Genomic DNA, 56747 nt, shown 5'->3' with positions numbered 1-56747 from the left:
TTCGCCGAGGACGCCCTGGAGGCGGTCGCGGACCAGGCCATCCTGCGCGGCACCGGTGCCCGTGGCCTGCGGGCGATCATGGAGGAGGTACTCCTCCCGGTCATGTACGACATCCCGAGCCGGGACGACGTGGCCAAGGTCGTCGTCACCGCGCAGACGGTGCGCGACAACGTCAACCCGACGATCGTCCCGCGCCAGCCCGCGCGCCGCGAGCGGCGCGACCGCTCCGCCTGAGTACCGCGCCACGGGGGCGACCGACCCCCACCGGCTCGACGCCGGCTCACCCGACGGGTGGGCCGGCGTCGTCATTTCGTGATCTTTCCCGAATTGCGTTGCTCCGTCCGGCTACTTAGCGTTGCGCCGTCAACGATCGACGGAGGGCACGATGGCGGGATTCCTGACGAGAGAGCGGATCGTCGCGCCGCCCGGGTGGAGCCGCTGGCTCGTCCCGCCGGCTGCGCTGTCGATCCACCTGGCCATCGGTCAGGCCTACGCCTGGAGCGCGTTCAAGTCGCCCCTGGCCGACGGCCTGGGGCTCTCCGGGGTCGCGACGGCGCTGCCGTTCACGCTCGCGATCATCATGCTCGGGCTGTCCTCGGCGCTGTTCGGCACGAAGGTGGACACCAACGGCCCCCGCTGGGCGATGGTCGTGGCGACGTCCTGCTTCGTCTCCGGCTTCCTGATCTCCGCGGTCGGCCTCTACCTGGGCTGGTACTGGCTGGTCGTGTTCGGGTACGGCTTCGTCGGCGGCATCGGGCTGGGTGTCGGCTACATCTCGCCGGTCTCGACGCTGATCAAGTGGTTCCCGGACCGGCCCGGCCTGTCCACCGGTCTGGCGATCATGGGATTCGGCGGTGGCGCGCTGATCGCCTCGCCGCTGACGGCGTCGCTGCTCTCGACGTTCGGTGCCTCCGGTGACGACCCGTCGGTGGTCGGCATCGGCAACACGTTCCTGGCGATGGGCCTGATCTACCTGGTCTTCATGTCGGTCGGCTGGCTGCTGATCCGGGTGCCCGCCGAGGGCTGGACACCGCCCGGGTGGGACCCGGCGACGGCGAGCCGGGCCGGCACGCTCCCGGCGGGCCAGGTCTCGGCGAACACGGCGCTGCGGACCCCGCAGTTCTGGCTGCTGTGGGTGGTGCTCACGTTCAACGTCACGGCCGGCATCGGCATCCTCGAACGGGCCAACCCGATCTTCCAGGACTTCTTCCGGGACTCCACGCCGGCCGAGATGCTCGCCGGCGCGGCGGTCGGTTTCGTGTCGATCCTGTCGCTGGCCAACTCCGCCGGCCGGCTCGCCTGGTCGTCGCTGTCGGACGTGCTCGGCCGCAAGAACATGTACCGGATCTACCTCGGCGTCGGCGCGTTGCTCTACCTGCTCCTGACGCTGGTGCCGAACCAGAGCCGGGCGCTGTTCCTGGTCGCGTCGATCCTGATCCTGTCCTTCTACGGGGCCGGGTTCGCCACCGTGCCCGCCTACCTGCGGGACCTGTTCGGCACCTACCAGGTGGGCGCGATCCACGGGCGGCTGCTGACCGCGTGGTCCACCGCGGGCGTGCTCGGCCCGCTGATCGTCAACGCGATCGCCGACGCCCGGATCCAGGCGGGGGTGGAGGGACCGGCCCGCTACACCACCGCGTTCTCGATCATGATCGTGCTGCTGGTGATCGCGTTCGTCTGCAACGAGCTGATCCGGCCGGTGCATCCGAGATTCCACCAGCCCGCGGACCGCGAGCCGGACGGCGCCGCCGCCGACCGCAGCACGACCGACGCGAAGGGAACCCAGTCATGAGCCCGCAGCAGGCGACCGGATCGGCGACGTGGGGCCCGCTGCAGTGGGTCGGCGCGGTGCTCGCATGGCTCTGGGTCGGGGTGCCGTTCGCCTACGGGCTCTACGAGCTGGTGCTGAAGATCCCGGCACTGTTCGGCTGACGCCGCTCACGAGCGGTTCATCCCCCATTCACCCGGACGGGCTACAACGGGTGGGTGATCCTCTCCCGTCGCTCCCTGTTCCGGGGCGCGGTCGCCGGCGGTCTCACCGCCGCGGCCGGGCTCGCCCTCCCGACCGGCGCCACGGCGGGGCCCGCGCTGGTCCGCTCCGGCCGGCCGGTGCTCACCCACGGCGTGCAGTCCGGGGACGTGCGACCCGGCTCCGGCCTGGTGTGGGTGCGGGCCGACCGGCCGTCGCGGATGGTCGTCGAAGTCGCTGAAGTCGCTGAGGTCGCCGAATTCACTGATGGCGCCGAGGTTCCCGGAGCGTCCGGGGCCTCCGGTGCCGCGTTCCGCGACGCCCGCCGCATCCCGGGTCCCGTGCTGACCCCGGAGACCGACCTCACCGGGCGGCTCCGGGTCCCGGCCGGGTGCGGGCGGGTGCACTACCGGGTCGTCGCCGAGGACCTCGACACCGGTGTCGCGAGCGAGCCGTCGACCGGGTCGTTCCGGGCCGTACCCGGCCCCGGCGAGCCGGTGCGGATCCAGTGGTCCGGCGACGTCGTCGGCCAGGGCTGGGGGATCGACCGGGCGCACGGTGGCATGCGGATCTTCTCCGCGATGGCGGCGCGGGAACCGGACCTGTTCCTGCACTGCGGTGACACCGTCTACGCCGACGGTCCGCTGGAGGAGACGGTCACGCTCCCCGACGGCCGGGTCTGGCGCAACGAGATGACCCCGGAGAAGGCGGCGGTCGCCCAGACCCTCGCCGAGTTCCGCGGGCAGTTCGCCTACAACCTGCGCGACGAGCACCTGCGCCGGTTCGCGGCCCGCACCGCCCAGGTCGTGCAGTGGGACGACCACGAGGTCACCAACAACTGGTACCCGGGCGAGGTCCTCACCGGCGAGGCCGGGGAGCCCTACACCGAGAAGCGGGTCGACGTGCTCGCCGCACGCGGGTTCCGCGCGTTCCACGAGTGGCAGCCGCTGGACCCCCGCGCCGCCGTCGACGGGCGGGTGTACCGGCGGATGCCGTTCGGCCCGCACGTCGAGGTGTTCGTCCTCGACATGCGCAGCCACCGCGGTCGCAACACCGGCAACGACGGCGCACCGGAGCCGATCCTCGGCGAGGCGCAGGCCCGCTGGCTGGTCGACGCGCTGGCGTCGTCCCGGGCGACCTGGAAGATCGTCCAGTCGGACATGCCGCTCGGGGTCCTCGTCCCGGACGGCGACACCGCCTGGGAGGCGGTCGCCAACGGGCGGCCCGGGCCGCCGCGCGGGCGCGAGTCGGAGATCGCCGGGGTGCTCGCGGGACTGCACCGGCGGTCGGTCCGCAACGTCGTCTGGGTGACCGCGGACGTGCACTACACCGCCGCGCACCACTACGCCCCGGAGCGGGCCGCGTTCGACGGCTTCGACCCGTTCTGGGAGTTCGTCTCCGGCCCGCTGCACGCGGGGGCGTTCGGGCCGAACGAGCTCGACCCGACGTTCGGCCCGCGCGCCGAGTTCGTCCGCGGCCCGGACCGCGACGGTGCCTCACCGTTGGAGGGGTTCCAGCACTTCGGGGAGCTCGACGTCGCCGCCGACGGGTCGGTACTCGACGTGCACCTGCGTGACCAGGACGGCGGGTCGCTGTGGAGCACGCGCCTGCACCGGGCCTGAACGGGCGAGGTCAGAGCAGCGGGCGCGGCGCGGGCCCGGCCATCCGGCCTGACCGACCCGCTGCCTCCACGATCGCATCGTCGTCCCAGCCGGTCAGATCGTCGTGCGGAGGCCGGACGACCTCCCGGACAGCGAGGCCGTCGTTCGGCGCGCCGGCCATCGAGTCGACGCGCTAGGTTCTCCGAGTGTGACCACGCGCCGAGCCCTGGTGATCGGCCACGATCATGTCGCAGGTCTGGGTCTGCTCGAATCCGCGCTACACAGCCACGACATCGACCTCCAATGGCTCACCGTGGTGCCGGCTGATCGTTTCGACACTCCGGACGTCGACGTTGCGTTCCCCGCCCCCGAGCCATGGGATCTGATCATCACTCTGGGCGCGCCCTGGCCCCGGGAGCGCATCCGCAACTGGGCCGGCACCGAAGCCGCCTTCCTGCGCTGCGCGCACGAGGGCGGGGTCCCGATTCTGGCGATCTGCTTCGGTGCCCAACTGCTCGCCGAGACTCTCGGCGGCACAACCCGCCCTCTCGGCCGCTCACGGATCGGCTGGCACGACATCCGCCCCACCACTGGCAGTGGCATCCCGGCCGGGCCCTGGTTCTGCTGGAACTCCGACCAGATCGTCCCACCCCGCGACGCGGTCGTCCTGGCAACGAGCAACGAGCCGCTATCTCGTGGTGATCCTCGGCGAGGCCGCCGACGGCCGCGAGTTCGTCGTCACCGCCCGCGATATGACCGACAGCGAACGCCGGTCCTTCCTCCGGCGCACCACCTAGGAGGTCACCCGTCATGAAGCCCGAGGAGCTCGAACGACTCCGTCAGCACTACGACCACACCGACCTCAGCGGCAGCATCGACCGCGCCGGACTCGACACCGACGTCGACCCGAACCCGATGGTCACCACCTCGCTGCGGCTGCCCAAGGACGTCCTGGACTGGGTCCGCGAGCAGGCCGAGGACCAGCACACCAAGCCCACCGCGCTGATCCGGCAGTGGATCGAGGAGCGCCGCGGCCAGACCCGGGACCTCGAAGCCCGCCTGTCCCGCCTCGAGCAGGCCGTGTTCGACCGAGCCGCAGACTGAGGTCGGCGCCGGGTGGTGGGAGCCCGGCACGCGTGGAGGGACAGCACGACCGGTTCCGGGATCCTCCGCCGATCGAGTCTGCGTTCTTCGGCCGGCCGACCGGGTCGGGCTGACCTGGCGTCCGGCGGGTCCAGGTCCGGTCCGGCAGGGTCTCGGTCTCGTTCTGGCCGCGGCCGGGGTTTCGGTGAAGCGTGGCCGCCCGGTCAGATCAGCGGGCGCGGCGCGGGTCCGGCCAGGGTCGGGGTGATCCGGCCGAACCGGCCCTCCGGGGTGATCGGCAGCCGGTCGAGGGTCACCTCGCGGTGCGTGCCGTCGCCGTCGGGGATTGCGAACCGGTGGTAGGCGTAGTACCACTCGTCGGTGCCGGGGATCCGCAGCGGTGACCCGTGCCCGGGCCCGCGCACGCCCTGGTCGAGGTCCTTCTCCAGGATCACGCCGTGGTTGGTGAAGGGCCCGGCCGGCCCCGGGGCCGTCGCGTACCCGACCCGGTAGTCCTCGGAGCGGAAGTCACCGATCGACCAGGTGACGTGCCAGGTGTCCGCGCGCCGGTCCACGTGCAGGCCCTCGCCGAAGCCGTCCAGACCGGACAGCACCTGCACCTTCTTCGGGTCGAACGAGACCATGTCCGGGTTCAGCGGGACCATCTGCGCCTGGGCGTTGCCCCAGTACAGGTAGCGGGTGCCGTCCGGCCCGGTGACGACGGCCGGGTCGATCGCGGCCCCCTTCCCGCCCGGGTTCTCGGCGACCAGCGGCCGCCCGATGTCGCGGAACGGGCCGGTCGGGGAGTCGGCGACCGCGACGCCGATCTTCTCCTCCGCGGTGAAGTACAGGTACCAGCGCCCGTCCTTCTCGGTGATCTCCGGGGCCCACGCCAGGCTGTCCGCCCAGCTCACGTCCGTGCGCAGGTTCAGGACCTCCCCGCGGGGCCGCCAGTGGACCAGGTCCGTCGACGACCAGGCGGTGAACGACGCGTCGGCGGCACCCTCGCCGTCGGTGGTCGGGTAGAGCCAGTAGGTCCCGTCCCGCACGATGATCGACGGATCGGCGTAGTGGCCGTCCACGGCCCGGCCGCCGACCGGGCGGGTGGGCGCGTCCGCGGGGGCCGCGTCCGCCGGGGCGGGCAACAGCGTGACGGCGGCGAGCGCGAGGACGACGGTGGTGACGGCGGCGAGCACGGCCGGTACGGGCTGGCGGGTTCGCGACACGGCCGCACCGTGGGGGAGCGGCCCGCGCCGCGGTGGGCGGCGCGCCCCGCTCCGCCGCGGGTTCACCCGGCCGGACGACCCGCGGCGGGCGGCGGGTCAGGCCGGCGCGCAGGCCTGCTCCGGAGCGGGTGTGCAGGCCGCCACCGGGTCGGCCGGCCCGTGCCCGCCCGTGACCGCGGGCCCGGCTGCGCCCGGCCGGACAGCGGGTGCCGGCGTCCCGGCATCACCCGCCGCCAGGAAGGCCGCCGACAGCCGCCGGTACGGGCGGGACGCCAGCGCCGCCAGCGTCGCGACCAGCCCGACCGCCCCGGTGATCACGAAGACCAGCGCGATCGCGCGATCGGTTCCGGTGCCGAACCAGCCGCCGACCGCGCGGGCCCCGGCGCCACCGTCGCTCATGAACGGCACCACGAACAGTTCGGTCAGCGGGGCCAGCAGGAACGCCGTCAGGGGTGAGGCCGCCTGCTCCACGCTCTGCGCGAACCCGAACACCCGGCCCTGCCGCTCGTAGGGCACCACACGCTGCAGCACGGTCTGCTCGGCGGCCTCCGCGAACGGCATCAGCAGCATGAACACCGCCATCCCGACGGTCAGGAGCACGATCGAGGCCTGCAGGGGGAACAGCATCGTCGTCGCCCACAGCGTCGCGTTGACCAGCAGCAGCGTCCGCACCGGACGCGCCCCGAGCCCGGTGCGGGCGACCACCAGCCCGCCGATGATCACTCCGGCCGACAGTGCGCCCCACAACAGACCCCAGGCCTGGACCGAGACCATCGACAGGCCGTACGGGTCCATCAGCGCCATGAACACCCCGCCGAGCAGGTTGTTCAGGCAGGTGAACACGATCAGCGCGGGCAGCCCCGGGACCGAGCGGACCACTCGCAGCGTCCCGCGCAGGTCGATCCCGCCGGGCGTCGCCGGGACGGGTCGCGCGCCGGGCACCGGGACCCGCCACAGGTGCACGAGCGCACCCGCCAGGACGACCACCGCGAGCACCAGCACCGAGCGCATGCCGTCGTAGGCCACGAGCAGGCCGGACAGCACCGACGTCACCAGGAACGACACCCCGGTCGCGGTCCCGGCCAGGCCGTTCGCCCGGTCCCGGACGCCGGCCGGGACCAGCAGCGTCACCAGCGTCGGCAGCGCGATCGTCCGCAGGTTCCCGGTGATCACGCCGAGCAGCAGCGCCACGACGAAGCTCCACAGCAGCGGGCTCGCCGGGTCGCGGAAGGACTCCGCCGGCGTCGCCGCGTGGAACGCCAGGCACACCGCGTAGAACACCAGCGACACCGCCGCCGACGCCTGCAGCACCGCCTTCTTGCCGAACCGGTCCACGATGCTGCCGAACCAGATCCCGGTCAGCGAGGTCGCCGCCAGGAAGATCCCGGCGATCAGCCCGGTCGCCATGACCGACCCGGTCTCGACGAACACCCAGAACGTGACCGCGAACCAGACCGTGAAGTTCACGACCGACACGGTCAGCGTGCTCACCAGCAGGTGCGCGAAGGTCCGCTGCGTGCCGTGCCGCAGGTCCAGCCGCGTGGTGCTCATGTCCTCACCCGTCCTCTCCGAGCATGAGACCGGAGCGCACCCCGGAACTCATCGATCCGATCCGGGGCCGGACGATTCAGGCTGAAGTCAGGTTCAGGTCAAGGGGCCCGGAGCCGCCTGCTCACGGGGCGGCTGCGCTCAGGCCGTCATGTCGAGGGACGCGACGACCTTCGTCGGCCGGATCCGGACGACCAGCTCACCGGGCACGCCGTTGCGCCGCCCGAACTCCTCGGCGCGGTCGGCGCCCATGTAGCGGCCGCCGATCGCAGTGGCGGTCCGCAGCAGCTCGGCCGGGTCCTCGCCGGCCTCCGCGACGCCCTGGACCTGCACGAACGCGTACGGCGGTGCCGCCAGGTCCGCGGTCAGGACCACCCGCGGGTCGCGGACGATCGCGCGTCCCTTGGCGGTGTCGGCCCCGGTGTTGAACACGATCGTCCCGTCCTCGACGAGGAACCAGACCGGGGCGACCAGCGGGCGGCCGTCGCGTGCGGTCCAGCCCAGCATCCCGGTACGGGTGCCGTGGTTGAGGAACTCGACGACCTCGGGGCTGAGGGGGCTCATGGCCGCGAGCGTAGGGCGCCGGTGTCGCCGGCACCGTGCCAGGATCGGTGGCGTGAGGGACGGACCCGGGGTCGGCGCGGTACTCGGCCGGCAGGCCGACGGGGTCTCGTGCGGGCCCTCGGTGCTGGTGGTGGCGGCCGCGCTGACCGGGTCCGGGTGGCCGGGCCCGGCCGCGGACCGGTTCGCCTCGGCCCAGCGCACGGCCCACCGGCAGGCGAACCGGTTCTGGCCCCGCGCACTCGGCACGACGCCGTGGGGCATGCGGGCGTGGTTGCACCGGCACGCGCCCGCCGCGGGCCGGTTCCGGATCCGGCCGGCCACGGCGGCGGCCCGCGCGGCGGTGGCCGCGGCGGGACACCCGGTGCCGCTGCTCGTGGGGTCGCGGTGGCTGCCGCGGCACTGGGTGCTGGTCACCGGCACCACCGGTGACGGCCGGTGGCGGGTCTACGAACCGGGCTCCGGGCGGGTGCACGCGTTCCGGGCCCGGCCTTGGGACGACGGCTCCGCGGCCCGCGCGCTCGGGCGGCCCCGCCCCTGGTGCGTCCTGCTCCCCGCACGCCGATCCGGCCGCCGGGGGCCCGGAATCGCGTCGGTGCCGACTCGTAGACTTGACATGTGACCGAGACCCTGCCATCGCGTACTGCCGACCTGCCCGCCAAGTGGAACCCGGGCGAGGTAGAGGGCGCGATGTACCGCCGCTGGGTCGAGCGCGGGTACTTCCGGGCCGACCCGGCGTCGGACCGGCCCGCCTTCTGCATCGTCATCCCGCCGCCGAACGTCACCGGCAGCCTGCACCTCGGGCACGCGATGGACCACACGCTCATCGACGTCCTGACCCGGCGGCGCCGGATGCAGGGCCACGACGCGCTGTGGCTGCCCGGCATGGACCACGCCGGCATCGCGACCCAGTCGGTCGTCGAGCGGCGGATGGCGGCCGCCGGCGAGCCGGACCGGCACGCGATCGGCCGCGAGGCGTTCGTCGAGAAGGTCTGGGAGTGGAAGGCCGAGTCGGGCGGCACGATCCTCGGCCAGATGGAGCGCCTCGGCGACGGCGTCGACTGGTCCCGCGAGCGTTTCACCCTCGACCAGGGCCTGTCCCGCGCCGTGTCGACGGTCTTCAAGCGGATGTACGACGACGGGCTGATCTACCGGGCGGAGCGCCTGGTCAACTGGTCCCCGGCGCTGCGCTCGGCGATCTCGGACATCGAGGTCGACCACGCCGAGGTCGAGGGCGAGCTCGTCTCCATGCGCTACGGGGACGGGGACGCCTCCGTCGTCGTGGCCACCACCCGGATCGAGACGATGCTCGGCGACACCGCGGTCGCGGTGCACCCCGGCGACGAGCGCTACCGCCACCTGGTCGGCACCGAGATCGAGATGCCGATCACCGGCCGGCGGATCCCGGTCGTCGCCGACGACTATGTCGACCCCGAGTTCGGCTCCGGCGCCGTCAAGATCACCCCGGCGCACGACCCGAACGACTTCGAGGTCGGCAGGCGCCACGACCTGCCGATGCCGACGATCATGGACGAGACCGGCGTCATCGCCGGGTCCGGCACCCGGTTCGACGGCATGGACCGGTTCGAGGCGCGCGCGGCGATCCGCGAGGAGCTGCGCGAGCAGGGCCGGATCGTCGCCGAGAAGCGGCCGTACGTGCACTCGGTCGGGCACTGCTCGCGCACCGGGGTGCCGATCGAGCCGCGGCTGAGCCTGCAGTGGTTCGTCCGGGTCGAGCCGCTCGCGCGCTCGGCGGGCGACGCGGTCCGCGAGGGCCGCACCGTGCTGCACCCGAAGGAGCAGGAGAAGCGCTTCTTCGACTGGGTCGACAACATGCACGACTGGACGATCAGCCGCCAGCTGTGGTGGGGGCACCGGATCCCGGTCTGGTACGGGCCCGCCGGCGAGGTCGTCTGCGTCGGGCCGGACGAGGAGCCGCCCGCCGGCGAGGGCTGGTGGCAGGACACCGACGTCCTCGACACCTGGTTCTCGTCGGGGCTGTGGCCGTTCTCCACGCTCGGCTGGCCGGAGGAGACGCCGGACCTGGCGAAGTACTACCCGAACTCGGTGCTGGTCACCGGCTACGACATCCTCTTCTTCTGGGTCGTCCGGATGATGATGTTCGGGACGTACGCGATGGGGGAGACCCCGTTCCGGGACGTCTACCTGCACGGGCTCATCCGCGACGAGCACGGCAAGAAGATGTCGAAGTCCAAGGGCAACGTCATCGACCCGCTGGACCTGATGGACGCCTACGGGGCCGACGCGCTGCGGTTCACCATCGCCCGCGGGTCCAACCCGGGTACCGACATGTCGCTGTCGGAGGAGTGGGTCGCCGGGTCCCGGAACTTCACCACGAAGCTCTGGAACATCACCCGGTTCGCCCTGTCGAAGGGTGCGGACCCGACCGCGCCGCTGCCCGCCGAGGCGGACCGCACCGATGCCGACCGCTGGATCCTGGGCCGGCTCACCGAGGTCCGCGAGCAGACCGACGAGCTGCTCGAGGCCTACCAGTTCGCGAAGGCGACCGAGGGGCTCTACCACTTCGCGTGGGACGAGCTGGCCGACTGGTACGTCGAGCTGTGCAAGACCCAGCTCGACGAGGCGGCGACCGCGGACGGCACCCGCGCCGTGCTGGGGCACGTCCTCGACGCGCTGCTGCGGATGCTGCACCCGATCACGCCGTTCATCACCGAGGCGCTGTGGACGGCGCTGACCGGCCGGGAGACCGTCGTGACGGCCACGTGGCCGACCGCGCAGGACGCGGGCGCACCGGTCGACGCGGCCGCGTCCGCGCGGGTGACCGACGTCCAGAAGGTGATCACCGAGGTCCGCCGGTTCCGCACCGAGCAGGGGCTGCCCGACCGCAAGTCGGTCGCGGCCCGGCTCACCGGGCTCGCCGATGCCGGCCTGGCGGCCCACGAGCCGGCGCTGCGGTTCCTCAACCGTCTCGACGCCGCCGGCACCGACTTCGCGGCCACCGCCACGTTCGAGGTCACCACCGCGGGCGGCCCGGTCACCGTCGAGCTCGACACCTCCGGGGCGATCGACGTCGCCGCCGAACGGGCCCGGCTGGGCAAGGACCTCGCCGCCGCCGAGAAGGAACGCGACCAGGCGGACAAGAAGCTCACCAACCCCAAGTTCACCGAGAAGGCGCCGGCCGACGTCGTCGACGGGATCCGCGCCCGGCACGCGACGGCGCTGGCCGACATCGAGCGGATCGGCGCGCGGCTGGCCGCACTGCCGGAGGCCTGAGCACGTGACACCCAGCGACGACCGGTCCGGCGACGACCGGCACGGCTACGACCAGTTCGACGAGGAGGACTCGCCGACCTACGGCGGCGACCGCTGGGCCGAGGGCGGGTTCGGTGAGCCGGACGGTTTCGATGAGTCGGGCGAGGACGCTTCCGCCGAGGGCGACGGCCGCGACGGCAGTGACACCGACGGCAGTGACACCGACGGCAGTGACACCGACGGCCGGGGCGGCGACGACAGCGACAACGACAACGATGGCGAGGGCGATGAGGACCGCTCCGACGCGGCCGCCCGGGACGAGGCCGGGGAGGTGGTGGAGAAGGACGCCCAGGAGGCGGTCATCGCGGCCGTGCTGGACGAGATCCGCGGTGGCGACACCCCGGACGTCGTGCCGGCCCAGTCCACCGTCGCCGGGTACGCCGAGTTCCTGGCCGTCGACGCGGCGCTGGACCGGCGCTGGCCCGAGTCGGTCATCGAGCCGTCCCTGGAGCGGATGCAGGCCCTCTGCGACGCTCTCGGCGACCCGCAGCGCGGCTACCCTGTGGTGCACCTGACCGGCACGAACGGCAAGACGTCGACGTCCCGGATGATCGACGCACTGCTCACCGAGGTGGGCCTGCGCACCGGCCGCTACACCAGCCCGCACCTGCAGCGCGCCACCGAGCGGATCAACCTCGACAACCGCCCGGTGACCCCCGAGCGCTACGTCGCGGCCTACCGCGAGGTGGAGCCGGTGGTCGAGCTGGTCGACGCGCAGCGCGGCGACCAGCCGGAGCTGTCGAAGTTCGAGGTGCTCACCGCGATGGCGTTCGCGTCGTTCTCCGACGCCCCGGTCGAGGCCGCGGTCATCGAGGTCGGGCTCGGCGGTCGGTGGGACGCCACGAACGTCGCGGACGCCGACGTGGCCGTGATCCTGCCGATCGGCGTGGACCATGCCGAGTACCTCGGCGACGACGTGCTCGGCATCGCCCGGGAGAAGGCCGGGATCATCAAGGAGGGCTCGGTCGCCGTGCTCGCCGCCCAGGACAAGAACGTCGCCGAGGTGCTGATCGAGCGGTGCGCCGAGGTCGGTGCCCAGGTCGCGCGGGAGGGCGCCGAGTTCGGCGTCCGGGAGCGCGAGCTGGCCGTGGGCGGCCAGCGCCTCGACCTGCAGGGGCTCTCGGGCCGCTACGACGAGATCTTCCTGCCGCTCCACGGGGAGCACCAGGCGTCGAACGCGGCCGTCGCACTCGCCACGGCCGAGGCGCTGGTCGGCGCGGGCACCGCGCAGCCGCTCGACCCGGAGGCCGTGCGGGCCGCGTTCGCCTCGGTCCGCTCGCCGGGAAGGCTGGAACCGGTGCAGGGCGGGCCGGACACCCCGACCGTGCTGATCGACGCCGCGCACAACCCGGCCGGCGCCCGGGCCCTCGCCACGGCGCTCACCTCCGAGTTCCGGTTCACCCGGCTGGTCGGCGTGCTCGGTGTGCTGCAGGGCAAGGACGCCCGCGGCATCCTGGCCGGGCTGGAGCCGGTGCTGCACGAGGTCGTCGTGACCGGCACCTCCTCGCCCCGGGCCCTGGACCCCGACGAGCTCGGCGCGATCGCCACCGAGGTGTTCGGGTCCGACCGGGTCAGCGTCGAGCCGTCGCTGCAGGCCGCGATCGAGCAGGGCACCGAGATCGCCGAGGAGGCGGGCGGGTCCGGGGTCGGGGTCGTGGTCACCGGGTCCGTGGTGACCGCCGGTGAGGCGCGGTCGCTGTTCGGCAAGGAGCCGGAATGAGCGGCGCGGGCGGGATCGAGGGGGTGCCCGAGGGCGTCCGCCCGCCGCCGAAGGACCCGATGAAGGGCGCCCGCGGGGTGTTCGCCGCGACGCTGATCCTGGAAGCGATCGTCGTGCTGCTCGCGCTGCTGGTGCTGCCGGGGTCCGGCAGCGGCTCCACCGGCGCCGGCCTCGGCGTGATCATCGGGCTGGCCGCCGCGATGATCCTGGCCTCGGGCCTGCAGCGGCGGCCGTGGGGACTGACCGCCGCCCTGGGGCTGCAGGTGCTGCTGATCGTGGCGTCGCTGCTGTTCGTGCCGGCCCTGACGATCGTGGCGGTCGCCTTCGTGATCGTCTGGGCGGTCCTGGTGTGGATGCGCCGCGAGGTCGCGCGGCGGATGGCGGCGGGGACGCTGCCGTCGCAGCAGGAGTAGCGGTCGCCGACCGCTTCGGGGGCCGTCACACACCGTCGCTACCCTGGCGCGCGTGACTGAACGCACTCTCGTCCTCGTCAAGCCCGACGGGGTCCAGCGCAAGCTCGTCGGCGAGGTCGTCTCCCGGATCGAGCGCAAGGGCCTCGACATCGTCGCTCTCGATCTGCGCACCGTCGACCGCGAGCTGGCCACCCAGCACTACGCCGAGCACGACGGCAAGCCCTTCTTCGAGGAACTGATCTCCTTCATCACCTCCGGCCCGGTCCTCGCCGCGGTCGTCTCGGGCCCGCGCGCGATCGCCGCGTGGCGGCAGGTGGCCGGGGGCACCGACCCGGTGGAGAAGGCCACCCCGGGCAGCATCCGCGGCGACCTCGCGCTGGAGACCGGCTCGAACCTGGTGCACGGCTCGGACTCCCCGGAGTCGGCCGACCGGGAGATCAAGCTCTGGTTCCCGAACCTGTGACGGCGGGCGCCCCGGCCGCGCGCCGGGTCGTCGAGCCGCACCCCGGTGCCGCCGCCGCGCTCGGCGACCTCTGGATCGCCGTGACCGAGGCGGGCGGCGCCGTCGACTTCGTGCCCGGCTGGGACCCCGGCGAGATCCGGGACCTGGCCGTGGCCACGATCGACGAGGTCCGTGCCGGGGCCGCGCGCATGGTCGTCATCGGTGACCAGGTGGCCCCGGAGGGAACGGTGTTCCTGGTCCGGGGCAGCGGGATCGCCGCGCACCGGGCCGACGTGCAGCGCCTGATGGTCCGCCCCGACCGCCAGGGGCACGGCCTCGGCTCGGCGCTGCTCGAGGCGGCCGTCGAGCAGGGCCGGGAGATGGGCGTCGAGATGCTGACCCTCGGCGCCCGCGGCGGCACGCCGCTGCCCGCGTTCTACGCCGCGCGGGGCTTCGTCGAGTACGGCCGGCTCCCGCGCGGGGTGCGGCTCTCCGCCGAGGACGCGCGCGACGTCCACCTGTTCGTCCGTCCCCTGTGACCGGACCCGGCCCGGGCGGTGATCAGGTCGCCCGGTCTGCCGGATGGCAGCCTGCGCCGTTGCGCGCCACCATGTGTTCATGACGGTGCTCACCCCACGCCCCACCACCGCGGACCTGGTCCGCGGTGCCGTGGTGGCCGTGCTCGCGATCGGGCAGGTGCTGGTCTCGGCACTCGGCGGATCGGAGATCGGCACGGTCGCCCGCTCCTACGACACGCCGCTGCTGGCGGCCGGGTGGGCGTTCTCGATCTGGGGCCTGATCTATCTGGGGTTCCTCGCCGCGGCCGGGTTCGCCCTGCTCCCCGCGCAGCGCGGACGGGAGATCCACCGGCGGGTCGGCTGGTGGCTGGCGGCCTCGGCCGTGCTCAACCCGCTGTGGATCCTGGCGTTCTCGCACCGCGCCGTGGTCGTGGCCGAGCTCGTGCTGGTCGCGCTGGTCGTCGTGCTGGCGGTGGCGTACACCCGGCTGGCCCGTGAGGCGGCGCAGGGCTGGACCGAGCGGATCGCCTTCCGGCTGCCGGTCGCGCTCTACCTGGGCTGGTCGTCGGCGGCGCTGGTGCTGGGGCTGATGGCGGCCGGGGTCTCGGTGGGCCTGCCCGACGCGGGCGCCCTCCCACAGACCGCGGCGATCCTGTTGCTGATCGTCCTGACCGCCGCCGTGCTGTCGGTGATCGGGTCGACGGCCGGGTTCGCCGGGCTCGCGGCCGCAGTGGTGTGGGGACTCGCCGGCATCGCGGCCAACGACCGGCCGATCGCGGTCACGGTCGTCGCGGTCGCCGCCGCGGTCGTGGTCGCGGTGGCGGCCACCCGCCGCATCCTCCGGTCGGTCCAGCCGGCCCGGCTGGCGCTGGGCTGACCGGTATTACCCGGGGGCGGCGCCCGCCCCGCTTGCTACCGTCGGAGCTCCACGCGCAGCGGTACCAGGGGAGGGCCGGAATGATCACCGGAAGCATCGTCGCCATCGTGACCCCGATGCACGACGACGGCGAGGTCGACCACAAGGCCCTCGGCGAGCTCGTCGAACGCCAGATCGACGCGGGAACCTCGGCGATCGTCTCGGTCGGCACCACCGGTGAGTCCTCGACGCTGTCGGTGCTCGAGCACACCGAGGTGATGCGCCGGACCATCGAGGTCGCGAACGGCCGCGTGCCGGTGATCGCCGGGACCGGCGCCAACTCCACCGCCGAGGCGATCCACCTGACCCGGTCCGCCCGCGCGGCGGGCGCGGACGGTGCGCTGCTGGTCACCCCGTACTACAACAAGCCCCCGCAGGAGGGGCTGTACCAGCACTTCAAGCGGATCGCCGAGACCGTGGCGATCCCGCAGTACCTCTACAACGTGCCCGGCCGTACGGCGTGCGACCTGCTGCCGACGACCGTCGCCCGGCTCGCGGAGATCCCGAACATCGTCGGGCTCAAGGAGGCCAAGGGCGACCTGGACCGGGTCCGCGAGCTGGTCGCGCTGGGCCTGGAGGACTTCGCGCTCTACTCCGGTGACGACGGCACCGCCCGCGCCTCCATGTTGGCCGGGTTCCACGGCGACATCTCGGTGACCGCGAACGTCGCCCCGGAGCCGATGGCCCGGATGTGCAAGGCGGCGGTCGCGGGCGACGCCGAGACGGCGGCCGGGCTCGACGCCGACCTCGCCGGTCTGCACAACGCGCTGTTCTCCGAGCCGAACCCGATCCCGGTCAAGTGGGCCCTGGCCGAGCTGGGGCTGATGCCCGGCGGGATCCGGCTGCCGCTGGTGCCGCTGGACGAGTGGCACCACGAGGACGTCCGGGCCGCGATGCGCGCCGCGGGGCTGATGAGCTGAACCCCGCCCGCTACGGGTGGTTCGTCCGCTAATCTCCGATCCGTCCACGGGGGACGGCGGAGGGGCGGTCGTGCGCACGGTTCCGGGGGTACTGGTCGGTGTGGTCGGAGCGTGCGTGGCGGTCGCCCTGCTGGGTACCGGGTTCGGGATCACCCGCCAGGCGATGACGCGTTACGACCTGACGTTGATGCCGGTGGGCGCGCTGATGCTGCTGGCCGGTGGGGCGGTCGTCGGGGTCCTGGTCGGGCTGGCCCGGCGTTCCCGGTGGGTCCCCGGCGCGGCCGGGGCCGTGCTGCTCGTGGCAGGCGCCTACGCGCTGGTCGACCCCCTGTGGGCCTACGACCTCGGCCGCGGGGTCGGTGACCTGGTCGCGACCCAGCTGGCGACCGTGCTCGCCGGGGTGCTGCTGGCCGGCACCGTCGCGGCCGGGCGGCCACGGGACGGGCGGGAACCCGGCCCGGCGGCGCCGCACCCGTCCTGGGGCGCTCCGCCGCCGTCCGGGCCGATCGTGCACTGACCGGGCCGGCGGGCCACGGCGACGTGCTCAGCCGGAGGCTGTGCCGGTGCCGGTGCCGGTGCCGGTGTCGGTGTCGGTGCTGGTGCTGGTGCCGGTGTCGGAGGTCGGCCCCGCGCTGCTGGTCCGCACGTTGCGGACGATGTCGCGGCCGAAGGTGACGTCCACCCGTTCGGCGACGGCCAGCTCCAGCACCGCGATCATGACCTCGCCGGAGATCCGGCGCATCCGCTCGATCGTCTCGTAGACGCGGGGCCACTGGTCGTCCGGGCGTCCGGAGTCGTCGAACGGCTGCCAGATCTCACCGAGGAAGAGATCGACGTAGAGCTTCGCGACGGCGTCGGCGTGCTTGCGCAGCTGCTCGACGACGTCGAGCGAGCGGTTGATCGGGATGCCGAGGCCGGTCAGCTCCGCCGCCGCGTTCATCAGCCGCGGGCTGATCTCCTCGTAGGTGTCCTCGCCGACCTCGCGCAGCAGGCCCATCTTGACCCCCCGCTTGGCGAGGCCGGTGTCGGTCGTGCGGTAGCGCTCGGCCAGCTCGGCGAGCTGGACCATCTGCCGGTCCTCCGGTGCGAACAGTCCCCGCACGGTGCGGATGAACTGCACGACCTGTTCCGTGGACCCGCCCGTGGTGTCGAGCAGCTTCTTGACGGTGTCGAGCTTGACGCCCTCGTCCTGCAGGTCCTTGATCAGCTCGAGGCGCGCCGCGTGGCCGGGGCCGTAGTACCCGGTGCGGGCCCTGACCTGGGGCGGCGGCAGCAGCCCCCGGGACTGGTAGGCGCGGATGTTGCGCACGGTGACGCCGCTGGCCCGGGCCAGCTCGTCGATGGTCTGCCAGTCCTCCGGGTCGGAGCCCTCCTCCACCATGACACGACCGTAGCAGCCGAGCATGTGACACGAGATACCGTAGAGGCGAGCTTGCTATGTGACATCAAATTGTGCAGAGTTGATGTCATGTTCCGATCCGCCCCCTCGGGCCGGCGTCTGCTCGCCGCGGTGAGCAGGCTGACCACACCGTTGCTGCCCGAGGACTTCCTGACCCTGGTCGACCCGCTCTGGTCGACGACGTCGTTGCGCGGCCGCGTCGTCGCCCGGCGCCGGGAGACCGGCCGGGCCGTCTCGGTGACGATCGAACCGGGCCGCGGCTGGGCCGGGCACACGGCCGGGCAGTACGTCGGCGTGGGCATCGACGTCGACGGCGTCCGCTACCGCCGGAGCTACTCGCTGTCCGGTCCCGAGGGCACCGACCACCTGACCGTCACGGTCCAGGAGGTACCCGGCGGTGTGGTCTCCACCAAGCTCGTCCGGGACCTGCCGATCGGCACGGTGGTCGAGCTGGAGCAGGCCGGCGGCGACTTCACCCTCCCGGACCCGCTGCCCGCCAAGCTGCTGTTCGTCACCGCAGGCAGCGGGATCACGCCGGTCATGAGCATGCTGCGCACCCTGGACCGGCGGGGCACGATGCCCGACGCGGTGCTCGTCCACAGTGCGCGCACACCGGAGGACACGATCTTCGCGGCCGAGCTCGCCGGGCTCGCGGCCCGGCACCCGTCGCTGCGCGTGGTGCTGCGCCACACGTCGGTCACCGGCCGGCTCGACCCGGCGGCGGTCGACGAAACGGTGCCGGACCGGGCCGAGCGCACCGTGTACGCCTGCGGCCCCGCGGCACTGCTCGACGCCCTCGGTGATGCCTGGGAGGGGCTGCGCGCCGAGCGCTTCACCGCGCCGGCCCGGACCGCCGAGGGCACCGGCGGCACCGTCGACCTGGGCGGCGCCCCGCTGGAGGTGGGCCCCGGGCAGAGCCTGCTCGAGGCCGGCGAGGCCGCCGGGCGGGTCATGCCGAGCGGCTGCCGGATGGGCATCTGCTTCGGCTGCGTGCTGCCGCTGCGCGAGGGCCGGGTGCGCGACCTGCGCACCGGCGAGGCACACGGCGAGCCCGGCGACCTCGTCCAGACCTGCATCAACTCCGCCTGTGGTCCGGCCCGGATCGAGCTGCCCTGAGCGGCGGACGGCCGCACCCGGCCACACGGCCGACCGATACCCGTACCCCGGGGCCGCCCGGCCCCGTCCCGACCCCGAGGAGGTCCGCGTGACCGCAGTCGCCGACACCCCCGCCACCGGCCCCGCCGGCACTCTCGGCAGCGCCGACCCGGAGCCCGGCCCCGAGGAGACCGGCCGGGAGCAGCACCCGCAGCGCCCGGCGCTCGAGCTCGTCCCCTCCAGCCGGCGCGCGGACGTCGCCGCCACGACGAACCTGACCGCCGAGCAGATCGAGGAGCTCGGTCGCCGGCTCGACGCGATCCGCGACCGGATCCTCGCCGAGCGGGGCGCCTGCGACGCCGCCTACATCCGGAACGTGATCGGCAAGCAGCGCGCGCTCGAGGTCGGCGGCCGCGCGCTGCTGTTCGCCGGTGTGCTGCCGCCCGCCTGGATCGCGGGCACCGCCATGCTCTCGATCGCCAAGATCCTCGAGAACATGGAGATCGGGCACAACGTCATGCACGGCCAGTGGGACTGGATGCGCGATCCGAAGATCCACTCGTCGACCTGGGAGTGGGACAACGTCTCGTCCTCGGCCGAGTGGCGGCACTCGCACAACTACATGCACCACACCTACACCAACGTCGTCGGCAAGGACCGCGACGTCGGCTACGGGATCCTGCGGCTGTCCGAGGAGCAGCGGTGGAACCCGTACTACCTGGGCAACCCGATCTACAACGTCCTGCTCTCGCTGTTCTTCGAGTACGGGGTCGCCCTGCACGACCTGGAGGTCGAGAAGGTCGTCGCGGGGGAGAAGCCGCTGTCGCGGGTGTGGCAGCAGCTGAAGTCGATCGGCCGCAAGGCCGGACGGCAGGCGTTCAAGGACTACCTGGCGTTCCCGGCGCTGGCCGGACCGTTCTTCCTGCCGGTGCTGGCCGGCAACCTCACCGCGAACCTCGTGCGCAACGTCTGGTCGCACGCGGTGATCTTCTGTGGGCACTTCCCGACCGGGGCGGTGCAGTTCGCCCCGGAGCAGCTCGAGGACGAGAGCCGCGGCGAGTGGTACGTCCGGCAGCTGCTGGGGTCGGCGAACCTGGACGGCGGCCGGTACTTCCACCTGATGACCGGGCAGCTGAGCTTCCAGATCGAGCACCACCTGTTCCCGGACCTGCCCAGCAACCGCTACGCCGAGATCGCGCCCGAGGTGCGGGCGCTGTGCGCGGAGTACGGGCTGGAGTACACCAGCGGGCCGCTGTGGAAGCAGTACCTGCAGGTCCTCGGGACGATCAACCGGCTGGCGCTGCCGAACGGGAGGCGCTGACCCGGCACCGGTCGCCCGCCGGTCCCGGCCCGGGGACCGGCGGGCCGGGTGGTCACGCCGCGGGCATCCGGTCGAGGAACCCGTGCACCTGGTCGATCCGGCCGTCGGGGTCGACCACGACCACGTCGAACCCGATCACCGGTGGCTCGGCGCCGTCCGCCCACACCGCCGGCGGGGCGGCACCCCAGCGGAACCGGGCGCGGTCGTGGTGGGCGTCGACGTCGCCGAGGACGCGGAACTCGCAGCCCGCCAGCGTCTCCTGGGCGGCGCCGAGGAAACCGTCGACACCGTCGTGGCCGGTGACGTCGGCGAGCGGGTCGACGTAGCGGGAGCCGGAGCTGAACAGGTCGGCGACCAGCCGCTTGCGGGCGGCCGGGTCGGTCTCGTTGAACGCGGCGACATAACGCTCGGCGAGGGCGGTGAAGTCGGTCCCGGTCGTCGTCTCGGTCCTGGTCGTCATCTCGGTCATGGGGGCGCTCCTTCGTGGTGGTCGGCAGGGGCGGACCGCTCCGACACTGCTGCCCCGGGAGCGCCGGCGCGATGACCCGTGAGGTAACCGGCGCCCGTTACCTCGGAGGTAGTCGTCGTACCTCCCAGCGGTCGCTAGCGTGGGCGCCGTGACCAGCGCGAACATCCGGGCCTCCCGCAACGCCGGGCCGGGGGAGATGCTGCGGTTCTGGCGGGGCCGCCGCCGGCGCAGCCAGATGGACCTGGCGCTCGCCGCCGGCGTCTCCACCCGGCACCTGAGCTTCGTCGAGACCGGGCGCTCCGGGGCCAGCCGCGAGCTGCTCGGGGCGCTGGCCGAGGAACTGGAGATCCCGCTGCGGGAGCGCAACGCGCTGCTGCTCGCGGCGGGCTACGCCCCCGCCTACGCCGAGCGCCCGCTCGACGACCCGAGCCTGGCGCCGATCCGCGGGGCCCTCGAGCAGCTGGTCGCCGCGCACGAGCCGTACCCGGCGCTGGTCGTCGACCGCTGGGGCGACGTCGCGCTGGCCGGCGCGACCGTGGGGGCGCTGCTGGACGGCCTGGACCCGGCCGCGCTCGGTCCCCCGGTCAACGTCTACCGGGTGTGCCTGCACCCGGGCGGGCTCGCCCCGCGCATCCGCAACCTCGCGCAGTGGCGCGAGCACCTGCTGCACCGCCTCGAACGCCAGGTCCGGGTCACCGCGGACGGGCGGCTCACCGCGCTGCTCACCGAGTGCCGCGGCTACCCCGGCCCGCCGGCGGACACGGTGACCGCCCTCCCGTCGGCGGCCGCGGACGTGCTGCTCCCGCTGCTGCTCGACAGCCCGGCCGGCCCGCTGGCGTTCCACTCGACGATGACGACGTTCGGTGCGCCGCACGACGTGACCCTCGCCGAGCTGGCGCTGGAGACGTTCCTGCCCGCCGACGACACCACCCGCGCGGCGCTGCAGGTCCTCGCTCAGGAGGCGGCGACCCCGGGGGCCAGCGACAGCACCGGCACGGTCCCGTTGAGCACGTAGTCGCCGACCACCTGCTGCTTGTAGACGATCGGGTTGTGCACCGACAGCGTGCGCGCGTTGCGCCAGTGCCGGTCCAGCGCCCGGGCGGTGTCCACGGTCGAGGCGCCACCGACCTCGAACAGCTCCGAGGTCGCGTCCAGCACCAGCTGCGGGACCGTCGACTGGGCCCGGTAGACGTCGAGCTCGGCGGTCGGCCCGTGCTCCGGGTCGGCGACGGCCCGCTCCAGCGAGGCGGCCGCGGCGTCCACGGTCGCCGCGACGGTGAAGGCCGCGGCGTCGACCCGCCCGACGACCTGCTGGACCAGCGGGTCGTCCTTGGGCAGGTCGGCGTTGCCGTAGGGCCAGTTCCGCTTGCGGTCGCGGACGTAGGCCGCGGCGTCGGCGGCCGCGCGGCGCGCGATGCCCGCCAGCGTCGCGAGCAGCACGAGCTGCAGGAACCCCTGCCGGACGGGCACGTGCACGTCGACCGGAGCCGGCCGCACCTGCGCCGGGTCGACCTCGACCCCGCTGAACCGGGTGGTGCCGCTGGCGGTGAGCTTCTGGCCGAAGCCCTGCCAGTCGTCGACCAGCTCGACGCCGGGCGCGTCGGTGCGGACGAGCACCGTCACCCGGTGGCCGTCCGGGTCGAGCGCGACGACGTCGATCAGGTCGGCGTAGAGGGCGCCGGTGCAGTAGAACTTCTCGCCGTCGATCAGCAGCCGGTCACCCTCGCGGCGCAGCGCCGTGGTGGCGGAGTTGCGGGCGACCCCGCCGCGCTCGGAGATCGCGTTGCCGACCAGCCGGCCCGCGGCCACCTCGGTGAGGCGGTCCCGGGCGACGGTGTCCTCGGGGCCCGCGCCCAGCCACAGCTCGGTGAAGGCGAAGTGCGTGCGCAGGGCCTGCGGGACGTTCGGGTCGGCCGCGGCCAGCTCCACCAGCAGCGAGAACAGCTGGCGCAGCGAGGCGCCGGAGCCGCCGTCGGCGACGGGCAGGCGCACCGCGCCGAAACCCGCGTCGCGCAGGGCGGCGATCTCCTTGTCGGGCAGGCGGCGGTGCAGCTCGCGCTCCACCGCGCCCGCGGCGATCTCGTCGAACAGCGGGCGGAACCGGGCGTGCAGCTCGGCGTCGGTCACGGTGCTCACAGTGCTCCCGGGGTGTGCGAGGGGTGGGGCCCGCCCGGGCGCGCGGCGCGGACGGGTGCGAGAGAACGGGGGGAGGGACGCTCAGCGGGCCGGACAGCCCGTCCGGCACAGGTCGGACCGCGTCCGGCACAGATCGATGTGGCGCCGGGACACGAGCAGGCACGGGTGCGCGCAACGCGCGGTGGCCATGGCCGTCCCCCCGGATGTCGTGATCACGCCCAGGGTAGGGGAGACCGGCGACGTCGCACCGTGAGCCGCACCTCAGCACCACCACCCGGCGGGGCGCGCGTATCCGACGGGGCTACCCTGGTTCAGCGTGGCACCCACCTCCGTCTTCCCTGCCCTGGAGCCGATCCTGCCCCGTGTCTCCAAGCCGGTGCAGTACGTCGGCGGTGAGGGGAACTCGCAGGTCAAGCCGTGGGACTCCGCGGCCGTCCGGTGGGCCCTGCTCTACCCGGACGCCTACGAGGTCGGCCTGCCCAACCAGGGCGTCCAGATCCTCTACGAGGTCCTCAACGAGCGGGACGACGCGCTGGCCGAGCGCTGCTACACGGTCTGGCCCGACCTCGAGCAGCTGATGCGCGAGGGCGGGGTGCCGGCGTTCACCGTCGACGCGCACCGCCCGGTCGGTGCCTTCGACGTGCTCGGCGTGAGCTTCTCCACCGAGCTCGGCTACACCAACCTGCTCACCACGCTCGACCTGGCCGGGACCCCGCTGCACGCGTGCGACCGCGACGAGACCCACCCGGTCGTCGTCGCCGGCGGGCACGCCGCCTTCAACCCGGAGCCGGTCGCCGACTTCGTCGACGTCGCCGCGCTGGGCGACGGCGAGGAGGTCGTCGGGGACATCACTGACGTCGTGCGGGACTGGAAGGCCGAGGGGCGCCCGGGCGGCCGTCGTGAGCTGCTGCTGCGCCTGGCCGGGACCCCCGGCTGCTACGTGCCGGCGCTCTACGACGTGCGCTACGCCGACGACGGCACCATCGCAGCCGTCACCCCGGCCGACGAGCGGGTCCCCGCGACGGTGCAGAAGCGCACCACGATCGAGCTCGACGAGTGGCCGTACCCGAAACAGCCGCTGGTGCCGCTGGCCGAGACGGTGCACGAGCGGGCGTCGGTGGAGATCTTCCGCGGCTGCACCCGCGGCTGCCGGTTCTGCCAGGCCGGGATGATCACCCGGCCGGTGCGGGAGCGGTCGCTGCAGGGGGTCGGCGAGATGGTCGACGCCTCGGTGCGTGCCTCCGGGTTCGACGAGGTCGGCCTGCTGTCGCTGTCCTCGGCCGACCACTCCGAGATCGCCGACATCACCAAGGGCCTGGCCGACCGCTACGAGGGCACCAACACCTCGCTGTCGCTGCCGAGCACCCGGGTGGACGCGTTCAACATCGACCTGGCCAACGAGATCTCCCGCAACGGTCGTCGCTCCGGGCTGACCTTCGCGCCCGAGGGCGGCTCCGAGCGGATCCGCCGCGTGATCAACAAGATGGTCTCCGAGGACGACCTCATCCGGACCTGCGCGGAGGCGTTCTCGCAGGGCTGGCGGCAGGTGAAGCTCTACTTCATGTGCGGGCTGCCCACCGAGACCGACGACGACGTCCTCGAGATCGCGGGAATGGCGTACCGGGTGATCGAGGCGGGACGGAAGGCGTCCGGGCGCAACGACGTCCGCTGCACCATCTCGATCGGCGGTTTCGTGCCGAAACCGCACACGCCGTTCCAGTGGGCCGCACAGTGCCACCCCGAGGTCGTCGACTCGCGGCTGCGCAAGCTGCGCGAGGCCGTCAACTCGAACCGGAAGATCGGCCGCAACATCGGCATGCGCTACCACGACGGCGAGCCCTCGCTGATCGAAGGACTGCTCGCCCGCGGTGACCGCCGGGTCGGCGGCGTGATCGAGCGGGTCTGGCGCGAGGGCGGCCGGTTCGACGGCTGGTCCGAGCACTTCTCCTACCAGCGCTGGGTCGACTGCGCGGCCGCGGAGCTGGAGCCGAAGGGTGTCTCGCTGGAGTGGTTCACCACCCGCGAGCGCCACGCCGACGAGCCGCTGCCCTGGGACCACCTCGACTCCGGGCTGGAGCGGGACTGGCTCTGGGAGGACTGGCAGGAGGCGCTGTCCGGGCGCGAGCAGGACGACTGCCGCTGGACCCCGTGCTTCGACTGCGGGGTCTGCCCGTCCACCGGGACCGACATCGAGGTCGGCCCCAGCGGCACCACGCTGCTGCCGCTCACCGTGGTCAATCCGACGGCGTCCGCCACCGGGTCGCTGCAGGGACCGGGTGCGGGTGCCTGAACAGAGCGGACTGTCCTCCATCCCCGACGTCGACGACCGGCCGGGCGGCTCGGCCTGGGAGCACGCCGGCCGCCGGCTGCGGGTCCGGGTCGCCGACGAGCGCGACGTGGCGGCCCTGGCCCGGCTCCGCAGGCAGTGGCTCGAGGAGCGGGCAGGGAAGGCGGTCGCCGACCCCTCGTTCGAGGAGGCGTTCGCGGCCTGGTGGCGGGTCGAGCAGCCACGCCGGGCGTTCTGGATCGCCGAGGCGGGCAGCGACCGGGCCGGCTGGACCCCGATCGGGTCGATCAACGTGCTGGAGACCGTGCAGATGCCCCGCCCCGGCGGTCGCGGCGCCCGGACCGGACAGGTCGGGAACGCGTTCGTCCTGGCCGCTTTCGCCGAGGCCGGGGTGCCGCGGGCGTTGCTGTCGGCGGTCGTCGCGCACTCCCGCGAGCGCGGTCACCGGCGGTTGATGCTGGCGCCGACGGCGGGCAGCGCCGCCTTCTACCAGCGGGCCGGGTTCCGCCCGGCCGGGGACACGCTGCTCGTGCTCGGCTGAGCCGGTCGGTGGGTGCCGGTACGGCCACGGCGGCTCCCGGGAGTCCCGGCGATCGGGTGCGCTCCTAGACTCGGACCCATGGCACGCGTGAAGGCCGGAGCGGCGGCGAACCCGGCACCACCGACGGTGCAGCGGGTACGCCTGCGGTTCGCCAAGCGCGGCCGGCTGCGATTCCTGTCGCACCGTGACGTCGCCCGCAGCTTCGAGCGCGCGGTACGCCGTGCCGGTATCCCGGTGTCGCACTCGCACGGGTTCAGCCCGCACCCGCGGCTGTCCTGGGTCGGTGCCGCCCCCACCGGTGCGGCGAGCGAGGCCGAGTACGTCGAGATGGGGCTGACCCGCGAGGTCGACCCCGCGCTGGTGTGCGAGGCGATGGACCGGGCGCTGCCCGAGGGGCTGGACGTGCTCGAGGCCGTCGTCGCCGAGCCGCCCGCGCTGGCCGAGCGGATCGACGCGGGCCGGTGGCGTCTCGAGGTGCGCGGGCTGCCCCGTGCCGAGGTCGAGCGGGCCGTCGCCACGCTGCTCGCCCGCGACTCGGTCGTCGTGACACGTGTCACACCGTCGGGCCGCAAGGAGATCGACGTCCGGGCCGCGCTGGCCGGGCTGACCGTCGAACCCCAGGTGAGTGACGACGGGACCGGCACGGCGGCGGGTGTCGCGGGTTCCGGGGAGGCGGGCACCGACTGTGCGATACTGACGGCGGTCGTTCGGCAGACGACACCGACCGTTCGACCCGACGACGTGCTGGGCGCGCTCAGCGTTGTCGCAGACCTGACGCCGCCGGTACCGGTGACGGCCACCCGGTTGGCGCAGGGACTGCTCGACGACGGGGGCGACCTGGTGGACCCGCTCGGTGCGGTACCGGCGACCCGGGGCCGTCCGACCGGGACCTGACGCGGACGGCGCGATCGCCGCCGGAACGCCGTCGAGGCACCATCCCCGGAGATCCGGGGCAGCGACACCAGGTGTGCCGCACCGCGCACCCGCGCGTGCTGCGGAACGAGAACGCGCAAGGTCCCTGCGCGGCCGCCTCCCCCGTGAGGCGCCCGGGGGCGAAGGAGCTGAATGTCCGTGAACGACGCGCCCGCCGGCGGCACCGGCGGGCCCTCCGGTGAGCCCACCCCCATCCCGGATCTCCCGGAGAAGATGCGGGTCCATGCCCTGGCGAAGCTGCTCGGGCGCCCCAGCAAGGACGTCCTCGGGACGCTGTCCGCGCTCGGCCACGAGGTCCGCAGCGTCCAGTCCAACATCATCCGTGCGACGGCCGAGCAGGTCGCCGCGGCGCTGGCGCCCGCGGCCGCCGGTGCCGGGGGTCCCCAGCAGTCCGGCGTGAGCGCGGAGCCCGCGCCGTCGGGGGCCGAGCCCGATCCGGGGCTCGGCGATGCCCAGGCGCCGGTCGACGCGCCGGAGCCGGCCGAAGCCGAGACCGGGACCGGTACCGCCGCCCCGGCGGCCCCCTCCGGTGGCGCCCCCGCACGGCACGACCCGTTCGCCGGGAACACCGCGGGGCAGGGTGCCGCCGGTGCCCCGGCCGAGACGTCGTCGGCCGGGCTCGCGCCCGTCTTCGCGGTCCCGATGTTCCAGGCGCCGACCGCGCCGGCCGCGCCGGCCCGTCCGGCGGCCCCGTCCGCCGGGGCCGGCGAGGGCGACGACACCACGTCCGCGGACGGCGGTGGCCGCAGCGGCCGCAAGGGCCGGCGGAGGAGGCGCGACGAGGACCCCGCGTCCACCGAGCCCGCCACCGGCGGGTCCGGCGAGGAGCCGCAGGCCGGTTCCGGACAGCCGGCCGCCGCTGCCGACACCGCCGAGGGTGAGACGGCCACCGGGGGCAGCGACACCCGAGCCGGCACCAGCCGGGACAGCACCACCCGGGACAGCACCACCCGGGACAGCGAGGCCCGCGACGCCTCGGGAGAGCACGGCGCCGAGGGCGACGACTCCGCTGAGGGGTACGACGACGGCGACGACTCCGATGACGAGGGCAGCAGCCGCCGTCGCCGCCGCCGCGGCCGCCGCGGACGTGGCCGGGGCAAGGGCGGCGACGAGCAGGACTGCGACGCCGGCGAGGACTCCGGGGACACCGGGGACACCGACTCCGGGGGCTCCGACGGGTCGGACGAGAGCGGCTCGGACGAGACCGACGGCGACTCCGGGGACGACGAGCAGTCCTCGGCCGGGTCCCGGCGCCGGCGCCGTCGGCGCCGTCGTGGGGGCTCCGACGTCGACGAGCGGTCGGAGGACGACCCGCCGAACACCGTCACCAAGGTCCGCGAGGCCCGCGCCGAGTCCACCGACGACGGCGTCCAGGGCGTCCGCGGCTCGACCCGGCTCGAGGCCAAGCGCCAGCGCCGGCGGGACGGCCGGGACGCCGGGCGCCGCCGCCCGCCGATCCTGTCCGAGGCCGAGTTCCTGGCCCGCCGGGAGTCGGTCGACCGGCAGATGGTGATCCGCCAGCTGGCCGACCGCACCGAGATCGGGGTGCTGGAGGACGACGTCCTCGTCGAGCACTTCATCACCGGTGGCGGCACCGGCAGCGCGAGCATGGTCGGCAACATCTACCTCGGCCGCGTCCAGAACGTGCTGCCCTCGATGGAGGCGGCCTTCGTCGACATCGGCCGCGGCCGCAACGCGGTGCTCTACGCCGGCGAGGTCAACTGGGATGCCGCGGGCCTCAACGGCAAGGCTCGCAAGATCGAGCAGGCGCTGTCCTCCGGCGACCAGGTGCTGGTGCAGGTCACCAAGGACCCGGTCGGGCACAAGGGCGCCCGGCTGACCACCCAGATCTCCCTCGCCGGCCGGTTCCTGGTCTACGTGCCCTCCGGCGGCGCGGCCGGGATCTCCCGCAAGCTGCCCGACACCGAGCGCAAGCGGCTCAAGGAGATGCTCAAGGAGATCGTCCCGTCCGAGGCCGGGGTGATCATCCGGACGGCCTCCGAGGGGGTCTCGCACGAGGCGCTCGAGCGCGACGTCCGCCGGCTGCAGGCGCAGTGGGAGGTCGTCAAGGAGAAGTCGCAGAAGACCGGCCCGGGCGCGCCCAAGGCGCCGACGCTCCTGTACGAGGAGCCGGACATGCTGGTCAAGGTCGTGCGCGACCAGTTCAACGAGGACTTCTCGAAGCTGATCGTGTCCGGGGCCGACGCCTGGGACACCGTCTCCGGCTACGTCGAGCACGTGGCGCCGGAGCTGGTGGACCGCATGCACCGGCACACCGGGCCGTCCGACGTGTTCACCGAGTACCGGATCGACGAGCAGCTGCTCAAGGCGCTGGACCGCAAGGTGTGGCTGCCCTCGGGCGGCACCCTGGTGATCGACCGGACCGAGGCGATGACCGTCGTCGACGTCAACACCGGAAAGTTCACCGGCTCCGGGGGCAACCTCGAGGAGACCGTGACCCGCAACAACCTGGAGGCGGCCGAGGAGGTCGTCCGCCAGCTGCGGCTCCGCGACATCGGCGGGATCATCGTCGTCGACTTCATCGACATGGTCCTGGAGGCCAACCGGGACCTGGTGCTGCGCCGGCTCACCGAGTGCCTGGCCCGTGACCGCACCCGCCACCAGGTGGCCGAGGTGACGTCGCTGGGTCTGGTGCAGATGACCCGCAAGCGGGTCGGTGGCGGGCTGCTGGAGCACTTCTCCACCCAGTGCGAGCACTGCCGGGGCCGGGGCGTGATCGTCTCGACCGACCCGGCGGCGGATCACTCGCACGGCGGCAACGGCCGTGGCAACGGCAACGGCGACGGCAACAACGGCAACGGCAACGGCTCCAACGGTTCCCAGGGCAGCGACGGTGGCGGACGCCGCCGGCGTCGTCGTGGGAACGGCGGGGACTCCGGGGCGAACGGCGGCGGGAACACCGGCGCCGACCGCAGCGGGTCCGACCGCAGTGGGTCCGAACACAGTGGGTCCCAACACAGTGGCTCCGAGCGGAACGGTCACGCCGACCGTCCGGTGGACACCACCAGCGCCGTCGCCGGGGTGGCCGCGGTCGCCGCGGGCCGCAGCGCCAAGGGCGACGAGGCCGCGACCGCCGGCAGTCCCGCTGCCGACGCGCCGGCTCCGGCCGGGAACGCACCGGCCGCCGGGGCCGGGAAGCCGGGCGCCCCTGCCCCTGCCGCTGCGGACAACGCTGCTCCCGCCGCTGCGGACAACGCTGTCCCTGCCGCTGCGGACAACGCTGCCCCCGCCGCTGCGGACGGGGCTGCTCCCGCCGCTGCGGAGGAGACCGTTCCCGCCACGGCCGACAGCACGGTTCTCGACGCCGCGCCGGCACCCGAGCCGGGCGGCGACCCGGACACCGGGACCGCGGTGGCCGAGCCGGTCGGCGAGCTCACCGGCACGGCCGCCCCCGGCAGCGGAACCACCGCGTCCGGGACGGCGACCCCCGCGCCCGGCACGGTCGACCGGGCCCCGAGCGGATCGACCGGGCCCGCGCCGGACGCCCCGGCCGGTACCGCCGCGGCAGGCACCGGCGCCACCACCGGCACCGCTCCGACCGGTAGCGCCCCGAGCGGGGCCACCCAGCCCGGTGGCGCCGGCGCGGCGACGACCCCGGACACCCCGGCGGCGACGACCCCGGACACCCCGGCGGCACCGGCACCGCGCCGGCGCCGGGTCAGCCGGTCGGCCGGCTCCCCGCAGCGGGGTGTCGACCCGGTCGTCATCACCACCTCCGCGGCGGGGGAGACCACCCCGGCCGCGTCCCGGGACGAGGTGGCCGGTCCGGCCGGTGGTGCGGCTCCGGCCGTCCCCGCCCAGCCGGAGCCGGCCGCGTCCCGGCCCCGCCGTCCGCGCCGGGCGGCCTCCCGCCCGGCGGGCCCGCCCCAGGACGGGGGGTGAGTGCGGCCCCGCCAGCGGGGTCGCGTACCCTTGACCGACAGAAGCCAGGCCTCTGTGCTCAGATCTGGGGGCTCTGGCGTGCGCGCCGGTTCCCGGTGCGAGCTGTGGAGACCAGAGCGCGCTCCAGCGGAGTGCCCCCGATTTTCAGGAGTCGTGCGTCAGCGATGTACGCGATCGTCAAGACCGGCGGCAAGCAGTACAAGGTGGCCGTCGACGACGTGGTCACCGTCGAGAAGATCGACGGTGAGCCCGGCGCCGAGATCAGCCTGCCCGCCGTGCTGCTCGTCGACGGCGACCAGGTGACCACCGAAGCCACCGGCCTCACCTCCGCGGTGACCGCCACGGTCGTCGAGCACACGAAGGGTCCGAAGATCCGGATCCACAAGTTCAAGAACAAGACCGGGTACCACAAGCGTCAGGGCCACCGCCAGCCGCTGACGAAGGTCCAGGTCACCGCGATCGGCAAGTAAGGAGCCGCGTCATGGCAACGAAGAAGGGTGCGTCCAACTCCCGTAACGGCCGCGACTCCAACGCGAAGCGCCTCGGTGTGAAGCGTTTCGGCGGGCAGGCCGTCAACGCGGGTGAGATCCTGGTCCGCCAGCGCGGCACCGCCTTCCACCCGGGGGTCAACGTCGGCCGGGGTGGCGACGACACGCTGTTCGCCCTCGCCGCCGGGAGCGTGGCGTTCGGCACCAAGCGTGGTCGCAAGACCGTCAACATCGTGCCGGCCGAGGTCTGAGCGACCCGCGCCAGCAACAGTCAGCGCCGACGGCGGGTCACCCCACGGGTGGCCCGCCGTTCGTCGTCTGAGGACTCGAGATCGAGGAGGCACCGAGTATGTCCCGGTTCGTGGACCGCGTCGTGCTGCATGCGACCGCGGGGGCCGGGGGCAACGGCTGCGCCTCGGTGCATCGCGAGAAGTTCAAGCCGCTCGGCGGCCCCGACGGGGGCAACGGCGGACGGGGCGGCTCGGTCGTCCTCGTCGTCGACCCGGGCGTGCACACGCTGCTCGACTACCACCACCGCCCGCACGCCGTCGCGAAGAGCGGCACCCAGGGCCAGGGCTCGTTCAAGAACGGGGCGAACGCCCCCGACCTGGAGCTGCGCGTCCCCGACGGCACGGTGATCCTCGACGCCGACGGTGAGGTCGTCGCCGACCTGGTCGGCGGCGGTACCCGGTTCGTCGCGGCCCAGGGCGGCCGGGGTGGGCTCGGCAACGCCGCGCTCGCCTCCACCGCGCGCAAGGCGCCCGGCTTCGCGCTGCTCGGCGAGCCCGGCGAGGAGATCAACTACACTCTCGAGCTGCGTTCGCTGGCCGACGTCGGCCTGGTCGGCTTCCCGAGTGCGGGCAAGTCGTCGCTGGTCGCGGCGCTCTCCGCGGCCCGGCCGAAGATCGCGGACTACCCGTTCACGACGCTCGTCCCGCAGCTCGGTGTGGTCAGCGCGGGCGACGAGACGTTCACCGTGGCGGACGTTCCCGGGTTGATCCCGGGCGCGGCCGACGGCCGCGGCCTGGGGCTGGAGTTCCTCCGGCACATCGAGCGCTGCGCGGTCCTGGTGCACGTCGTGGACTGCGCGACGTTCGAGACCGACCGCGACCCGGTGTCCGACATCGAGGCGCTCGAGACCGAGCTCGCCCACTACGCCGACATGCTCGGCACCAGCGCGCTGGGCGAGCGGATCGACCAGCGGCCGCGGCTGATCGCCCTGAACAAGATCGACGTCCCGGACGCGGCCGATCTGGTGGACATGGTCCGCGAGGACCTCACCGAGCGGTTCGGCTGGCCGGTGCTCCCGATCTCCACCGCGGCCCGGACCGGGTTGCGGGAGCTGACGTTCGCCATCGCCGAGCGGGTCGCGGCGGCCCGCGCCGCGGAGCCCGTGGCCGAGCCGACCCGCACCGTGATCCGGCCGCGGGCGGTCGACGACACCGGCTTCACCATCGAGCAGGACACCGCGATCGAGGACGGGTTCGTCGTGCGCGGGGAGCGGCCCGAGCGCTGGATCCGGCAGACCAACTTCGACAACGACGAGGCCGTCGGCTACCTGGCCGACCGGCTCGCCCGGCTCGGGGTCGAGGAGGCGCTGGCGAAGGCCGGGGCCGTGCCGGGCTGCCCGGTCACGATCGGCGAGGTCACCTTCGACTGGGAGCCGTCCACACCGGCGGGCGTGGCGGCCCTGATGACCGGTCGCGGCAGCGACATCCGTCTGGAGCAGGACGGGCGGGTCGGCGCGGAGCAGCGCAAGCAGGACCGGGCGGCGCGCCGTGCGCACCTGTCCGACGCCGAGCTCGCGGCCGGGGCGCACTACGCCTCGGACCGCCGGCTCGACGAGTGACGGGATGAGTCCCACCAGATCCGCGATCGGCGCCGCCCGCCGGATCGTCGTCAAGGTCGGGTCGTCGTCGCTGACCAGCCTGACCGGCGGTCTCGACCCGGCCCGGCTCGACGCGCTGGTCGATGCGCTCATGGCCCGGCGCGAGGCCGGGAGCCAGGTCGTGCTCGTGTCGTCGGGTGCCATCGCGGCCGGGCTCGCACCGCTGCAGCTGCGCCGGCGTCCGCGGGACCTCGCCACCCAGCAGGCTGCGGCGTCGGTCGGCCAGCTGCTGCTGGCGCACGCGTACTCGGCGTCGTTCGCCCGGTACGGGCAGGGCATCGGCCAGGTGCTGCTCACCGCGGACGACATGATCCGCCGGTCCAACTACCGCAATGCCCAGCGCACCCTGGAACGGTTGCTGCAGCTCGGGTCGCTGCCGGTGGTGAACGAGAACGACACGGTCGCCACCGCCGAGATCCGGGTCGGCGACAACGACCGCCTCGCCGCGCTGGTCGCCCACATCGTGGGAGCGGACGCGCTGGTGCTGCTCTCCGACGTCGACGGCCTCTACGACGGCGACCCCCGTGACCCGGAGTCGTCGCTGGTCAGCGACGTGGACGATCCGGCGGAGCTGGCCGGGGTGAGCGTCACCCGGCCCGGCTCGGGCCTGGGCACCGGCGGGATGGCGACCAAGGTGACGGCGGCGGCGATGGCGTCCGCGGCCGGGATCCCGGTGCTGCTCACCTCGGCGGAGGAGGTCGCGGGCGCGGTCGATGCCGGAGCCGAGGGACCGAAGATCGGTACGGCGTTCCGGGCGTCCGGGCGCCGGATGAGCGCGCGCCGGTTCTGGCTGCGCCACGCCGCCGACGTCCGCGGTGCCCTCGACCTCGACGACGGCGCGGTGGAGGCCGTGCGCACCCGGCGCCGGTCGCTGCTCGCCGCCGGGGTGCACGGGGTGTCCGGGGAGTTCGTGGCCGGTGACGTGGTCGAGCTGCTGGCGCCGCACGGCCGGGCGGTCGCCCGCGGGGTCGTGTCCTACGACGCCACCGAGCTGCCCTCGATGATCGGCCGGCGGACCCGGGACCTGCCGCCCGAGCAGCGCCGCGAGCTCGTGCACGCCGACGACCTGGTCACGATGTAGCTCGTGCGTGGTTGTCGCGGCTCCCACCGCGATAACCACTCACGGGGCAGAATGCCGCCATGTCGACGGACTCGACTGCCCGCGCCCGGCTGGTCGCCGACCTGGTGCAGGAGGGCCGGGTGCGCAGTCCCCGGGTCCGCGCCGCGCTGGAGGAGGTCCCGCGGCACCTGTTCCTGCCCGAGCTCGACCCGGTGACCGCCTACGCCGACGAGGCCGTCCCCATCAAGAGCGACGGCGGCGTCACCGTCAGCTCGGTGTCCCAGCCGTCGATGGTGGCGATCATGCTGGAGCAACTGGACGTCGCCGCCGGGCACCACGTGCTCGAGATCGGTGCCGGAGCGGGCTGGAACGCGGGGCTGCTCGCGCACCTCGTCGGGCCGGACGGGGCGGTGACCACCGTCGACATCGACGCCGACCTGGTGGCCGGCGCCCGGGCGAACCTGGACGCGGCCGGGTTGGACGGGGTCGTCACCGTGACCGCGGACGGCGCCGTCGGCCACCCGCCGTCGGCGCCCTACGACCGGATCGAGCTCACCGTCGGGTCCACCGGGATCCGGCCGGAGTGGGTGGCGCAGCTCGCGCCCGGGGGCCGGCTACTGCTCCCGCTGACCGTGCGCGGCAGCCAGCTGTCGATCGCGTTCACCCGCACCGAGGCCGGTCGGCTCACCTCGACCTCGGTGCGCAGCTGCGCGTTCGTGCGGCTGCGCGGGGCGGGGGCAGCCCCGGGGGCGGAGGAGGCGGTGCTGCCCGGGGGCGGCTGGACGGTGCAGGCCGCCGTGCCGCAGGTCGACCCGGCCACGTTGCGGTCGCTGGAACGGGCGGTGCGCGAGCCCGGTACCGACCGGCCGTCCCCGGCGCCCGGCTCGGTATCGGACCTGTGGGACGGGCTGGGGCTGTGGTGCGCGCTGGCCGACCCGGCCGTCGTCCGCCTGTTCGGCCCGGCAGGGCCCGGACCGGCCGCAGCCCTGTTCCCGGTGGCCGGCGCGCGGGCGGGACTCGGCCTCACCGGCGACGACGGGTGCGCGGTGCTGCTGGCCGAGCCCGCGGCCACGATCCGGGCGTTCGGGCCCGGTGGGGACGCCGCCGCCGACCGGTTCGCCGCGCTCGTCGACGGCTGGCTGGCCGCCGGCAGCCCGCACGCTGCGGACCTGCGGATCGACGCGGTCGTGCCCGGGGTCGCCGGAGACGCCGCCCGCGGGTCTGCCGGGAACACCGGCGCCGGGCCGGCGGGCGACGGCGCGATCATCGACAGTGCCGGGACCCGGCTGACGGTGTCCTGGGCGAGCGGGGGAACGGCCCCGTCCCGGGACACGGCCTAGGGTTCGAGGTGCACCAGCGGGATCTCGCGGTCGGTGCTGCGCTGGTAGCCGGCGTAGTTCGTGTACTTCCCGGCGATCTGCGGCCACAGACGGGCGCGCTCCTCCGCCGAGGCGACCCGGGCCCGCATCGGGCGGCGCGGCCCGCCCTGCACGGCCACCTCGACCTCCGGTGTGGCCTGCAGGTTGTGGAACCACGCCGGGTGCCGGTCGTCGCCACCCCGGGAGGCGACGACGACGTAGCTGCCCCCGCCGTGCACCGGTGCGGTCAGCAGCACCGTGCGCGGTTCGCCGCTGCGCCGCCCGGTCGTCGTCAGCTCGACGACCGGCATCCCCATCGCCGAGTAGCCGACCTTCCCACCGGTAAGCCTGATCAGCAGCCGGTGGGCGGCGTTCATCGCCTTGAGCGCGAAGTCCGGTGGGTTCACCCCGCCGACCCTAGATCACGTACCGCCGGCCGCGACCTTCTCCAGCGACGGCCGCAGCTGGTCGACCAGCCACCCGGCCGAAACGACGTTCGGGGCCTGCAGCGCGACGGCCTGGTCGAGGGTCAGCGGCACGTAGGTGCCCTCCTGCACCGCCCGTACCCGCTGCACCAGCTCGTTGCTCTCGAAGGCGCTGCGGTCGCCGTCCCCGGCGAAGGTCATCAGCAGCAGGTCGGCCTCGGACAGCCGGCCCACCTCCTCGTAGGAGAGCCCGACGGTGCCGGGCGCCAGGTCGTCCGACGCCGGTGCGTCCGCGAACGACGGCGGCACCGTCAGGCCGAGCGCGCGCATGAACGCGGTCGACTGGTTCTGCTCGCCGACCACCATGGGCAGGATCTCACCCCGGGCCTGGCCGAACAGGTACGTCCGCCCGGCGAGGCCGGGCAGCTCCTCGCGGACGGCGGCGACCCGCGCGTCCGCCGCGGCGATCAGCTCCTCGACCTGCTCCTCCGCGCCGAGGGCCCGGCCGACCTGGCGGGCGTCCTCCTGCATGGAGGCGCCGTAGAGCGACTCGGCGAAGACCACCGTCGGCGCGACCGCGCTGAGCCGATCGTAGGTCGCGCGGTCGACGACCTGGTAGGCCGAGACGCCCAGGATCAGGTCCGGCTCGAACGCGGCGACCTGCTCCACGGACAGCTCGGCGTTCGGGTCCAGCGCCAGCACCTCGGGCGGCAGGGGCTCCAGGTAGGGCAGGACTGGGCCGGTGGCGGTCATGTTCTGCATGGCGCCGACGATCGGCGCGCCCACGGTCTGGGCGACGGCGAGGTCGTTGAGTCCGAGCGCGACCACCCGCTGCGGCTCGGCGGGCACGGTCGTCTCGCCGAAGGCGTGCGGAACCGTCACCGGGAACCGGCCGTCCCCCTCGGCGCCGGGCGCAGGCCCGCCGTCCGGCTCGGCCGGGGCTCCGCACCCGGCGAGTGCCAGCACGGCCACGAGCGCCGCGGCGAGAACGGGGAAGCGGCAGACCCGCGTGACACCCATCGGTCCTCCTCGATTCAAGGTAGGCAAACCTAACCGACCGATCGGGTGGGCGGTAGCTCACGCCACGACGGCGAGCGTGAGCGGCATCACCTCCGGTGCTCCGGCGAGCCGGACGGCGCGGGCCGCCACGGTCATCGTCCAGCCCGAGTCGACGAGGTCGTCGACGAGCAGCACCGGGCCGCCCACCTCCGACAGGTCGGGCAGCTCCGCGCTGCCCAGGCCCTGCCACACCGCGGCCAGCCGCTGGGCCGAGTTCTCCTTCGCGCCCGGCCGCTGGCCGACCGGCTCCAGCGTGCCGAGCAGCGGCAGCCGGCCGATCTCGGCGATCCGGCGGGTCAGGTGCCGCACCTGGTTCGGGCGGGTACGGGAGCCGATCCCGACGACCCCGACCGGGCGCCGCTCCCAGCCCCAGCCGGCCAGTACCCGCACGAGCGCGTCGAGCACGTCGGCCGGGACCGGGTCGTCGGCGCCGGACAGCAGCTCGCGCAGCCGGGTACCCCAGCCGATGTCGGACAGCCGCCCGATGGCCCGGCCGGGCGCGGCCTGCTCGCCGGGCGGGATCCGGCCGGACAGCCCGACGCCGATCTCCTTCATCCCGGACGGCCACATCCGGCGCGGCGCGATCTCGACCCCGGGCCGGGTGAGACGTTCCTGAGCCGCCTGCTCGCCATCGGCCGGGACATCACCGGTCCAGACGGTGCCGGTGCAGGTGTCGCAGCGCCCGCACGGGGTCGGGTCGGGGTCGTCGAGCTGGCGCCGCAGGAACACCAGGCGGCACTCGTCGGTCGCGATGTAGTCGAGCATCGCGGCCTGCTCGGCCCGGCGTGCCTCGTTCACCCGCTGGTGCCGCTCGGTGTCGTAGACCCACTCGGCGCCGGTCGCGATCCAGCCGCCCTTGACCCGCTTCGCCGCACCGTCGGCGTCGAGCACCTTCAGCAGCATCTCCAGCCGGGTCCGGGACAGGTCCACCCGGGTCTCGATCGACGCCGTCGACTGCGGGTGCTCGGAGAGCACGGCGAGGGTCTGGCGGACCAGCGGCTCGGGCGGGAACGCCAGCGAGGCGAAGTACGCCCAGATGTCGCGGTCCTCCCGGCCCGGCAGCAGCACCACCTCGGCCCGCTCCAGCGCGCGCCCGGCGCGCCCGATCTGCTGGTAGTAGGCCACCGGCGAGGCGGGAGCGCCCAGGTGCACCACGAAGCCCAGGTCCGGCTTGTCGAAGCCCATGCCCAGCGCGGACGTCGCCACCAGCGCCTTCACCCGGTTCTCCAGCAGGTCCGACTCGGCGGACAGCCGCTGCTCCGGGTCGGTCTTGCCGGAGTAGGAGCGCACCGCGAACCCGCGCTCGGTGAGGAACTCGGCCACCTCCTCGGCGGCCTGCACGGTGAGGGAGTAGACGATCCCGGCACCGGGCAGCTCACCGAGCCGGGCCGCGAGCCAGGCCAGCCGCCGGGCCGGTGTCGGCAGCTGCACCACCGCCAGCCGCAGCGACTCGCGGTCCAGCGAGCCGCGCAGCACCAGGGTGTCCTGCTGGTCGCGCCCCATGCCGAGCTGCTCGGACACGTCGGTGACGACCCGGTCGTTGGCCGTCGCCGTGGTGGCCAGCACCGGGATCCCCGGCGGCAGCTCCGCGATCAGTGTGCGCAGCCTGCGGTAGTCGGGCCGGAAGTCGTGGCCCCAGTCGGACACGCAGTGCGCCTCGTCGACCACCAGCATCCCAGCGCTCGCCGCGAGCTTCGGCAGCACCCGGTCCCGGAAATCGGGGTTGTTGAGCCGTTCCGGGCTGACCAGCAGCACGTCGACGTCGCCGTTCTCGATGTCGGCGTAGACCGCGTCCCACTCGTCGGCGTTGGCCGAGTTCACCGTGACCGCGACGATCCCGGACCGGATCGCCGCGTCGATCTGGTTGCGCATCAGCGCGAGCAGCGGGGAGACGATGACCGTGGGTCCCGCGCCCTGCTCGCGCAGCAGCGCGGTCGCCACGAAGTAGACGGCGGACTTGCCCCAGCCGGTGCGCTGCACGACCAGCGCGCGGCGGTGCTGTGCGACGAGGGCCTCGATCGCCGTCCACTGGTCCTCGCGCAACCGGGCGCCCTCGCCGGCGAGCTGTTCCAGGACGGCCTCGGCACGCTCGCGCAGGTCTGTCGATGCGGTGGTCACGTTCCCATGGTGGCGCCGACCCCTGACAGTCTCGCGGCGGCCCGGCCCGCCGGTGCGGCGGCGTCCGCTGCGCAGTCCTCGTCAGGCCGTGCGGCTGCGCACGAACACCTCCACGCCGTCGAGCACGATCCCGAGCCCGAAGTCGATCTCGGCGTCGGTGCCGGCGGGCGTCCGGGGACCGTCCCCGGCGCCGGTCAGCGCCGCGGCGAGCTCGGGGAAGTCCCCGGGTGCGGCCAGGTGGCGCAGCACCGTCTCGAAGTCGTGCACCGGGTGCGCCGTGTCGCTCTCGGCAGCCCGGACGGTCTCGACCTGCACCCGTGCCTCCGCCAGCACGTGCTGGGCGAGCAGGCCGACCACCGCCAGCTTCTCCTCGCCGGTCAGCCGCACCTCGCGCAGCACCACGAACGCCTCCTCGAGCCAGCGCATCCGGTGCGGACCGGGCTGCAGCACGGCCAGCGGCAGGTCCAGGAACCACGGCCGGGCGAGCACCGCGTCGATCTGGGCGCGCGTCCATGCCGCCAGCCCGGAGCGCCAGTCACCGGCGTGCCCGGGCATCACCAGGTCCGCGGCGAGCCGGTCGGCCAGCAGGGCCAGCAGCTCGTCCTTGCTCTCCACGTGCCGGTAGAGCGCCATCGCGGTGTAGCCGAGCGAGTCCGCGACCCGGGCCATCGACACCGCGGCCAGTCCCTCGGCGTCGGCGAGCTCCGCGGCCGCCGTCACGATCCGCTCCGCGCTCAGCGACGCCTTCGGCCCACGGCGGGGCCGCTCGGGCCGTCCCCAGAGCCGGCGCAGGGCCGGCGGGACCTCCTGCTCGTCCACGCCGCTCATCCTCCCCGCCCGCTCCGCCGGGATCGCACGGTGTCCGCCGCAGTCAGTTAATGCTATAAACAGTTTGTGGCATACACAGAAGGAGGGCCGTGATGGACGATCCGGTGGTACGGGCCGAGGGCCTGTACAAGAGCTACGGCGGCACCCGCCGACCCGTGCGGGTGCTGGACGGTGTCGACCTGCGGCTCGGTCACGGGGAGGTGCTGGCGTTGCTCGGGCCGAACGGGGCGGGCAAGACCACCACGGTGCGCGTGCTCAGCACGCTGACCCGGCCGGACGCCGGCACCGCCGTCGTGGCGGGACACGACGTCGTCACCGCGGCCCGGCGGGTCCGCGAGGTCATCGGGCTGACCGGGCAGTACGCCGCGGTCGACGAGAAGCTGACCGGCCGGGAGAACCTGGCGATGATGGCCCGACTGGCGCACCTGCCGCGGCGCGCGGTCCGGGCCCGGGTCGACGAGCTGCTCGAGGCCTTCGACCTCGCCGGTGCCGCCGGACGGCAGCTGCGGACCTACTCGGGCGGGATGCGCCGCCGGCTCGACCTGGCCGCCGGGCTGCTCCGGCACCCGCGGGTGCTGTTCCTCGACGAGCCCACCACGGGCCTGGACCCGCGCAGCCGCCACGGCATGTGGGACGTGATCGGCGGCGTCGTCGCCGACGGCACCAGCCTGCTGCTCACCACCCAGTACCTGGAGGAGGCGGACCGGCTCGCCGACCGCGTCGCCATGATCGACGGCGGCCGGGTGGTCGCCGAGGGCACGCCGGCGCAGCTCAAGCGGGAGGTGGGCGACGCGAGCGTGGAACTGACCTTCGCCGCGGTCGCGGAGGCGACGCGGGTGGCGTCCGCGCTCGGCGTTCCCACCCCCGCCGCGCGGGTGCTGCGGGTGCCCACCGACGCCTCGGTCGGGCACGTGCGGCACGTGCTGGCCGGGGTCGAGGCGGCCGGTGCCGTCCCCGAGCAGTGGCAGCTGCGCGCCCCCAGCCTGGACGACGCGTTCCTGGCGCTGACCGGGCACGCCGCCCGGGGAGCCGACGACCGCGAGCCCGTGGAGGTGGCGGCATGACCACAGCGGTGGATGTGCGGGGGCTGGGGTCCGGGGCGGCGCCGGCCCGGTGGCTGCGGGTCGTGCCGGACACGGTGACCATGGCCGGCCGGGTGCTGCGGCTCGCCCGCCGCGACCCGGACGAGCTGCTCGTCGCGCTCCTGCTCCCGGTGATGATCATGGTGCTGTTCGTCTACGTCTTCGGCGGGGCGATCGAGGTCGGCACGGACTACCTGAGCTACGCCACGCCGGGGGTGATCCTGCTGTGCGCCGGGTACGGGGCGTCGAACACGGCCATCGCGCTGGTCCAGGACGCGTCGACCGGGATCATGGACCGGTTCCGGTCGATGCCGGTCGCGGACGCGACGGTGCTCGCCGGGCACGTGCTGGCGAGCACGGGAAAGAACCTGGTGACGACGACGATCGTGCTGGCGGTGGCGGCGTCGATCGGCTTCCGGTCGGACGCGGGTGCGCTCGCCTGGCTCGGGGCGGTCGGCGTCGTCACCGCCTACATCGTGGCCATCACCTGCGCGGCGACCCTGGTCGGTGTCGTGGCCCGCACGCCCGCCGCGGCCGGGGGACTGGGCTTCGTCATGCTGTTCCTGCCGTACGTCTCCAGCGCGTTCGTCCCGCCGGAGACGATGCCGGCCTGGCTGCGCGGCATCGCCGAGCACCAGCCGGTGACACCGGTGATCGAGACGGTCCGCGGCCTGCTGATCGGGCTCGGCTCGGACGGGGCCCCGGTCGGCGACCTCGGCGCGACGGCCGCCGTCGCGCTCGCCTGGTGCGCGGGCATCGGGGTGGTGTCGCTGACGGCGGCCGCGTGGGTGTTCGCCCGCCGCGGCCGCTGACCCGGCGGTGATCCGGCTCACCCACCGGCCGGGTGGGGCGGCGTCGGGCGGTGCCCGCAGGGCAGGATGACCGCCGTGAGCACAGCCCACCAGCCCGCGTTCGGCTCCGTCGCCGATGTCGTCGAGCGGCTCGGCGCGGCCGGGTACCTGGCCTCCACGGCCGTCGCGACCACCGTGTTTCTCGCCGACCGGCTCGGCAAGCCGCTGCTCGTGGAGGGGCCGGCCGGCGTCGGCAAGACCGAGCTGGCCAAGGCGGTCGCAGCGGCCACGGACTCCGGGCTGGTGCGGCTGCAGTGCTACGAGGGCATCGACGAGGCCCGCGCGCTCTACGAGTGGAACCACGCCAAGCAGCTGCTGCGGATCACCGCAGGGCAGGGCGCGGAGGAATGGGACGCGACCCGCGACGACGTCTTCTCCGAGGAGTTCCTGCTCCCGCGCCCACTGCTGACCGCGATCCGGCGGACCGACCCGACCGTGCTGCTGATCGACGAGATCGACAAGGCCGACGTCGAGGTGGAGGGGCTCCTGCTGGAGGTCCTCTCGGACTACCAGGTCTCCATCCCCGAGCTCGGCACGGTCACCGCGGCCCGGCGCCCGTTCGTGCTGCTCACCTCGAACTCCACCCGCGAGCTCTCCGAGGCGCTCAAGCGGCGCTGCCTGTTCCTGCACCTCGACTTCCCCGACGCCGACCTGGAGCGCCGCATCGTCCTCACCCGGGTGCCGGAGCTGACCGAGCAGCTCACCGACGCCCTGGTCCGCACGGTGCGGGTGCTGCGCGCGATGGAGCTGCGCAAGGTCCCCAGCGTCGCCGAGACGATCGACTGGGGGCGCACCCTGCTGGCACTGGGCCTGGACACCCTCGACGACGAGGCCGTCCGGTCCACGCTCGGCGTCGTCCTCAAACACCGGTCGGACGCGGACAAGGCCGCGGCGGAGCTGCGGTTGAATTGAGCTCGTGAGTGGTTTTCGCGGTCAGGACCGCGAAAACCACTCACGGGGTCGGCGTAACCGGACGGCGGTGTTCCGAGTTGTGCCGTATGAACGCTCCCCGCGCGACCCCCGGAGGCCGACGCCGATGACCGCCGTCCCGGACCACCCGCCCGCACCGAGCTCCGCCCGGCGACGGACCCTGCGCGCCGTCGTCGCGACGGCCGCCGCACTGGTCCTCGCGGCCGCGGCCACCGGAACCGTCTCCGCCCAGGAGGAGCCGGGTCCTGCCGCACCCGGTGAGGCCACCATCACCCCCGGGGTGACGACCCGGACCGACGGGGACGCCCAGTGCACCGCGAACTTCGTGTTCACCGACGGTGCGGAGGTGTTCCTCGGGCAGGCCGCGCACTGCGCGGGCACCGGCGGGTCCACCGAGGTGGACGGCTGCCGGGCCGGGTCGCTGCCGCTGGGCACCCCGGTCGAGGTCGAGGGTGCCGACCGGCCGGGCACGCTCGCGTACTCGTCGTGGCTGACCATGCAGGACCACGGCGAGACCGACCCGGACGCCTGCCGGTACAACGACTTCGCGCTGGTGGCGCTGCACCCCGACGACGTCGCCAAGACCGACCCGACCATGCCGTTCTACGGCGGCCCGACCGGCGTCGACCCGGACGGCACGGCCACCGGGGAGATCGTGTTCGGCTACGGCGACTCGGCGCTGCGGCACGGGATCGCCGCCCTGCAGCCGAAGACCGGCACCTCGGCCGGCACCTCGGGCGGCGGCTGGACCCACACCGTCACGACGGTGCTGCCGGGCGTGCCGGGTGATTCCGGCTCGGGCTACCTGTCCGGCGACGGTTCGGCGCTGGGCCTGCTGTCCACCCTCAACGTGGCGCCCGCGCCCGGCACGAACGGCCTCACCGACCTGCGCACGGCGCTGGAGTACGCCAACGGGCCGGGCGGGTTCGACGGCGCGCTGCGGCTGGTGCCCGGTGAGCGCCCGTTCGAGCCGAAGCTCGTGCCCCTCGACCCGGCGGGATGAGAATGTCGGTGCGGTCGCGCATGATGGAGCCGTGACCGCCCCGTCCGAGGTTCCCGGCACCGCCGAGCACGGCCTGCCCGGCCATCTGGTCGACTTCGTCTCCGCGCTGCGCCGCCACCACGTGGCCGTCGGCCCGGGGGAGACGGTGGACGCGGCCCAGGTGCTCGGGGCGCTGGACCTGCTGGAACGTGAGCACCTGCGGGAGGGGCTGGCGGCGGCGCTGCTGCGCCGGTCCGGCCAGCGGGACACCTTCGACGCCCTGTTCGACCTCTGGTTCCCGCCCGCGCTCGGCGCCGGGGCGTCCGAGGTGGACGTCCCGCGGGTCGACGACGGGGAGGGCGGCCCCGGCGAGGGCCCGGTCGACGTCGACGCGCTCCGCGAGATCCTCGCCGAGCTGCTGCGCGACGGCGACGAGGAGACCCTGCGCGAGCTGTCCCGGGCCGCCGTGGACGCGATCGGCAACTCCGGCGCCGCGGGGCAGGGTGTCCGCGGGCAGATGGCGAAGCCCAACTGGTCGGCCTACCAGGCGCTCAACGCGCTGTCGCCGGACACGTTGCTGGCCCAGATCCTCGACGGGCTGCGGCAGCAGGGCGACAGCGACTTCGTCTCCGAGGTCCGCCGCCGCGAGATCCGGGACCGGATCGCCCGGTTCCGCGACATGATCCGCGACGAGGTTCGCCGTCGCACCGCCGAGCAGCGGGGCCGGGAGCAGGTCGCGCGCTCGACCACACCGAAGCAGCCGGACCGGGTCGACTTCCTCAGCGCCAACGCCGTGCAGCTCGCCGAGCTGCGCCGCACCGTGCACCCGCTGGCCCGTCGGCTGGCCTCCCGGCTGTCGGTGCGCCGCAAGCGGGCCAACCGCGGGCAGCTGGACCTTCGGCGCACGCTGCGCCGATCGATGTCCACCGGCGGGGTGCCGATGGACCCGGCGTACCGCACCCGGCGACCCGGCCGTCCGGAGCTGGTGGTCCTCTGCGATGTCTCCGGTTCGGTCGCGGGCTTCAGCCACTTCACGTTGCTGCTGGTCCAGGCGTTGCGCGAGCAGTTCTCCAAGGTGCGGGTGTTCGCCTTCGTGGAGCGCACCGACGAGGTCACTCATCTGTTCGAGCCGGGCGCGGAGCTGTCCGGCGTGATGCAGCGGGTCCTGCGGGAGGCGCGGCTGACCGCGTTCGACGGGCACTCCGACTACGGCGGCGCGTTCGGGGACTTCCTCGAGCACTACAGCGAGGCACTCACCCCGAAGACGTCGCTGCTGATGCTCGGCGACGGCCGCACCAACTACCGCGACCCCAACCTGGGCGCCCTGCAACGCATGCGCGACCGGGCCCGGCACGCGCACTGGCTGAACCCGGAGCCCGAGCGGATGTGGGGCAGCGGGGACTCGGCGGCGCGCAGGTACGGGGAGGTGCTGCCGATGCACGAGTGCCGCACGGCGGCGCAGCTGGCCGACGTCGTCGAGGCGCTCCTGCCGGTCTGACCGCCACCCGGCCGGGTGGACGGGCCTACCCGCGCCACCGCGGGTCGTTGCGACCTGTAAGGGTGTCGATCATGACGACCCTGCGCGCACCCCTGGTGACCGGCCTGCTCGCGACCGTCCTACTGCTCTCCGCCTGCGGTGGCGAGGACCCGTGGCCGTCGGCCGCCGGCCCGGTCCCGGCCGAGCCCACGTCCGGCGAGAGCTCACCGGGCTCCGACCCCACCGGTTCCGCATCCTCGACACCGGACACCGATGACGCCGCCGACCCTGATGGCTCCGATGGCTCCGATGGCTCCGGTGGCGGGGGCAGCCCGGCTCCCGACGACGGCGCAGACGGCTCCGACCCGGCCGTACAGCGCTGCGCCGACGGCGACCTCGAGGCCGCGCCCGGCACGACGACCGGGGAGGCCGGGCAGCGGCACACCACCGTCGTCTGGACCAACACCGCGGACCGGCCGTGCACGATGAGTGGCTTCGGCGGGGTGGACCTGCGCGGGCCGGACGACCCGACGCACGGCCCGTCGTACTCGTTGCCGCGGTCGTCGGAAGCGGCCTCGCCGGTGCACCTGGAGCCGGGCGGAACCGCCCACACCGTCATCACCTGGCTGCCCGGCGGCGACTGGACGCCGACCGGGATCGCGATCACCCCGCCGGACGAGACGCGGTCGAAGACGCTGCCGTGGCCCGGCGCCGCGGTACAGCGCCAGGACGGCGCCACCCGCCCCGGCACCTACATCGGCCCGGTGACCGCCGGGACCGGCTGACCGCCCGACCTGCGACGACGCCCCTGCCAGGGGCGTGCAGAGGACTCTTGACCGGCCGGCCGATCAGGCGTAGACCGGGAAGTACCCCACAGGGTCTTCACAGGAGAAGGTGAATCGCGATGGCAGAGACCACTCAGCGGTCGTGGCAGCGGTGGCAGGACTGGGCCGCCCTGGTGATCGGTGTGCTCACGGCTCTCTCGCCCCTCGTGACGACGACGAACGCCGCCGCCGCGTGGACGATGGTCGTGCTCGGCGTGGTGCTGGCCGCCACCTCGCTCTGGTCGCTCGCGGCCCCCGGTTCGGTGGCCAGCGAATGGGTGCACGGGATCCTCGGCGTCCTGCTGTTCCTGGCGCCGTGGGTGATGGGCTACACCGCCATGACCGGGGCGTCGTGGACGTCCTGGGTGGCGGGAGTGCTGACGGTGGCGGTGGCCGCGTCGGCGCTGCCCGCGGCGACCGCGGTGCACCGCGGCGCGGTCGCGCACTGACGACCGCCCGGGTGCTGCAGGCGGGGCCGTGACCGGACCGGTCGCGGCCCCGTCGTGTGCGGGGGAGGATCTCCCCGTGTCCTCCACCGCGCCGCCGTCCGCCACCCCGCCGTCCACCACGGCGCCGCAGGACGTCCCGACCCGGGAACGGATCCTCGACGCGGCCGAGGGCCTGTTCGCCGAGCACGGCTTCGACGCGACGCCGACCTCCCGGGTCGCCGAGCGCGCCGGTGTGCCCAAGGGGCTGGTGCACTACTACTTCCGCCGTAAACCGGACCTGCTCGAGGCGCTGGTCGACCGGTTGCCGCATCCGGTCCGCGGGGCCGACGTCGCCGTCCCCGGTGATCTCCACGCGGGGCTGTGCGCCCTCGTGCGCGAGCTGGACCGGGCGCTGGACTCGTCGGCGGTGCTGTCGCACCTGCTCTGGCGCGAGGCCGACACCCATCCGGCGGTGCGGGACGCCCTGCAGCGCCGCTCGGGTGAGCTGGAGGAGGCCGTGTCGGAGGTCCTCGCGGTCGCCGGCGCCGACCCGGGACGAACCCGCGGCGCCGCCCGGCTGCTCGCCGCGGCGATCGGGCACCGGCACGCGGTCGCCCGGCACGGCGACGAGGAACGCGACGGCATGGAGGACGAACTCGCGTTCGTCGCCGCCGCGCTCGCCTGAGCCGGCCGGATCAGGGCCAGGGGCGCCAGGGCGCGCCGGACCCGGCGTAACGGGGGACGGTGTGCTTGCGGTCGGCGGCGCGGTGCAGCGACCAGGCCGACCAGGTCCGCCAGCCCAGACCGGCGAGCAGGAGCAGGATCAGTCCGGACGTGACGGGGCCGAGCGGTCCGAACGTGCCGCTGTAGTGGTTCACGGCGACGACCAGCGGGCCGAGCAGCGCGAACGTGGCCCCGGTGACCAGCGGCAGCTTCGCATCGGCCTGGACCTCGATCGCGACGAGCCGGCGCTGCTCCCCGTCCGGCGTCCCGCCGGAACGCAGCACCTTGCGCGCCGCGGCCCGGTCGCGGGGCAGCCCCATGTCCGGTCCGCGTTCCGGTGCCACCCGCGACGGCGAGCGCGAGGCGAACAGCCACAGCAGCAGCACGCCCACCAGGCTCAGGATCCCGCCGACGACGACCCCGGCCAGCAGGTAGTCCGACCGGGACAGGACGTCGGTGGAGACCGAGAAGACCGCGCCGTACCAGACGACGGCGACGACGGCGGCCGCCCGGCCGACGATCGTCGCGCGGGTGGACGGCGGTCGCACGGTCGGCCACGGTCCGGCCGGGGTCACGTGGGTGACGCCCGGAGCGTCGGCCGCCGTGCCCGCGCCGTCGCCACCGGTCCCGGCCGGGCCGCCGCCGGCCGAGAACGCCGGGAGGTCCGGATGGTCGGCGGGGGAGCGAGGACCGGAGGGATGGGGAGCCCGGTCACCGGTGTCCGGAGCACGCATGGCGTCGACGTTACCCGCGGGTCGTGTCGGGCCCAGGACGGGCTGGACCCGCACTCCTCGACTCGAACTTTCGTTCGATCTCGGGTACGCTCCGCTGCGTGGACGCCTGCTGGCAGGGATCGCTGTTCGCCGCCGTGGAGGGCGGCGGTCGTGAGCTCACCTCGGCGTTCCGGCACGAGCTGGCACGCGGTGCCTGGGTCGACGTCGTGCCCGGGTGGGTCCCGGACCCGGACGCGTTGTTCGATCTCCTGGTGGCCACGGTCCCGTTCCGCGGCCACCGCCGGCGGATGTACGACCGGATCGTCGACGAGCCGCGACTGACCCACCGCTGGCAGCTCGCCGAGGGGGACGCGCCACCACAGCGCCTGGCGGGCATGGCGGCCGAGCTGGGCCGGCGCTATGACGTCGGCTTCAGCCAGATCGGCGCGAACCTCTACCGCGACGGCGCGGACGGGGTCGCCTGGCACGGCGACCGAGTCGCACGGGAGCGGCCCGAGGCCGTCGTCGCGCTGGTCGCGCTGGGGGCGACCCGGCCGCTGCGGCTGCGTCCCACTGGTGGCGGGGCGTCGGTGTCGTTCCCGCTGGCGTCGGGGGACCTGCTCGTGATGGGCGGGACGTGTCAGCGGACGTGGCAGCACAGCGTCCCGAAGGTCACCGCGGCCGGGCCACGGATCAGTGTGCAGTTCCGCCACCTCTACCCCGGCGCACCGGGGGTGCCCCCGGACGGACGATCCGCATAGTCTGCGGCGATGCACCGCAAGATCGGCGTGATGGGCGGGACGTTCGACCCCATCCACCACGGTCACCTCGTCGCCGCCAGCGAGGTGGCGGACCGCTTCAGCCTGGACGAAGTGATCTTCGTGCCGACCGGGCAGCCGTGGCAGAAGTCCGAGCGCGAGGTCTCCCCGGCCGAGGACCGCTACCTGATGACGGTCGTCGCCACCGCCTCGAACCCCCGCTTCTCGGTGAGCCGGGTCGACATCGACCGCGGCGGACTCACCTACACCGCCGACACCCTCGCCGACCTGCACGCGTCGATCCCCGACGCCGAGCTCTTCTTCATCACCGGCGCCGACGCCCTCCAGCAGATCCTGTCCTGGCGCAAGATCGACGAGCTGTTCCGCTACGCGCACTTCGTCGGCGTGACCCGGCCCGGCTACGAGCTGGCCGACGGGCACCTACCCGAGGGGTCCACCTCGACCGTCGAGGTGCCGGCGATGGCGATCTCGTCGAGCGACTGCCGCGCGCGCGTCGCCGCGGGTCGCCCGGTCTGGTACCTCGTGCCCGACGGGGTGGTCCAGTACATCTCCAAACGCAGTCTCTACATGGATCCGGGTCGCTGACCTGCGGTTTCTCCGGCGAGGACACTCATGGGTGCACATCCGGTGCAAGGTCACCCGACTCGGATGGTCGGCGCGCGGAGATGGGGCGCTCGTAGGCTCACGCTCACAACGACGCCGGCCGGCGTGGGGCGCGGCGCTGATCGTCAGCCGTCGGTTCGTCGGGTTGCGACGCCGTCGGGCCTCGCTGAGCGGCGTCGCATCTTCTCGCGCGGGATCATGGCGGGTCGTGGATCGGCATCGCCTCGGGCGAGTCGGCCAGCGCCGGGACCGGTCCGGCCGTGATGCGGTGGCCCATGAAGACCGGGCGGTTGGCCTGTCCGAACAGCAGCGGGAGGAGTTCGGCGGCGTGCACACGGCCCCACCATCCCGATCTGGCCGGTAGCTCGCCCCATTCCGTCACGTCGTCGGGCCGGACGGTGGGTCCGGCCACCAGCAGGGGGGTCGGTTCTCCGGCGTGCATGACGCCGTGGGTGGAGGGGGTCGCGTGGTCACCGGTCACCGCGACCACGGCGCGCTCGGCGATCTCGCCGAGTCCGGCCAGGCCGCGGTCGATGGCGTGCAGGACGTCGCGTTTGGCGAAGGGCTGTTTGGTGTGGCCGGCGTCGTCGGTGGCCTTCGTGTGGACGTGCACGAACCGGGCCCCGTCGTCGATGAGTCGCTCGGCAGCGTCGAGCCGGGCAGCCATGTCGGTCTCGAGGTCGTCGACCGGGGCGAGGTGGATCGAGGTCATGTCCAGTGCGGTGGCGATGCCCTGGTAGAGGCGGGTGCTGGTGACCGCGGCTCCGGTGACGCCGACCTGGTCGAGGAAGGACGGGATGGTTCCGCGCCGGCCGGACCACTTGGTGGTGAGGACGTCGAGCGCGGGCAGACCGCGGGCGACACGGCGTGTGTTGATGTCGCTGGTGCGCAGCCAAGTGCGAGCCGCGAGCAGCGCGGCGGTCAGGGCATCGGCGAACGCCGCCGCTTCCGGCGCGGTCGGGACCGGGCGCATCCAGGGATGGAAGGTCTCGAACAGCGGGTCGGAGTCGGTGACGGCGCCGCTGTGGTGGGCCGGGGAGCACAGGAGGGCCTCCCCTCGGCCTCCGAGCTGGTGCAGGATCATGCCGTGCTCACGGAGGACCGGGGCGAGCCCGGTGAGCAGGTCGGTGACGTCGTCGAGGTCGTCCGGTCGGGCCCTGCCGGTGAGGGTGAGCGTGTTCCCGTCGACGCGCGAGGTGCGCAGGCTGGCGTGGGTGACGGCGCTGTCGGGGTCGACGTCGAGGCCACCGCCGAGGGCTTCGAGGACGGCGCGGCCGGGGAAGGGCACGTCGGCGTAGCCGAACATGGCCCAGTGGGCGAGCTCGGAGGCCGGCGCCCGGCCCCAGCCGAACGGCAGGTGCCAGCCGCTCGCGCCGCGACGGACCAGGGCGTCGAGGTGCGGGGTGTGGGCGGCTTCGGCCGGGGTGCGGCCGCCGAGCTGGGGGATCGGGCGGTCGCCCAGTCCGTCGAGAATGACCAGCACGACCGGTTGCCGGTCGTCGTCGAGTCGGGGTTGGGTCTCGCCGTAGCCCGCGGGCTTCATGGCGCCTCCTCGGCGTCGGTCCGGTTCCGGTCGGCGAGCAGCTCGGACAGCACCGGCGCGACGGCGGGTGGGACCAGGCGTGCCCATACCGCACGGTCGGCGTCGAGATGTGCGCGGATGTCGGAAGCCGACAGCCGGGTCGCCGGGTCGCCGTCGAGGACCGTGACCTCGTATCCGGCGTCGGCGAGCCGGCCGGCCTTCTGCCGTTCCCACGCGCTGTAGGCACGCACCCACTGCAGTGCGTGGCCCGGGACGTACTCGTGCCAAGTCTCGGGTCGGGTCAGGTCGAAGGGCACGATCGCGGTGCGGTTCGACAGGCCGCGTTCCGCCAGCGCGGCCTCCAGCAGTCGCAGGCGCTCGTAGTAGGTGAACGGATTGGCCTCGGCGAGGTGGCGGTGCTCGGAGGTCGTCTCCTCGTGCCGGGCCCGGGTGTCGGGGTTGGTGACCGCGACCACGAGGTGCTCGGCCTCGCGCAGGGCCAGTTCGAACAGTTCCAGGTGCTGTTCGTGCACCGGTTGGAAGCGGCCGGTCACGCATGCCAGGTGCCTCATCCGCGCCCCCGCCCGTCCTGGCTCGCCGCGACGCGGACACGCCCGGGGATGCCCTCGACCAGCTCGCCCACGACCGTCGCCGCAGTGTCGCCGCCGCGGTGCAGCGTCGCCAGCAGCTCGTCCACCCCGGTCGGAGGGGCGGCGAGCAACAGACCACCGGAGGTTTGTGCGTCGGCGAGCAGCAGCCGGCAGACCGGGTCCGCGTTGCCCGGCACGAACCAGCCCGCGTCCAGGGCACCCTGCAGGGTCCGTCGGCTGCCGTCGGGTGCGCACCCGTTCGCGACGAGCCGGGCGACCCCGGGCAGTAGCGGCACCTCGCCCGCCCAGATCCTGGCCTCGAGGCCGCCGGCCAGTGCCATCTCGTGCAGGTGCCCGATCAGGCCGTATCCGGTGATGTCGGTGCCGCCGACCAGTCCGCAGGCCACCGCCGCACGCGCGGCGGCGGCGTTGAGCCGGGTCATCGACCCGACGGCGCCTGTCGCCTCGGAATCAGCGGCGCGTCCCCGCTTGACCGCGGTGGCGATCACGCCGACGCCGAGGGGCTTGGTCAGCACCAGGCGGTCACCCGGCCGGCCGCCGCCCTTACGCAGGATCGCCTCGTGGGCGACCTCGCCGACGACGGCGAGCCCGTACTTCGGTGCGGGGTCGACGATGCTGTGCCCGCCCGCGAGCAGCGCACCCGCCCTGGTGACCGCTTCCGCCCCGCCGCGCAGAACCTCGGCGACCAGCTCGGTGTCGAGGTCCGATGGCCAGCCGAGCAGGTTCAGCGCCAGCAGCGGACGCCCACCCATGGCGTAGACGTCGGACAGGGCGTTGGTCGCCGCGATCCGGCCCCATTCATAGGGGTCGTCCACGACCGGGGTCAGGAAGTCGCACGTCATGACCAGCGATCGGCCGTGCCACCCGGGCAGGTCGTAGACCGCGGCGTCGTCGGCGGGGTCGAGCCCGACCCGGAGGCGAGCGTCGGTCCCGCCGGGCGCTGCGCTGGTACGCAGCGGCCCCAGTACCTCGTCGAGCAGCTGCTGGGGCAGCTTGCACGCGCAACCTCCGCCCGGCGAGAACTGTGTGAGCGAAACCGGTGCGGTCATCACGCCGCCGTGGCCTTGAGCAGACCGCGGGCGATGGCGTTGCGCTGGATCTCCGAGGTCCCGGCCGGGATCCGCAGGTTGCGCGCCACCCGGAACAGCTTCTCCTCGGGCGAGTCCTGCACCAGACCCACCGCCCCTCGGACCTGGATGGCGGTGTCGGCGACCCGGAAGAACGCCTCGTCGTTGATGACCTTCACCAGGCTGATCAGCCGGGGCGCATCACGGTGCAGCGGTGTGCCGTAGGGGCCGAGGACGTCGAGCTCGGCCTGGGCGACCAGTGAGGTCGAACGGGCCTGGTAGATGTCGGCGTCCATGTCGGCGAGCATGTGCTGCACGGCCTGTTGAGCGGCGATCGGCTTGCCGCCGACCTCACGCTGCCGGGCGTAGTCGACGGCACGCTCGAGCAGCCACGCCCCCCAGCCGGCGCACATGCCACCGCGGCACAGCCGGCGCCAGTTGATCCACGACATGGCCAGACCGAAACCGTCACCGACCTCGCCGACGACGTTCTCGGCCGGCACCCGCACATCGCGGAACTCCAGCGTGCCGGTCAGCCCGTCGGCCATCGTGGTGGGCAGATCGGCCCCCCGGCTCACCCCGGGTGCGTCGGCGTCGATCAGGAACATCGACAGCGACCGCGTGCCGGCGCCCGGGTCGGTGACCGCCACGACCTGCAGGACATCGGCGAAATGCGAGTTGGTGATCCAGCCCTTCGAGCCGTTGATGACCCAGTCGTCACCGTCGCGGGTCGCGTGGGTGGCCATCCGCAGCACGTCCGAGCCGGCTCCGATCTCGGTGTTGCAGAACGCCGCGGTGATCTTCCCGGCCATCAGCGGCGCCAGGTACTGCTCACGCATGGCCGGCGAGCAGTGTTCGATCGCCGGGTTCGGGCCCTCCGTCCAGGCCAACGCCGCCAGGCCCAGTCCCAGGCCGGAGTGCCGGTAGACGAACTCCTCGACGTGGTGCATCTCGACCCGGTCGAACCCGCCACCCCCGGCCGCGGTGCCGGAGTGCGGAGCGTAGAGCCCCAGAGCGGCCGAGCGCCGCTGGACCTCACGACGTGCCTGCCACACCGCGGGATGCATGCGGCCCTGCTCGTCGAACTTCGGGCCACTCGCCGTGCCGGCGCTCTGCCGGGCCAGTTCCGTCTCCAGCTCGGCGACCTCGGTGTCGAGGAACGTGCGGAAGCGCTCGGTATAGGCGCGGACCCGCTCGCTCGGAGCGATGTCGGCGACGGCCATGGTGGATCCCTCCCGGATACGAACGCCGTTCGTTTGGATGAACGCTGTTCGGACTGTAGCGTCGTCGCCATCGGCAGGAAAGGGTGGAACTGATGCCGGGAGGCGCACGCGCTGCACGCGCCGAGGCTGTGGCCGAGACCAAGCGGGCACTGATCCTCGAGGCGGCACTCCGCGTGTTCGCCCGTGACGGGCTGCGCGACGCGAGCATCCGGGCGATCGCCAAGGAGGCCGGCTACGCCACCGGGGCGATCTACGGCTACTTCCCGAGCAAGGAACACCTCTACGCCGCAGCCCTGCGTGAGTCCCTGCAACGGTTGCGCATCGACACCGAGACCGCGGTGGCCGGCATCGACGGAGCGGCTCAGCGCTATATCGCCGCGGGCCTGGCGTTCTTCGACTTCTACGACGCCAACCCCCGCGACCTCGACATGGGGTTCTACCTGTTCGCCGGGGGGATGGCCCCTCGCGGACTGGGCGACGACGAAGCCGACCAGGAACTCAACACCGCGTTGCTGGCCACCCTGGAGCCGAGCCGCAGCGCTGCCGAGGAACTCGCCGGTACCGAGGAGGCGAATCGGCTCACCGCGGAAGCGTTCGCCCACGCCTCCGGTCTGCTCCTGCTGCGTCACACCCGCCGGCTGAATCTTTTCGGCCTCGACGCGCGGCAGCTGATGGAACGCTTTCTCTGCGGGCAGGTCAGCTGACCGGCGGCCTCGTCCGGGAGTGGTACGCCGGGGCGGCGACGAGCCAGGACGCGCGGGCGTTCCGTTCGTGCGTCGTTCGTCTACATGGCGGCGTCAGCTCGGTAGGCCCTGGTGGGGAGCGCTTCGTGCTCTCTACCGTGGGCCGCTTGACGTGGTCGGACAGGCGCTGTCGGACGAGGGGACCAGGGCGTGGCGCGAGACGGGGAGTTCTGGCGAACGGACGACGAGCAGGACGGTGTGGCGGAGCAGTGGCAGGACATGCTCTCGACGACTCATCTGCCCTGGTCGATTGCGATGCCGCGGCACGAGCGCAGCTCCGTGACGTTCGAGGCGGCCGTCCGGCGGTGGTGGATCGACGACCTGGCCCTGGTCGACTGTACGTGCGGCCCGTGCTCGGGGACGCGAACACGTCGGGAGCTCGCCGGGACCGATGGCGAGTTCGTGATCGTGCTGATCACCCTGGCCGGGCGGGAGGCCGTCGCGCAAGGCGACGCCGAGGCCGCGCTCGAGCCTGGTGACGCCGTGGTCTGGGACAGCACCAAGCCTGCCCGCTTCGCGGTAGCGGAGCCCTTGTCCAAGCGGAGTCTGCTGATCCCCCGGGCTGCGCTCGACGAGGTCGGTGGGCGGGCGTGGGTCGCCGGCGGGGCCATGCTCGACGGGACGAAGCCGGCCACCCGCCTGCTGACGTCCTACCTCGACACCCTCAGCGTCGCCCTTCCGGATCTGGGCTCGCAGTCGGTGAGTGCGGCCCGCAACGCGACCCTGGAGCTGTTCATCGGGGCGCTGCGGTCGGGGAGCGACATGCCGACGACGAGCATGGCCCAGCCGGCCCTACGAGACGCGATGGACCGCTACATCGAGCGCCACCTGCTCGACGCCACCGTCACCCCTGCGGCCGTCGCCAGCGCGCACGGCGTCTCGGTCCGGACCGTGAACCGGATCTTCAACGCCACCGGCCAGACCGCCGGCGAGGTGATCCGGGTCCGACGCCTGGCCCGGGCCCGCGAGGAACTCACCGAGGCCGACCTGCCCCTGTCCTCCATCGCTCACCGGTGGGGATTCTCCGATGCCAGCCACTTCAGCCGGGCGTTCAAGGCCCACTACGGCTCCTCCCCGAGCGAGTACCGACTCGTGGCACGGGCCGGGAACCAGGATGGCGCGTCCGTGCAAGGGCCTGGCGCTGGAGTTCATGAGACTCCGTCCCGGAGTCGGGAGACTGGGGTCACAGCGGCCCGGAGCTGAGTCGAGACTCCCTCCGGGGCGACCGTGACGACCCGACGGAGGGTTCAGGATGGCTCGACGCGATATCGAGTTCGACGCCGAAGGCACCACGCTGCGGGGCTGGTTCTACCCGGCCGAGGGCGCGAGCAGTACCGCTCCGGTGATCGTCATGGCGCACGGTCTCTCCGCGGTCAAGGAGATGTTCCTCGACAAGTACGCCGCCGCGTTTTCCGAAGCCGGCCTCAACGCCCTGGTGTTCGACAACCGCAATTTCGGAGCCAGCGACGGCGAGCCCCGCCAGGAGATCGACCCCGTTGCCCAGGTCCGCGACTACCGCCACGCGATCACCTACGCGCTCACCCTTCCCGAGGTCGACCGGAACCAGGTCGGCGTGTGGGGCAGCAGCTACTCCGGCGGCCACGTGCTCACGCTCGGCGCGTTCGACAGCCGCGTGAAGGCCGTCGTGTCGCAGGTCCCGCTGGTGAACGGTTACGAGAACATCCGCTCGCTGGTCCGCTCGGACTTCATCGGTGGCTTCCGCGACATGTTCGACGCCGACCGTGAGGCCCGCTTCCGCGGCGAGGCGCCGGGCATGGTTCCCGCTGTATCCGAGGATCCCCTCGGACCGGCCGCGATGCCGACCCCGGACTCCTACACGTGGTTCACCGAGACCCACGAGGAGCGGGCTCCGGCCTGGCGCAACGAGATCACCCTGCGCTCGGTCGAGATGTTGTCGGAGTACAGCCCGGACAGTGTCGTCGAGCGGATCAGTCCGAAGCCGCTGCTGATGCTCGTCGCCGCGAATGACGTCCTGACGCCGACCGAGTTGGCCCTGGCGACCTATGAGAAGGCCCGCGAGCCCAAGAAGCTCGTGATGCTGCCCGGCGGGCACTTCGACGCCTATGTCAAGGGCTTCGACGCCTCCATGATCCCTGCACGGGACTGGTTCCTGGAGCACCTCACGTCCTGAGTTGGCCCGCCCCCGACCCGGCCCGGTGCCCCGGGCGCCCCACCAGCCGGCCGGAACGCCCATCGCTGATCAACGGAAGATGCCGACGAAGGACCGCTGCATGCGGAGGGGCGAGCACGAATCCGTCCAGCGGACAAGGAGCAACTGCGAACGTCGGATACCGCCCGTTGTAGTGGATCTTGTCTCCGCGGGGTCTGTGAGCTCTAGCGGGACTGTCAACTTTCCGGTGTAACTGAAGCTGGTTGAGCTAACGGCGACCGGCGGACAGGCGCCCGTCGAAGGCCATGTCGAAGGCGTTCAGAGCTGGCTTCCAGCGGATCGACCACCGCCGTTGCCCGGCTCCGGTGGGGTCGAGGCTCATGATCGCCATGTAGACGCATTTGAGCGCGGCGGCCTCGTTGGGGAAGTGCCCGCGGGCCTTGACCGCGCGTCGGATCCGGGCGTTCACGCTCTCGATCGCGTTGGTGGTGCAGATGATCTTGCGGATCTCGACGTCGAAGGCCAGGAAGGGCACGAAC

55 protein-coding genes (1 of these 55 running past the window's edge) are annotated in these 56747 nt (G+C 73.6%); 39 read left to right on the top strand and 16 right to left on the bottom strand.

Annotation, left to right across the window (positions count from 1 at the left end):
* From clpX to BM093_RS23990, 6 genes are all read left to right on the top strand, one after another.
* Positions 1–234: the 3' end of an ATP-dependent Clp protease ATP-binding subunit ClpX gene (gene clpX / locus BM093_RS24005; protein ID WP_093349825.1), read on the top strand. The gene continues 1056 nt to the left of window position 1, outside the view; 234 of the gene's 1290 nt are visible here — the last part of the coding sequence; the start codon falls outside the window, past its left edge; it ends in the stop codon at positions 232–234.
* Between the two features lie 151 nt (positions 235–385).
* The gene (locus BM093_RS24000) at positions 386–1792 is read left to right on the top strand and encodes an OFA family MFS transporter (protein WP_093349820.1); all 1407 of its coding nucleotides are present in this window, start codon (positions 386–388) and stop codon (positions 1790–1792) included.
* On the top strand, positions 1789–1932 hold the full coding sequence (locus BM093_RS36130; protein WP_177238666.1) for an MFS transporter small subunit: 144 nt from the start codon (positions 1789–1791) through the stop codon (positions 1930–1932). Before BM093_RS24000 ends, BM093_RS36130 begins: the two co-directional genes overlap by 4 nt.
* Before the next feature lie 54 nt (positions 1933–1986).
* Positions 1987–3591, top strand: a complete 1605-nt coding sequence (locus tag BM093_RS23995) for an alkaline phosphatase D family protein (RefSeq protein ID WP_093349815.1) — start codon at positions 1987–1989, stop codon at positions 3589–3591.
* 187 nt (positions 3592–3778) lie between these two features.
* Positions 3779–4384 (top strand): type 1 glutamine amidotransferase, encoded by a 606-nt coding sequence (locus BM093_RS35290; protein ID WP_177238665.1) that lies wholly within the window; start codon positions 3779–3781, stop codon positions 4382–4384.
* Entirely contained in the window at positions 4381–4674 is a 294-nt protein-coding gene (locus tag BM093_RS23990) for a hypothetical protein (RefSeq protein ID WP_093349810.1), read from the top strand. Before BM093_RS35290 ends, BM093_RS23990 begins: the two co-directional genes overlap by 4 nt.
* Before the next feature lie 203 nt (positions 4675–4877).
* On the opposite strand, the gene BM093_RS23985 is transcribed toward BM093_RS23990, so the two are convergent.
* The 3 genes from BM093_RS23985 to BM093_RS23975 form a co-directional block, all read right to left on the bottom strand.
* The gene (locus BM093_RS23985; RefSeq protein WP_245773756.1) at positions 4878–5879 is read right to left on the bottom strand and encodes a family 43 glycosylhydrolase; all 1002 of its coding nucleotides are present in this window, start codon (positions 5877–5879) and stop codon (positions 4878–4880) included.
* 96 nt (positions 5880–5975) lie between these two features.
* Positions 5976–7430 carry an MFS transporter gene (locus BM093_RS23980; protein WP_093349799.1) on the bottom strand — a complete coding sequence of 485 codons (1455 nt, stop codon included), beginning with the start codon at positions 7428–7430 and terminating at the stop codon, positions 5976–5978.
* Between the two features lie 138 nt (positions 7431–7568).
* Positions 7569–7991, bottom strand: a complete 423-nt coding sequence (locus BM093_RS23975; RefSeq protein ID WP_093349794.1) for a PPOX class F420-dependent oxidoreductase — start codon at positions 7989–7991, stop codon at positions 7569–7571.
* A gap of 615 nt (positions 7992–8606) precedes the next feature.
* On the opposite strand from BM093_RS23975, the gene BM093_RS23965 reads away from it, so the two are divergent.
* The 8 genes from BM093_RS23965 (at position 8607) to BM093_RS23930 (ending at position 16728) form a co-directional block, all read left to right on the top strand.
* Positions 8607–11243, top strand: a complete 2637-nt coding sequence (locus tag BM093_RS23965) for a valine--tRNA ligase (RefSeq protein ID WP_093349784.1) — start codon at positions 8607–8609, stop codon at positions 11241–11243.
* Between the two features lie 4 nt (positions 11244–11247).
* Entirely contained in the window at positions 11248–13002 is a 1755-nt protein-coding gene (locus tag BM093_RS23960) for a bifunctional folylpolyglutamate synthase/dihydrofolate synthase (RefSeq protein ID WP_093349779.1), read from the top strand.
* The gene (locus BM093_RS23955) at positions 12999–13415 is read left to right on the top strand and encodes a DUF4233 domain-containing protein (protein WP_093349775.1); all 417 of its coding nucleotides are present in this window, start codon (positions 12999–13001) and stop codon (positions 13413–13415) included. The genes BM093_RS23960 and BM093_RS23955 overlap by 4 nt, the downstream gene beginning before the upstream one ends.
* A 52-nt stretch (positions 13416–13467) precedes the next feature.
* Positions 13468–13878 carry a nucleoside-diphosphate kinase gene (gene ndk, locus BM093_RS23950; RefSeq protein WP_093349770.1) on the top strand — a complete coding sequence of 137 codons (411 nt, stop codon included), beginning with the start codon at positions 13468–13470 and terminating at the stop codon, positions 13876–13878.
* Entirely contained in the window at positions 13875–14396 is a 522-nt protein-coding gene (locus BM093_RS23945) for a GNAT family N-acetyltransferase (protein WP_093349764.1), read from the top strand. The genes ndk and BM093_RS23945 overlap by 4 nt, the downstream gene beginning before the upstream one ends.
* Before the next feature lie 79 nt (positions 14397–14475).
* Positions 14476–15252 (top strand): hypothetical protein, encoded by a 777-nt coding sequence (locus BM093_RS23940; protein ID WP_093349960.1) that lies wholly within the window; start codon positions 14476–14478, stop codon positions 15250–15252.
* Between the two features lie 80 nt (positions 15253–15332).
* The gene (gene dapA, locus BM093_RS23935) at positions 15333–16211 is read left to right on the top strand and encodes a 4-hydroxy-tetrahydrodipicolinate synthase (RefSeq protein WP_093349758.1); all 879 of its coding nucleotides are present in this window, start codon (positions 15333–15335) and stop codon (positions 16209–16211) included.
* Positions 16212–16281: 70 nt separating this feature from the next.
* Positions 16282–16728, top strand: coding sequence for a hypothetical protein (locus tag BM093_RS23930; RefSeq protein WP_093349754.1), 447 nt, complete (start codon positions 16282–16284; stop codon positions 16726–16728).
* A gap of 27 nt (positions 16729–16755) precedes the next feature.
* Here the strand turns inward: BM093_RS23930 and BM093_RS23925 are convergent, their stop codons facing one another.
* Positions 16756–17592: a MerR family transcriptional regulator gene (locus BM093_RS23925; protein WP_177238664.1), complete on the bottom strand. Its 837-nt coding sequence runs from the start codon at positions 17590–17592 to the stop codon at positions 16756–16758.
* 87 nt (positions 17593–17679) lie between these two features.
* On the opposite strand from BM093_RS23925, the gene BM093_RS23920 reads away from it, so the two are divergent.
* Positions 17680–18726, top strand: coding sequence for a ferredoxin reductase (locus BM093_RS23920; RefSeq protein WP_093349744.1), 1047 nt, complete (start codon positions 17680–17682; stop codon positions 18724–18726).
* A 253-nt stretch (positions 18727–18979) separates the two neighbouring features.
* Positions 18980–20026, top strand: a complete 1047-nt coding sequence (locus BM093_RS23915) for a fatty acid desaturase family protein (RefSeq protein ID WP_093349955.1) — start codon at positions 18980–18982, stop codon at positions 20024–20026.
* Positions 20027–20078: 52 nt separating this feature from the next.
* Here the strand turns inward: BM093_RS23915 and BM093_RS23910 are convergent, their stop codons facing one another.
* Positions 20079–20495 carry a nuclear transport factor 2 family protein gene (locus BM093_RS23910; RefSeq protein ID WP_245773755.1) on the bottom strand — a complete coding sequence of 139 codons (417 nt, stop codon included), beginning with the start codon at positions 20493–20495 and terminating at the stop codon, positions 20079–20081.
* A gap of 148 nt (positions 20496–20643) precedes the next feature.
* Here BM093_RS23910 and BM093_RS23905 point away from each other — a divergent pair, with 148 nt between their 5' ends.
* A complete protein-coding gene (locus BM093_RS23905; RefSeq protein WP_342743037.1) occupies positions 20644–21510 on the top strand; it encodes a helix-turn-helix domain-containing protein in 867 nt (288 codons plus the stop codon).
* Here BM093_RS23905 and BM093_RS23900 read toward each other — a convergent pair.
* Positions 21450–22631, bottom strand: coding sequence for an acyl-CoA dehydrogenase family protein (locus BM093_RS23900; RefSeq protein WP_093349739.1), 1182 nt, complete (start codon positions 22629–22631; stop codon positions 21450–21452). The two genes, BM093_RS23905 and BM093_RS23900, sit on opposite strands and share 61 nt — an antisense overlap.
* A 316-nt stretch (positions 22632–22947) precedes the next feature.
* Between BM093_RS23900 and BM093_RS23895 the strand changes: the two genes are divergently transcribed.
* The 9 genes from BM093_RS23895 to BM093_RS23855 all read left to right on the top strand — a co-directional run bounded on the left by BM093_RS23895 (position 22948) and on the right by BM093_RS23855 (position 35071).
* Positions 22948–24921 carry a TIGR03960 family B12-binding radical SAM protein gene (locus BM093_RS23895; protein ID WP_093349735.1) on the top strand — a complete coding sequence of 658 codons (1974 nt, stop codon included), beginning with the start codon at positions 22948–22950 and terminating at the stop codon, positions 24919–24921.
* Positions 24914–25459 carry a GNAT family N-acetyltransferase gene (locus BM093_RS23890; RefSeq protein ID WP_093349944.1) on the top strand — a complete coding sequence of 182 codons (546 nt, stop codon included), beginning with the start codon at positions 24914–24916 and terminating at the stop codon, positions 25457–25459. The genes BM093_RS23895 and BM093_RS23890 overlap by 8 nt, the downstream gene beginning before the upstream one ends.
* Positions 25460–25537: 78 nt before the next feature.
* A complete protein-coding gene (locus tag BM093_RS23885; protein ID WP_177238663.1) occupies positions 25538–26353 on the top strand; it encodes a TIGR03936 family radical SAM-associated protein in 816 nt (271 codons plus the stop codon).
* Positions 26354–26524: 171 nt separating this feature from the next.
* Entirely contained in the window at positions 26525–30295 is a 3771-nt protein-coding gene (locus tag BM093_RS23880) for a translation initiation factor IF-2 N-terminal domain-containing protein (protein ID WP_093349730.1), read from the top strand.
* A 164-nt stretch (positions 30296–30459) separates the two neighbouring features.
* Positions 30460–30765, top strand: coding sequence for a 50S ribosomal protein L21 (gene rplU, locus BM093_RS23875; protein WP_093349725.1), 306 nt, complete (start codon positions 30460–30462; stop codon positions 30763–30765).
* An 11-nt stretch (positions 30766–30776) separates the two neighbouring features.
* On the top strand, positions 30777–31034 hold the full coding sequence (rpmA, locus tag BM093_RS23870) for a 50S ribosomal protein L27 (RefSeq protein ID WP_093349721.1): 258 nt from the start codon (positions 30777–30779) through the stop codon (positions 31032–31034).
* Positions 31035–31132: 98 nt separating this feature from the next.
* Positions 31133–32632 (top strand): GTPase ObgE, encoded by a 1500-nt coding sequence (gene obgE / locus BM093_RS23865; RefSeq protein WP_093349716.1) that lies wholly within the window; start codon positions 31133–31135, stop codon positions 32630–32632.
* A gap of 4 nt (positions 32633–32636) precedes the next feature.
* Complete coding sequence (proB, locus tag BM093_RS23860; RefSeq protein ID WP_093349711.1) at positions 32637–33752, top strand: glutamate 5-kinase; 1116 nt, start codon at positions 32637–32639, stop codon at positions 33750–33752.
* Positions 33753–33811: 59 nt separating this feature from the next.
* Entirely contained in the window at positions 33812–35071 is a 1260-nt protein-coding gene (locus BM093_RS23855; RefSeq protein ID WP_093349706.1) for a methyltransferase domain-containing protein, read from the top strand.
* Here BM093_RS23855 and BM093_RS23850 read toward each other — a convergent pair.
* The 4 genes from BM093_RS23850 to BM093_RS23835 form a co-directional block, all read right to left on the bottom strand.
* A complete protein-coding gene (locus BM093_RS23850) occupies positions 35068–35466 on the bottom strand; it encodes a nitroreductase family deazaflavin-dependent oxidoreductase (protein ID WP_093349938.1) in 399 nt (132 codons plus the stop codon). The two genes, BM093_RS23855 and BM093_RS23850, sit on opposite strands and share 4 nt — an antisense overlap.
* A 45-nt stretch (positions 35467–35511) precedes the next feature.
* Positions 35512–36534, bottom strand: coding sequence for an ABC transporter substrate-binding protein (locus tag BM093_RS23845; protein ID WP_093349701.1), 1023 nt, complete (start codon positions 36532–36534; stop codon positions 35512–35514).
* Between the two features lie 57 nt (positions 36535–36591).
* A complete protein-coding gene (locus BM093_RS23840; protein ID WP_093349697.1) occupies positions 36592–38691 on the bottom strand; it encodes a RecQ family ATP-dependent DNA helicase in 2100 nt (699 codons plus the stop codon).
* A gap of 81 nt (positions 38692–38772) precedes the next feature.
* Positions 38773–39510: a TetR/AcrR family transcriptional regulator gene (locus tag BM093_RS23835; protein ID WP_218162909.1), complete on the bottom strand. Its 738-nt coding sequence runs from the start codon at positions 39508–39510 to the stop codon at positions 38773–38775.
* 101 nt (positions 39511–39611) lie between these two features.
* On the opposite strand from BM093_RS23835, the gene BM093_RS23830 reads away from it, so the two are divergent.
* From BM093_RS23830 to BM093_RS23795, 8 genes are all read left to right on the top strand, one after another.
* A complete protein-coding gene (locus tag BM093_RS23830; protein WP_093349688.1) occupies positions 39612–40583 on the top strand; it encodes an ATP-binding cassette domain-containing protein in 972 nt (323 codons plus the stop codon).
* The gene (locus tag BM093_RS23825) at positions 40580–41413 is read left to right on the top strand and encodes an ABC transporter permease (protein WP_177238662.1); all 834 of its coding nucleotides are present in this window, start codon (positions 40580–40582) and stop codon (positions 41411–41413) included. The genes BM093_RS23830 and BM093_RS23825 overlap by 4 nt, the downstream gene beginning before the upstream one ends.
* A 75-nt stretch (positions 41414–41488) precedes the next feature.
* Positions 41489–42364 (top strand): AAA family ATPase, encoded by an 876-nt coding sequence (locus BM093_RS23820; RefSeq protein ID WP_245773754.1) that lies wholly within the window; start codon positions 41489–41491, stop codon positions 42362–42364.
* Between the two features lie 124 nt (positions 42365–42488).
* Positions 42489–43385 (top strand): serine protease, encoded by an 897-nt coding sequence (locus tag BM093_RS23815; RefSeq protein ID WP_093349678.1) that lies wholly within the window; start codon positions 42489–42491, stop codon positions 43383–43385.
* A gap of 31 nt (positions 43386–43416) precedes the next feature.
* Positions 43417–44862, top strand: coding sequence for a vWA domain-containing protein (locus BM093_RS23810; protein ID WP_093349675.1), 1446 nt, complete (start codon positions 43417–43419; stop codon positions 44860–44862).
* Between the two features lie 71 nt (positions 44863–44933).
* Positions 44934–45626: a DUF4232 domain-containing protein gene (locus BM093_RS23805; protein WP_245773753.1), complete on the top strand. Its 693-nt coding sequence runs from the start codon at positions 44934–44936 to the stop codon at positions 45624–45626.
* A 119-nt stretch (positions 45627–45745) separates the two neighbouring features.
* Complete coding sequence (locus BM093_RS23800) at positions 45746–46114, top strand: SPW repeat domain-containing protein (RefSeq protein ID WP_093349670.1); 369 nt, start codon at positions 45746–45748, stop codon at positions 46112–46114.
* Between the two features lie 76 nt (positions 46115–46190).
* On the top strand, positions 46191–46778 hold the full coding sequence (locus tag BM093_RS23795; protein WP_093349929.1) for a TetR/AcrR family transcriptional regulator: 588 nt from the start codon (positions 46191–46193) through the stop codon (positions 46776–46778).
* A 10-nt stretch (positions 46779–46788) separates the two neighbouring features.
* Here the strand turns inward: BM093_RS23795 and BM093_RS23790 are convergent, their stop codons facing one another.
* Entirely contained in the window at positions 46789–47550 is a 762-nt protein-coding gene (locus BM093_RS23790) for a hypothetical protein (protein ID WP_093349665.1), read from the bottom strand.
* Between the two features lie 98 nt (positions 47551–47648).
* Here BM093_RS23790 and BM093_RS23785 point away from each other — a divergent pair, with 98 nt between their 5' ends.
* Positions 47649–48290, top strand: a complete 642-nt coding sequence (locus BM093_RS23785; protein ID WP_093349661.1) for an alpha-ketoglutarate-dependent dioxygenase AlkB — start codon at positions 47649–47651, stop codon at positions 48288–48290.
* A 9-nt stretch (positions 48291–48299) separates the two neighbouring features.
* On the top strand, positions 48300–48893 hold the full coding sequence (gene nadD / locus BM093_RS23780; protein WP_093349658.1) for a nicotinate-nucleotide adenylyltransferase: 594 nt from the start codon (positions 48300–48302) through the stop codon (positions 48891–48893).
* A 214-nt stretch (positions 48894–49107) separates the two neighbouring features.
* Here the strand turns inward: nadD and BM093_RS23775 are convergent, their stop codons facing one another.
* The 4 genes from BM093_RS23775 to BM093_RS23760 are packed head-to-tail and all read right to left on the bottom strand — an operon-like array spanning position 49108 to position 53334.
* Complete coding sequence (locus tag BM093_RS23775) at positions 49108–50454, bottom strand: alkaline phosphatase family protein (protein WP_093349655.1); 1347 nt, start codon at positions 50452–50454, stop codon at positions 49108–49110.
* Positions 50451–50987 carry an adenylyltransferase/cytidyltransferase family protein gene (locus tag BM093_RS23770; RefSeq protein ID WP_245773752.1) on the bottom strand — a complete coding sequence of 179 codons (537 nt, stop codon included), beginning with the start codon at positions 50985–50987 and terminating at the stop codon, positions 50451–50453. The genes BM093_RS23775 and BM093_RS23770 overlap by 4 nt, the downstream gene beginning before the upstream one ends.
* A gap of 14 nt (positions 50988–51001) precedes the next feature.
* Positions 51002–52093, bottom strand: a complete 1092-nt coding sequence (selD, locus tag BM093_RS23765; protein WP_093349645.1) for a selenide, water dikinase SelD — start codon at positions 52091–52093, stop codon at positions 51002–51004.
* Positions 52093–53334, bottom strand: coding sequence for an acyl-CoA dehydrogenase family protein (locus BM093_RS23760; RefSeq protein ID WP_093349642.1), 1242 nt, complete (start codon positions 53332–53334; stop codon positions 52093–52095). Before BM093_RS23760 ends, selD begins: the two co-directional genes overlap by 1 nt.
* A gap of 92 nt (positions 53335–53426) precedes the next feature.
* Between BM093_RS23760 and BM093_RS23755 the strand changes: the two genes are divergently transcribed.
* The 3 genes from BM093_RS23755 (at position 53427) to BM093_RS23745 (ending at position 56229) form a co-directional block, all read left to right on the top strand.
* Entirely contained in the window at positions 53427–54038 is a 612-nt protein-coding gene (locus BM093_RS23755; RefSeq protein ID WP_093349926.1) for a TetR/AcrR family transcriptional regulator, read from the top strand.
* Positions 54039–54227: 189 nt separating this feature from the next.
* A complete protein-coding gene (locus BM093_RS23750; protein ID WP_093349637.1) occupies positions 54228–55280 on the top strand; it encodes a helix-turn-helix domain-containing protein in 1053 nt (350 codons plus the stop codon).
* Between the two features lie 49 nt (positions 55281–55329).
* Positions 55330–56229 carry an alpha/beta hydrolase gene (locus BM093_RS23745; protein WP_093349633.1) on the top strand — a complete coding sequence of 300 codons (900 nt, stop codon included), beginning with the start codon at positions 55330–55332 and terminating at the stop codon, positions 56227–56229.
* A 247-nt stretch (positions 56230–56476) separates the two neighbouring features.
* Here the strand turns inward: BM093_RS23745 and BM093_RS23740 are convergent.
* A partial coding sequence (locus BM093_RS23740; RefSeq protein ID WP_177238661.1) for a transposase occupies positions 56477–56747 on the bottom strand: 271 nt, incomplete at its 5' end.

It is taken from the genome of Pseudonocardia ammonioxydans (assembly GCF_900115005.1).
GTDB lineage: Bacteria > Actinomycetota > Actinomycetes > Mycobacteriales > Pseudonocardiaceae > Pseudonocardia > Pseudonocardia ammonioxydans.
Note: the sequence above shows the minus strand (reverse complement) of the source record. Positions and strands in the feature narration are given on the sequence as shown.

Bases quoted from the DNA above. Each gene is read 5' to 3' on its own strand.
- BM093_RS24000 (WP_093349820.1), top strand. From the start codon at position 386: ATGGCGGGATTCCTGACGAGAGAGCGGATCGTCGCGCCGCCCGGGTGG.
- BM093_RS36130 (WP_177238666.1), top strand. From the start codon at position 1,789: ATGAGCCCGCAGCAGGCGACCGGATCGGCGACGTGGGGCCCGCTGCAG.
- BM093_RS23990 (WP_093349810.1), top strand. From the start codon at position 4,381: ATGAAGCCCGAGGAGCTCGAACGACTCCGTCAGCACTACGACCACACC.
- BM093_RS23980 (WP_093349799.1), bottom strand. From the start codon at position 7,430: ATGAGCACCACGCGGCTGGACCTGCGGCACGGCACGCAGCGGACCTTC.
- BM093_RS23975 (WP_093349794.1), bottom strand. From the start codon at position 7,991: ATGAGCCCCCTCAGCCCCGAGGTCGTCGAGTTCCTCAACCACGGCACC.
- BM093_RS23955 (WP_093349775.1), top strand. From the start codon at position 12,999: ATGAGCGGCGCGGGCGGGATCGAGGGGGTGCCCGAGGGCGTCCGCCCG.
- BM093_RS23940 (WP_093349960.1), top strand. From the start codon at position 14,476: ATGACGGTGCTCACCCCACGCCCCACCACCGCGGACCTGGTCCGCGGT.
- dapA (WP_093349758.1), top strand. From the start codon at position 15,333: ATGATCACCGGAAGCATCGTCGCCATCGTGACCCCGATGCACGACGAC.
- BM093_RS23925 (WP_177238664.1), bottom strand. From the start codon at position 17,592: ATGGTGGAGGAGGGCTCCGACCCGGAGGACTGGCAGACCATCGACGAG.
- BM093_RS23920 (WP_093349744.1), top strand. From the start codon at position 17,680: ATGTTCCGATCCGCCCCCTCGGGCCGGCGTCTGCTCGCCGCGGTGAGC.
- BM093_RS23910 (WP_245773755.1), bottom strand. From the start codon at position 20,495: ATGACCGAGATGACGACCAGGACCGAGACGACGACCGGGACCGACTTC.
- BM093_RS23885 (WP_177238663.1), top strand. From the start codon at position 25,538: ATGGCACGCGTGAAGGCCGGAGCGGCGGCGAACCCGGCACCACCGACG.
- BM093_RS23880 (WP_093349730.1), top strand. From the start codon at position 26,525: ATGTCCGTGAACGACGCGCCCGCCGGCGGCACCGGCGGGCCCTCCGGT.
- rplU (WP_093349725.1), top strand. From the start codon at position 30,460: ATGTACGCGATCGTCAAGACCGGCGGCAAGCAGTACAAGGTGGCCGTC.
- rpmA (WP_093349721.1), top strand. From the start codon at position 30,777: ATGGCAACGAAGAAGGGTGCGTCCAACTCCCGTAACGGCCGCGACTCC.
- obgE (WP_093349716.1), top strand. From the start codon at position 31,133: ATGTCCCGGTTCGTGGACCGCGTCGTGCTGCATGCGACCGCGGGGGCC.
- proB (WP_093349711.1), top strand. From the start codon at position 32,637: ATGAGTCCCACCAGATCCGCGATCGGCGCCGCCCGCCGGATCGTCGTC.
- BM093_RS23855 (WP_093349706.1), top strand. From the start codon at position 33,812: ATGTCGACGGACTCGACTGCCCGCGCCCGGCTGGTCGCCGACCTGGTG.
- BM093_RS23850 (WP_093349938.1), bottom strand. From the start codon at position 35,466: ATGAACGCCGCCCACCGGCTGCTGATCAGGCTTACCGGTGGGAAGGTC.
- BM093_RS23845 (WP_093349701.1), bottom strand. From the start codon at position 36,534: ATGGGTGTCACGCGGGTCTGCCGCTTCCCCGTTCTCGCCGCGGCGCTC.
- BM093_RS23830 (WP_093349688.1), top strand. From the start codon at position 39,612: ATGGACGATCCGGTGGTACGGGCCGAGGGCCTGTACAAGAGCTACGGC.
- BM093_RS23825 (WP_177238662.1), top strand. From the start codon at position 40,580: ATGACCACAGCGGTGGATGTGCGGGGGCTGGGGTCCGGGGCGGCGCCG.
- BM093_RS23815 (WP_093349678.1), top strand. From the start codon at position 42,489: ATGACCGCCGTCCCGGACCACCCGCCCGCACCGAGCTCCGCCCGGCGA.
- BM093_RS23805 (WP_245773753.1), top strand. From the start codon at position 44,934: ATGACGACCCTGCGCGCACCCCTGGTGACCGGCCTGCTCGCGACCGTC.
- BM093_RS23800 (WP_093349670.1), top strand. From the start codon at position 45,746: ATGGCAGAGACCACTCAGCGGTCGTGGCAGCGGTGGCAGGACTGGGCC.
- BM093_RS23790 (WP_093349665.1), bottom strand. From the start codon at position 47,550: ATGCGTGCTCCGGACACCGGTGACCGGGCTCCCCATCCCTCCGGTCCT.
- nadD (WP_093349658.1), top strand. From the start codon at position 48,300: ATGCACCGCAAGATCGGCGTGATGGGCGGGACGTTCGACCCCATCCAC.
- BM093_RS23775 (WP_093349655.1), bottom strand. From the start codon at position 50,454: ATGAAGCCCGCGGGCTACGGCGAGACCCAACCCCGACTCGACGACGAC.
- selD (WP_093349645.1), bottom strand. From the start codon at position 52,093: ATGACCGCACCGGTTTCGCTCACACAGTTCTCGCCGGGCGGAGGTTGC.
- BM093_RS23760 (WP_093349642.1), bottom strand. From the start codon at position 53,334: ATGGCCGTCGCCGACATCGCTCCGAGCGAGCGGGTCCGCGCCTATACC.
- BM093_RS23755 (WP_093349926.1), top strand. From the start codon at position 53,427: ATGCCGGGAGGCGCACGCGCTGCACGCGCCGAGGCTGTGGCCGAGACC.
- BM093_RS23745 (WP_093349633.1), top strand. From the start codon at position 55,330: ATGGCTCGACGCGATATCGAGTTCGACGCCGAAGGCACCACGCTGCGG.